Origin of the sequence: Spirabiliibacterium mucosae, assembly GCF_014884965.1 — a bacterium.
GTDB classification, from domain to species: domain Bacteria; phylum Pseudomonadota; class Gammaproteobacteria; order Enterobacterales; family Pasteurellaceae; genus Spirabiliibacterium; species Spirabiliibacterium mucosae.
In genome coordinates this window covers 112650-163320 of sequence record NZ_JABTBO010000001.1, presented here as the reverse complement: position 1 = coordinate 163320, position 50671 = coordinate 112650, and the positions used below count along the sequence as shown (strand labels likewise).

Sequence of the window (50671 nt, the reverse complement as noted above, 5' to 3'; positions counted from 1 at the left end):
CTGACCGCACTTTAGTTTTTCATCACTCCGTCATCTCATTTTTTCCTTTCCTTTTTCTCTCTCAGCACTCCGTCATGGCGCTACGGTTTCGCCGTTGGCGACCCGATTTCTTTGCTCGCCCAAAGAAATCGGGGAAAGAAAGGGCGTTGCCATTTTTAAGGAAATCTCGCTTGTTGGGAATTTCTACGTCGCATGCAATACAGGCGTTTGCATGCTTCCTTGAAATTTACCCAACCGCTCCATTTCCGCGCGAAAAATGGCGGATCGAACTCCATCAGCCTGTATTTTCAACACCAAAGTGCGGTTTCAACGTGGGTTTAAAAGTGCGCTTAAAAGCTTTTTAAAAGTGCGGTGACCGCACTTTGCCTTTTTGAAAAACGAGCCTTGAACATCCACCTCGCCCCCGGAATAAGATGCTGAGCGGGTGCCTAAAGTGCTAGGCGAGGGAGGGTTTGATCCCGAGCGAGCCTTAGCAATTTGGCGCTAAGCGAATATCTTATGGACAGGGGCCATTGCCGTTTCTTTGCTTCCTTTCTTTGGACAAGCAAAGAAAGGAAGTCGCCAACGGCGAAACCGTAGTGGCATGACGGAGTGATGAAAGAAAATAGATCACAAAAAAAAGAAATAACGGAGTTATGACCGCGCGCGCGGAGCGCCAGCTCATAATAGCGCGCAATAAAAAACCGCACGTTAAAGTGCGGTTTTGGTGTGTTACCCAGGCAAGCGTTAGTGGGTGCTTGTGCTGGTGGTTGTGCGGTTGGCGCGTTTGCGTTCGTTTTCCGTCAAGAGTTTTTTGCGGATACGGATAGATGATGGGGTGACTTCCACCAACTCATCATCATCGATAAACTCAAGCGCTTGCTCAAGGGTGTATTTTACTGGGGTGACGAGTACAACGGCGTCGTCTTTACCAGCCGCGCGCATATTGGTGAGTTTTTTACCTTGTAAGCAGTTGACGGTTAAGTCATTGCTGCGGCTGTGGATGCCGATCACTTGGCCTTCGTAGACTTCGGTGCCGTGCTCGATCATCAATTTGCCGCGGTCTTGCAGGCTGAACAAAGCGTAAGCCAGTGCTTTACCGGTGGCGTTGGAGATTAGCACACCGTTGATGCGTTGGCCGATTTCACCTGGTTTGATGTCGTCGTAGTGGCTGAAGCTGGCATACAGCAAGCCTGTGCCCGAGGTCATGGTCATAAATTCGTTACGGAAACCAATCAAGCCGCGGCTTGGGATGATGTATTCCAAACGAGTGCGGCCTTTGCCGTCGGGCGCCATGTCGCGCACTTCGCCTTTGCGGATGCCGAGCGCTTCCATCACAGCACCTTGGTGCTGTTCTTCGATGTCGATGGTCACTTGCTCATACGGCTCTTGTTTGCGGCCGTCAATTTCACGGAAGATGACTTTCGGGCGCGATACCGCCAGCTCGTAGCCTTCACGGCGCATATTTTCAATCAGTACGGACAAATGCAGCTCACCACGCCCCGACACGCGGAAGGCGTCTGGGTCTTCGGTTTCCTCCACGCGCAGAGCCACGTTGTGCACGAGCTCTTTGTTCAGGCGCTCTAAAATTTGGCGAGAGGTGACGTATTTGCCTTCGCGGCCACAAAACGGCGAGGTGTTGACACAGAAGAACATGGTTACGGTTGGCTCGTCCACGGTCAGTGCAGGCAGCGCTTCAACATTATTGACATCGCAAATGGTGTCGGAAATGTTCAGCTCGCCTAGGCCTGTGATGGCGATAATGTCGCCGGCTTGTGCGCTGTCGGCTTCATAGCGTTGTAGCCCAAGGTGGCCGAGCACTTGGCCGACTTTGCCGGTGCGTTTTTTGCCTTCACTGTCGATAATCGCCACTTGTTGATTTGGCTTGATGCTGCCGCGTTTGATGCGCCCGATGCCGATAACGCCAACGTAGTTGTTGTAGTCCAGCTGGGAGATTTGCATTTGGAAAGGTTTGTCCGCTTCCACTTTCGGTGGCTCAACAAATTTGACGATCGCTTCAAACAGCGGGGTCATGTCAGGTGCGAGGTTTTCGTGCTCTTCACCGGCCACGCCATTGAGGGCGGAGGCGTAAATAATCGGGAAGTCGAGCTGCTCGTCGGTGGCACCTAAATTTACGAAAAGATCAAACACTTGGTCAACCACCCAATCTGGGCGCGCGCCTGGGCGATCGACTTTGTTGATCACCACAATTGGTTTCAAACCGTGGGCAAAGGCTTTTTGGGTTACAAAGCGGGTTTGTGGCATTGGGCCGTCAAAGGCGTCCACCAGCAACAACACGCTGTCTACCATGGATAAAACGCGCTCAACTTCGCCACCAAAATCGGCGTGCCCTGGGGTGTCTACGATGTTGATGCGATAGCCGTTCCAGTTAATTGCGGTGTTTTTCGCCAAAATAGTGATGCCGCGCTCTTTTTCCAAATCGTTGGAGTCCATCACACGCTCGTCGCTGTCGCCACGCAGGTTGTCGAAAGTGCCTGATTGTTGCAGCAGTTTGTCCACCAAGGTGGTTTTGCCGTGGTCAACGTGCGCAATGATCGCAATGTTGCGCAGTTTATTGATATCTAATTTGTTATCCATTTGATCGTCTTCGTAAAATAATAATGTCAAAGTGCGGTTTGGGCGTTGTGTACGCCTCATCGCATATAAAGCAGACAATTATAGCCTTTTTGTCGGTGGTCGGCTATTTTTATTATGAAAACGGGCATTTTATTTTATTGGTGCTATTTTGAACAAATAATCGCGCTGCGTACGCACAAATCGGTTGATTTTTGGCACAGTAAGCGATATTTTCATAGACTTGAATTGTGCTTTTTTTCCATCTATTTTGAGGGTTATTTATGTCTGATCTATCAGCAATTGAACACGTATTTTCACTAATTGAAGAGCATGATGTGCGCTTTGTCGATTTGCATTTCACCGACTTACGCGGCAGAGAGCACCACATGACAATCCCTGTCAGTGCTGTGGATGAAGACTTTTTTGAAGATGGCAAAATGTTTGACGGCTCCTCCATTGGTGGGTGGAAAACCATTAATAAATCCGACATGGTGCTGATGCCGATTGCGCAATCGGCGTTGATTGACCCGTTTTTTGATATCCCAACCTTGTCGTTGCGTTGTGATGTGTTTGAACCCGACACCATGCAAGGCTACGACCGCGACCCACGCTCGATTGCGGTGCGTGCGGAAAATTATTTGAAATCTACCGGCCTTGCCGACACGGTGTTGCTCGGCCCTGAGCCTGAATTTTTTATGTTTGACGACGTGCGCTTTAAAGTCTCGCCTGCGCACACCACCTTTGAGATTGATGACATTGAAGCACCGTGGAACAGCAACGCCGAGTATGAAGGCGGCAACAAAGCCTATCGCCCACGTGTGAAAGGCGGCTACGTGCCCGTGCCACCGGTGGACAGTGCGCAGGATATCCGCTCTGAAATGTGCTTGTTGATGGAAGACATGGGCTTGGTGATTGAAGCGCACCACCACGAAGTGGGCAGCCCAGGGCAAAACGAAATTGCCTGCCGATTCAATACATTAACGCTGAAAGCCGACGAAACTCAAATCTATAAATACGTGGTGCACAATGTGGCACACCAAAACGGCAAAACCGCCACCTTTATGCCAAAACCGCTGTTTGGCGACAACGGCTCAGGCATGCACTGCCACATTTCATTGAGCAAAGACGGCGTGAACTTGTTCTCTGGTGATAAATACGCCAATATGTCGCAAACCGCACTTTACTTTATCGGCGGGGTGATCAAGCACGCCAAAGCGCTCAATGCCTTCACCAACCCAACCACCAACTCCTACAAACGCCTGGTGCCGGGCTACGAGGCGCCCGTGCTGTTGGCCTATTCTGCCAGCAATCGCTCAGCGTCGATTCGTATCCCAACCGTGACCAGCCCGAAAGCGCGCCGTATTGAAGTGCGCTTCCCAGACCCGTGCGCCAACCCGTATTTGGCGTTTGCTGCGTTGCTGATGGCGGGGCTTGATGGCATCAACAACCAAATTCACCCAGGCGATCCAATGGATAAAAACCTCTACGACTTGCCACCAGAAGAGCTGCAACAAGTGCCGCACGTGGCGCGCTCTCTCGAAGAAGCGCTTGACGCCCTGGGGCAAGATCGCGCGTTTTTAACCCAAGGCGGTGTGTTCAGCGATGACTTTATTGACGCCTACATCGCGCTGCTGAGCAAAGATGTTGAGCGCATCAATATGTTGCCGCACCCGGTTGAATTTGAGCTCTATTACGCCTAAACGTGGGTTTTTTCGACACGCACACTCACTTTGATGCGCTGCTTGATGAGCAGTGCATCAGCCTTGAAACCGCACTTTTCAACGCCAAGCGTGCGGGCGTGGCACGCGTGCTGATTGCCGCGGTGGAAGTCGCGCAATTTGACGCCATCCGCGCTTTGTGCGCACAAGCGCCTGACATCTTATGCTACGGCTTAGGGCTGCACCCGCTATTCATTGCCAACCATCATGAGCGCGATGTCGACACCCTTGCCGCGCACTTGCAGGCGCGACCGCACTTTTGCACCGCGGTGGCAGAAATTGGCCTGGAGCGCGCGGTATCTGAGCTCATCACGCCTGAGATGTGGGCCAAGCAGTGCCAGTTTCTGGAAGCGCAGCTCTATCTGGCCCAGCAGCACCAATTGGCGGTGAGCTTGCACTCACGGCGCAGCCACGATCAGCTGTTCACCTTTTTAAAACGCATCGAATTGCCGAAAAAAGGCGTGATTCACGGCTTTGCGGGCAGCTATGTGCAGGCCAAGCGCTTTGTTGACCTCGGTTACGCCATCGGCGTGGGCGGCACCATCACCTACCCGCGCGCGAACAAAACCCGTGAGGCGATTCGCCAACTGCCCCTTGATGCCTTGGTGTTGGAAACTGACAGCCCTGATATGCCCGTCAACGGCTACCAAGGTCAGCCCAATGAGCCCGCGCGCATCGGGCAGGTGTTTGAGGCGTTATGCCAATTGCGCCGAGAAAGCGCTGATGAGATCAAAAGTGCGGTTTGGGCGCACAGTATTGCGTTATTCTCTGCGCCTCAATAGTGTTTTGCGCCATTCAATGGTATGATTTTACTTTTATCTAGCCGAAAAGAGTATGCGAATCCCTCGAATTTTTAGCTCTGAGCCCTTGCGTGCGGGCGCTGTGTGTGCGCTCAGTGATGATGCCGCCAACCATGTTGCGCGCGTGCTGCGCATGAATGTGGGCGATGCCTTGGTGCTGTTTGACGGCACAAATCACGTGTTCCCAGCCACCATTGTGGCGATTGAGAAAAAACGCGTGCAAGTGGAATTGGGCGAAGGTGCACTAGACGATCGCGAATCGCCGCTATTTTTGCACCTCGGGCAGGTGATCTCGCGCGGGGAGCGGATGGAGTTTACCATTCAAAAATCCGTTGAGCTTGGCGTGAGTGTCATCACCCCGCTGTGGTCTGAGCGCTGCGGCGTGAAGCTCGACGAGCAGCGCATGGCGAAAAAGTTGCAGCAGTGGCAGAAAATTGCCATCGCCGCCTGCGAGCAATGCGGGCGCAACCGTGTGCCCGAGGTTCGCCCACTGATGAAGCTCGAACAGTGGTGTAGCGAGGGCAGTGGCGAGTTGAAACTCAACCTCCACCCGCGGGCAACGTGCGGTATTAGTGGGCTTGAGAATATCGGTGAAAGGGGCATCCGTTTGCTAATTGGCGCTGAAGGCGGGCTGTCGGCTCAAGAAATTGCCATGACCGAGCAACAGGGCTTTCACTCCGTGCTGCTCGGCCCGCGCGTGCTGCGCACCGAAACCGCCGCTTTGACGGCGATCACCGCACTTCAGGTTTGCTTTGGAGATCTTGGCTGATGGGGCAACTTCAACACCATTTGTTAATCGCAACCCCTGCGATGGACGACCCGTTTTTCCAGCGCAGCGTGATCTATTTGTGCGAGCACGACGATGACGGCGCCATGGGGCTGCTGCTTAACCGCATGACCGATACCAGCATCGCTGAGCTGGTGAGCAAAATGAATTTTATGATGGCCGATGACCGCCGCGTGGAGCCCAATTCGGTGGTGTTGCTCGGCGGGCCGGTGAACCTCGACAAAGGCTTTGTGCTCCATTCCAAATGCATCCCGCCGTTTGAGCGTAGCGAGGCGATAAGCCCTGATATTTGGTTGACCAGCTCCCTTGATGTGCTGGAAACCCTCGGCCGCCCCAATGCGCCAGAGCACTATTTGGTGGCAATTGGCTGTTGCAGTTGGTCGGCAGGCCAGCTAGAAGACGAGCTTCGCCACAATATGTGGCTCGTTGCCCCTTGTGATGAGCGCATTTTGTTCGACATCCCTTATGGCCAGCGCTGGCAAAGTGCGGTTGCGCTTTTGGGCATTTCGCCTGACGATCTCAGCCAAGAGGGAGGGCGCGCCTGATGGCCTATTGTGCGTTAGCATTTGATTTTGGGGAAAAAAGCATCGGCTGCGCGGTGGGGCAAAGCATCACTGGCACGGCGCAGGCGCTGAGCGCGTTTAAAGCGCAAGACGGCCAGCCCAACTGGCAGGCGGTGGAGCGCGTGCTGAAAGAGTGGCAACCCAAGGTGGTGGTGGTGGGCTTGCCGCTGAATATGGACGGCAGTGAGCAGCCACTCACCCAGCGTGCGCGCAAGTTTGCACAACGCCTGCACGGGCGCTTTGGCGTGACGGTGCAGTTGCACGACGAACGCCTAAGCACTGTTGAGGCACGCGCTGAAATCTTTGCCCGCGGCGGCTTTCGCGCGCTCGACAAAGGCAAAGTCGATTCCATCTCCGCGTGCATCATCCTTGAAAGCTGGTTTGAAAACACGCCCTTAAACGAATAACCGCACTTTAGAGTGTAAAGTGCGGTTGGCGGTTAATACCCCAGCGTTGCGCCGTCTGGGTTGCGTGGGTCAGAGGCGCCATAAAGCCCGTCTTCACGCACTTGGATAATCTGCACCCGCCCCATGGTGGATTTCAGTTTCACTTTATAACCTTGATTTTCCAGCAAATGCACGGTGTCTGGGCTGATGCCGTCTTCAATGCGGATTTCATCAGGCAGCCATTGGTGGTGTACACGCGGCACTGAAATGGCCTCCGCCGGGTTTAGCCCAAAATCAATGGTGTTTAAAATGCTTTGCAACACGGTAGTGATGATGCGCGCGCCACCAGGGCTGCCGGTGACTAGCCACGGCTTGTCGTCTTTCATCACAATCGTTGGCGTCATTGAGGATAGCGGGCGTTTGTTGGCCTCCACCGCGTTGGCATCACCGCCAATCAAGCCAAAGGCATTTGGCACGCCTGGCTTGGCAGAAAAGTCATCCATCTCGTTGTTGAGCAAAATCCCCGTGCCGTCGGCCACAATGCCGCTGCCGAAGTTGAGGTTCAAGGTGTAAGTCACCGCCACGGCGTTGCCGTCTTTGTCCACAATTGAATAATGGGTGGTTTGGTCACTTTCATACGGCTGCGGTTTGCCAGGCTTGATCTCGCTTGACGGCCGCACATTCACGCCACTGATGGTGCCGGCGAGCTCATCGGCATATTTTTTCGAGGTCAATCCTTTCACTGGCACCTGCACAAAATCAGGGTCGCCTAAATATTCTGAACGGTCGGCGTAAGCAAGCTTCATCGCCTCGGCATAGTGGTGAATGGTTTTGGCGCTGTTTAGGCCAAACTCTTTGAGCGGGTAGCGCTCTAAAATATTGAGCAATTGCACCAAATGGATGCCGCCAGAGCTCGGCGGTGGCATGGTCACGATTTTATAACCGTGATACTCTCCCTCAACCGGCTTGCGCTCCACCACTTTGTAATTTTTCATATCATCAAGGGTGATTAGCCCGCCATGCTGCGCCATTTCATCAACAATTTTTTGTGCGATTTCGCCCTCATAAAACGCTTTAGCGCCCTCTTTGGCGATCAATTTGATGGAATTAGCCAAATCTTGTTGCACTAATTTGTCGCCAGACGCCAGCGGCTTGCCGTCTTTGAAGAAGATCGCCTTGCTGGCAGGCCACTTGCCGAGAATGTCTTCTTCACTGGCGAGCGTATCCCCTAAGGTGTCGCTGACCACAAAGCCCTCTTCAGCCAGTTTGATCGCGGGGGCAACCACTTTATCCAGCGGCATTGAACCCCATTTTTCCAGCGCGTGCGCCATGCCTGCCACGGTGCCAGGCACGCCAACGGCAAAGTGCGTGAACAATGATTTGCCATCCACCACGTTGCCGCTGTCGTCTAAATACATATCACGGCTGGCTTTTGCTGGCGCGATTTCACGGAAATCAAGCGCGATGTTCTCGCCTGATTTGGCATCATGCACCACCATAAAACCACCCCCGCCGAGGTTGCCCGCATTTGGCAGCACCACCGCCAAGGCAAAACCGACGCCCACGGCGGCGTCCACTGCATTACCGCCTTGTTTTAAAATCTCCAACCCCACTTGTGTCGCCAGCGCTTGCTCGGTGGCGACCATGCCATTTTGGGCATACACGGGGTGAAAAATGTCCATATCTTGGTCATAGCGAATGGAGGCTTGTTGAGTTTGGGTTGGCGCGGTGTTGGCATAGCTGGTGCTGGTGGCCACCACGCCGGTGAGCGCCAGCGCGCTGATGAGTAGCGAACGTTTCAATAGCATAGTCACTCCTTGGCTGAGGGTTGGTTACATATTGATAACAAATTTAACACAACGCTATCATTTAACGCCCAACGAGGCAAGGCTAACTATTTAATTTTTAAGAAAATAAAACCGCACTTTGGGTTTTACAGCAAAGTGCAGTTTGGGCTGCAAAGTGCGGTAGCTTAGGCGTGGTAGTGGCCGACACCCAGCTCGTCTTCTTTGCGGGTGCGGGAGATCACCTCTTGCGGTGAGTGCTGCACGCGCAGATTCATTTCGTCCTCGGTGCGGATCACCTCGCCGCGCAGGGAGTTGGTCCACACGTCGGTGATTTCAATGTCGACAAATTTGCCGATCATCGACGGATCGCCTTTGAAATTGACGATGCGGTTGTTCTCGGTGCGGCCGGTGAGCTCCATAATGTCTTTTTTCGACGGGCCTTCCACCAGTACGCGCTGCACGGTGCCGAGCATTTTGCGGCTAAACTGCATCGCCTGCTGGGTGATGCGCTGTTGCAGCAAATAAAGTCGCTGCTTTTTCTCCTCTTCGCTGACATCATCAGGCATATCCGCCGCTGGCGTGCCTGGGCGGGCGGAGTAGATAAAGCTAAAGCTCATGTCAAAGTTGACTTGCGCGATCAAATCCATGGTTTGCTGGAAGTCTTCCGCACTTTCACCTGGGAAGCCGACGATGAAATCAGAGCTGATTTGAATATCTGGCCGCGCCTTGCGCAATTTGCGAATGATCGATTTATACTCAAGTGCGGTATGGTTGCGCTTCATCATCGTCAACACGCGATCCGAGCCACTTTGCACCGGCAAGTGCAGGAAGCTCACCAGCTCTGGCGTGTCGCGATAAACATCAATAATATCATCACTGAATTCAATCGGGTGCGAGGTGGTAAAGCGCAGGCGGTCGATGCCGTCAATTGCAGCGACCAAGCGCAACAATTCCGCAAAGGTGCAAATGCCGCCGTCAAAGGTGGCGCCGCGGTAGGCATTGACGTTTTGCCCAAGCAGGTTCACCTCACGCACGCCTTGCTCGGCCAGTTGCGCGATTTCAAACAGCACGTCATCGAGTGGGCGGCTGACCTCTTCACCGCGGGTGTAAGGCACCACGCAAAATGAGCAGTATTTATTGCAGCCTTCCATGATGGAAACAAACGCCGTTGGCCCTTCAGCGCGCGGCTCAGGCAGGCGGTCGAATTTTTCAATTTCAGGGAAGCTGACATCCACCACCGCACTTTTGCCGCCGCGGATTTGGTTGAGCATCTCCGGCAGGCGGTGGAGGGTTTGCGGGCCAAAAATAATGTCAACATAAGGCGCGCGGTCGCGAATGTGCGCCCCCTCTTGTGAGGCCACGCAGCCACCCACACCAATCACCAGGTTCGGGTTGGTTTTCTTTAAATCTTTCCAGCGCCCAAGTTGGTGGAACACCTTCTCTTGCGCTTTTTCGCGAATCGAGCAGGTGTTGAGCAGCAACACGTCCGCCTCTTCGGCGTTTTCGGTCAGCTCAAAGCCGTGGGTGCTGTTGAGCAGGTCCGCCATTTTGGATGAATCGTATTCGTTCATCTGGCAGCCCCAGGTTTTGATATGGAGTTTTTGTGTCATAATCTCATTTGCCGCGAGTGTGCGGAAGTTATAAATTTTAAGCAAATGGCTATTCTACTGATTTGCTTTTTCGCTGACTAGTTAAAAACGCAAATTTTCGCGATCTAATGGTAAAATTTATTGATCTCGGTACAATAGCCATAATAAAGTTAAGGGAAAGTGGGTGAACTATGAAACAGTGTGATGTGATTGTTGTTGGTGGTGGAATGGTCGGCGCGGCGGCGGCGTTGGGGCTGGCGCGGCAAAATTTGGCGGTGCAGCTGATTGAGCGCAGCTCGCTACCGCACTTTGAGCACAACAGCGATTATGACATTCGCATCTCGGCGATCAGCGCAGGCTCGGTGAAATTGCTCAAGCAGCTCAACGCTTGGCGCCACATTCAAGCCATGCGCACCTGCCCCTACAAGCGCCTCGCCACCTGGGAAATCGACGGCTTTGAAACCACCTTTAACGCCCAAGATTTAGGCCTGCCCGAGTTGGGTTTTATGGTGGAGAACAACGTGGTGCAGCTCGGCCTTTGGCGCGCGTTTGACGATGTTGACACGCTATCAAACAGTATCGGCGCGATTGCTGAAACACAAAAGTGCGGTCAGCACTGGCAAGTCACACTTGAAGATGGCGAGCAGTTTTCCGCCCCTTTGCTGGTGGCCGCCGATGGTGCCAACTCCCAGCTGCGCAACCTGGCTCACATTGGCCTAAGCGGTTGGCAGTATCGCCAGCGGTGTATGTTAGTGCTTGTTAACACCGAGCTTGAACAGCAAGACATCACCTGGCAGCAGTTCAACCCAAGCGGCCCGCGCGCCTTTTTGCCGCTGCTCGGCCACCAAGGCTGCTTGGTGTGGTACGACGCGCCTGAGGAAATTGCCCGCCTGCAACGCCTGCCGCTGGCACAATTGAGCGACGAGATTATGCGCGCTTTTCCGCCACGGCTAGGGCGGGTGGAGGCTACTCAAGCGGCGAGTTTCGAACTGGTGCGCCGCCACGCCCAGCGCTATTTCCACAACGGCATTGTGCTACTTGGCGATGCGGCGCACACCATCAACCCGCTCGCCGGCCAAGGGGTAAACCTCGGCTTTAAAGATGTGGCAGCGTTTTTAGACGTGATTGAAAGCGCGCAACGCGCGGGGCAGCCTATTGCCAGTGATGCGGTGCTCGCGCGCTACCAACGGCGCAGAAAGGCGGATAATCTGTTGATGCAATCAGGCATGGATCTGTTCTACAAAGGCTTTAAAGAGCCGCTGTTGCCACTGAAAATCGCCCGCAACGTGGCGCTGCTTGGGGTGGAGAAATGCGCGCCGTTGAAAAACCGCGCGCTGAAATACGCCCTTGGGCTGTAAAAAGCAAAGTGCGGTCGGCTATTGCACCACAATCATGCCCAAGCAGCCTTTGTCCGCGAGGATGAAATCGCTCGCGCCAAAGGTAAACGGAAAGTTATTCGATGAAAGGTTATCAAACTTCACCAGCACCGAAATCGGCCCGTTGAGCCACAAGGTGTCACGCCAGCTGGCTTGACTGAGATCGACATTACGCCCATTGACGCGCTCAACCAAAAACTTCGCGCCCTCAATGCGAAAGCCCGTTGGTGAGCTGCTTGAAAGATTCCAGCGCTCAAAGGTGCCGAGCTTGGCACTGACATCAATCCGCCGTGGGTCAAAGCGTTGGCGATTGAGCAGGGCGTTGGCCACGTCAAGGTGCATATCACGCTCGCGCACCACCTCAATGGTGCCAGACAGCGCCAGCGGTGCGTTGATTTGCGGTTTTTGCGCAAAGGCCGAAACCAGCCCCTGCGGGCGCAGGCGCAGCACGGTGTTGTCAACCAACTCGCTGTCATCGGCCCAAAGTGCGGTGATGTTGTGTAAAAAGCCGCGTTTGTCGCCGGTGATCAACGCCACCTCGCCGCCTTCGTTTAAATCCACTAACACTTCAGCGCGCTCGCCCGGGCTTAAAAAGAGCTGCTTGATCTCGCGCTGTTGCGGCACAAAGCCAAGATTGCCCGCCAGCAGCACCATCGACGCGCCATTATCCAGGCTGAGTTGATAACTGCGTGAAAGCGAGGCATTGAGCAGGCGCAATCGCACCCAGCCGCGCGCCACGTCAAGATAAGGCGCTTCCACGCCGTTGACCAGCAAATGGTTGCCCAAAAACGGGTAGTCGCCGGGGTTAAACAGCTGCTCGCCTTGGCCGTTGAGTGCCACATCTTGCAAAATCAGCGGGATGTCGTTCACGCCATATTGATTCGGCAACATCGCCTTGCGGCTGGCGCTGTCTTCAATTATCCACAGCCCCACTAGCCCGCGATAAACTTGATAGCCACTGTGCGCTAGGGTGTTGGCGTGATACCAACAACTCGCCGCACTTTGCGTGATGGGAATAACCGGCGACCACTCGGCATTGGGTTGGAACACCTTGCCTACGCCGCCAATCAACTCGGCGCTGGCTTGCAGGCCTTGCACCGTAAGCGAGACGGCTTGTGGCAGCTGGTTGCGGTAATTTAAGCGGACAAAATCGCCCTGCTTGCACTTAATCGTCGGGCCGAGGTAGGCACCGTTAAAGCCCCACACATCCACTTTATCACCGTCTAAAAAGCGCGTTTGCGTGCGCGTCATCGACAGCAACACGGGCTTGCCGCGGCCGACATCCAGCAGTGGCGGAATCGGCAGCGCGCGCCCTTTTTGCGCCAGCGCGATGTTTGGCAACAATGCACCTGCGCCGAGCACGGCGGTGTGCTTGAGCAGTGCCCTGCGTGAAAGAGGCAAATTAGGTGCGTTTTTCATGGGCGATTTCAGCGTCGAGTTCGGCAATTTTAGCCTCCATAATCGCGTGGCAATGGTTGGCTAGCGCACGCACGTTGTCGCGACTAAAGCCGCTGACATCAATCGGTGGCAGCATTTCACAAATTACTTTGCCGTTATCCCAGCGGTTGAGTTTGATTTTGTTATGTAAGGTTGAGCAGCACACTGGCACAATCGGCACTTGCGCGGCCAGCGCGGCATGAAACGCGCCGGTTTTAAACGGCAACAATCCGCGCCCACGGCTGCGCGTGCCTTCTGGGAACATCCAAATCGAGAGCTGGTCTTTTTGAATCCGTTTCGCCAGCTGCGACATGGTGGAGTGCGCTTTGCTCTTGTTGTCGCGGTCGAGCAAAATATTGCCGCTGGCCCAATAGAGCAAGCCAAAAAACGGAATATAAAGCAAACTGCGCTTGCCCACACTCACCGTGCGCTCGCGCACCATATAGGCCATGGTGACCATGTCATAGTTGTTTTGGTGGTTGCCGATATAAATGCACGGCCCAAAGTCTTTCACACCTGGTGGGAAGCGGTGCTCCACCTCAATGCCAAACAGCGAATGCAGCCGCCCAAACCAGCGCGCAATCACGCCGACATTGCTTGGGTTTTTAAAGCGAATGAGTGAGTAGATCGTGCCCAGTACACAAATCACAATGGCACAGATCACCACCACCAGGGTTCTGAGAATGGCTAACATGATAAATCCTTCAAAATTTTTGCAAGAAGTATAGCGAAAATATCGGAATATGTGTATCTTTGAGCATCATAATCCACATTCTAAGCGGCCATGGCACACATCACCTTTATTGCAGATCTCCACCTCAGCGACGCGCGCACGCACCTCAACACCTGCTTTGCGCGCTTTATGCGCGAGCAAGGCGCCAGCGCACAGGCGCTCTATATTCTCGGGGATTTGTTTGAATTTTGGGTGGGTGACGACGAGCAATCGGCGGTGATAAGCCTCGTGCAAACAGAAATCCGCGCATTAACTGAAAAAGGCATCCCCGTTTATTTTCAGCACGGTAATCGCGATTTTTTACTCGGTAAGCGCTTTGCACAAAAGTGCGGTTTGACCTTGCTGCCAAGCTATCACCGCATCGACTACGGCGGGCAGGCGATTTTGCTCTGCCACGGTGATACCTTGTGTGTCGACGATCAGCACTACCAACGCTTTCGCCGCATTGTGCACCAACGCTGGCTACAAAAGGCCTTTCTCGCCCTGCCATTGCGCTGGCGGCTGCGCATTGCCGAGCGGATGCGCGCGCAAAGCCAGCAGCAAAAAGGGCAAAAATCCGCTGACATAATGGACGTGACACCGCACTTTGTCGATCGCATCATGGCGCAGCACAACGTGAGCGTGCTGGTCCACGGCCACACCCACCGCCAAGCCCAGCACCGCGTGCCACACGGCCAACGCATCGTACTCGGCGACTGGCGCACCACCGCCCCCTACCTCACCCTCAGCGACAACGGCGAGTGGCACGAGGGCGAAGTGATATGCAAATAAAAAACCGCACCTAAAGTGCGGTTTGTGTTACAGCCAGCCGCGGCGTTTGAAGTAAAAATACGGGATAACGCCGACTAGGAACATTAAGCCAAGGGCGAAGGGGTAGCCGAACGCCCAGTGCAATTCTGGCATGATGTCGAAGTTCATGCCGTAGGTGGAGGAAACCAGGGTTGGTGGCAGGAAAATGACCGCCGCCACCGAGAAGATTTTCATAATGCGGTTTTGCTCGATGTTGATAAAACCCATAGCCGCTTGCATCAAAAAGTCAATTTTTTGGAATAAGGTGTCGTTGTGCGGCTGCAGGGATTCAATGTCGCGCAGCACTTCGCGCGCTTGCTCCAGCTGGCTGGCCGGCAGGCGTGTTTTGCGCACCAAAAAGCTCAACGCGCGCTGGGTATCCATCAAACACAACCGCACTTTGGAGCTGACGTCTTCTTGCTCGGTGAGGGTGGCAAGCGCATCATCAAACGCTTCGCCTTGTTTGCCTTCAAGGATAATGCGGCTTAATTTTTCCAAATCGGCGTAGATGGTTTCAATCACATCCGCGAGCTGCTCAATTTTGGTTTCAAACAGGTCAAGCAGCAGTTCGTAAGCGTTACACTCCATCAGCTTTTGGCTGCGTGAGCGCATACGATAGAGGCGAAAGGCAGGCAGTTCGCGATCGCGCAGGGTGAACAGCCGCCCGTCGCGCACGGTGAACGCAACGGTGGCGATGTCGGCGTAGTCGTCTTCGTCTTCGCAATAAAAAAACGAGTGCAAGTGCAAGCCGTCTTCATCTTCAAAAAAGCGCGCGGATGCCTCAATGTCTTCTAATTCGAGGTAAGAGGCCAGGCTTTGGCCGAGCGCATCACGCAGTGTTTCCCGCTCTTCCCGCGTTGGGTCAAGCAAGTCAATCCAGATGGCGGAGTTTAGGTTGTGTGATGTATCATCAACGCGCACCAAGCGTGCATTGTCTAAAGCAAAAGCCCTAATCATAATTCTATCCTATGGCTTGTGAACATAGATTAGACAGGAAAAATGGGAAATTGGCGGGCGAGCCGTAACTTATCAGCGATACACTCGCCGAGGTGACTCAATGGAGAGGGTATCAAAAACGAAAGTAAACCAGTTTCGACTGTGACTGTCCAAAGTATATTCCTCGAATGACTAAATTGGTGCGAATGTTACGCTTTCGCGGGTGAAAAATCAAGTCATTTGCGCCAAAGCCCTTGATCTAGGCAAAAAAAAGCCACGCAAGCGTGGCTAAGAGATATGTTGTTATTATGGACAAGGGTTATTGATTGTCCTTATCTTTATTATTGCGTTTGAGTATAGCAAATTGTTTGAAAAGGATCAAATCTAAATGCGAAATCGCTTATTTTTGGATGAAATAGCGAATTGTAACATCGCTTTGTTCTATTTTGAGCATTTTGTAACCATGATTTTCCGCATCTTTCGGGATATTGTTGATCGACTGCGCACAATCGCTGATCACCTCTAAAATCTCGCCAGGGTTTAGCTCAGCCATCGCCTCCAACGTGGCAATGGCGGGGTACGGGCACGGCTCGCCGCGCATATCTAAAGTATAAGTTGGAATAATCGTTTGCATCACGGCCTCCTAAAGTGCGGTTGAGGTTGCCTTGAGTTGCGCGCGACGGCGGCGCAACGCGTGGCGCTCCCACAGAATAACGGCGAGCAGCATCAACGCCATTAAAGCATAATTGAGCAGCAAGCCACCTTGTGTGCCGGCCCAGTCCAGCAGGTTGATTTTCGGGAAGTTAAACACTAAGTGTGGTGCAAGGTCGTCCCACACCGCGGCCAACGCGGTGGAGCCCATCACATTGCCGATGCCGACCCAAACAAAATGCACTTGGCCTTCTAGCGCGCGGTACATCCAGCCCGTTTCGCAGCCGCCGGCGAGCACAATGCCAAAGCCAAACAGCAACCCGCCAATCAGCGCACTGGGCGCCGCCCACATGATTTTCGGCGACAGGCCCAGTTGCAAATAGCTGAAAATGCCAAGGGTGCTGATTAGCATGCCGTAGATAATCGCTTTGAGCATCATCGCGCGGCCGGTGAGCCACAAATCGCGAAAGGCGGAGGTGAAGCAAATTTGCGCGCGCTCAATCAGCAAGCCAAAGCCCAAGCCCGCCAACATGGCAAAGCCGAGTTTGCTGTTGAAGCCCAGAACATAAAGTGCGGTCGCGATGAAGGCAAAAAAGAGCAGCATGCCTAAGCGAAAGCGGCGCGCTTTGCGTTTTTCGTCCACCACGGCGGGCGCTTGTTGATAGGCCTTGAGGCTGACTTTGCTTTTAAACAGCGGCAGCAGGGTGAACTTGGCGCCGAAATAAGTGCCAATCGCGGTGGTCAGTGTAAACAGCCAAGCGTGCAGGGAAAATTGCGGGATGCCCGTGAAAAACGACGCCAGGTTGCAGCCCATCGCCAGCCGTGCGCCAAAGCCGGCAATCGCGCCCCCAAGCAGCGCTTGAGCGATGCGGATGCGGTTTTTCGGCATGCGAATTTTGACATTATTTGCCCATAATGCCGCCGCCAAACAGCCGGTGAACATGCCCAAAATCATCACGCCATCCACGCGGGTGAAAATGTTGTCTTGCATGCCAATGAGCTGAAAATAGCCCCACGAGGAGATATCCACACCCAAGGCTTGCAGCAGGTGCCCGCCCCAGCGGGTGAATTCGCCCGTGACCGCCCAGTAGGTGCCTGTTAAGCCAAAATAGTAGGTTGAGAGAATGCCGGCTGCGATCACCGCCACCGTCGGGTTCCAAAAAGAAATGAGATAATGTTGTTTAAACTGTTGCCAGGTTGTCATACGTTGTCCTTCACCGAAGGCACAAGCGGATACAAAAATAAATTGACGCAAACTCACGCGTGCGGGAACTCATTTTTTATACACAAAACTTGCGCTATAAATAACGAATTAATGGAGATGCGAGTATAAAAAGCAAAAAGTGCGGTGTCTAGTGCGGTTTAAAAATTTGTGCGAACTGTGATCCAGCACACTCTCTTTTTCATTTCAACGTGTTATTATGCTCGCAACGAAGATGGATGGTTAAACCTTGTTCAAGGAGGGCGTATGTATAAACACATTCTCGTTGCAGTGGATCTTTCTGAAGACAGTGCTGTTTTGGTGAACAAAGCGGCGGATATTGCGCAGCGCCATCAAGCGAAATTGTCGCTGGTGCATGTGGATGTCAATTTTTCTGACCTTTATACGGGGTTGATTGATGTGAATATGTCGTCAATGCAAGACAGAATTTCACAAGAAACTCACGACGCGCTTAACCAATTAGCCAACTCCTCGCCGTATCCAATCACGGAAAAACTCAGCGGCACAGGGGATTTAGAGCAAGTGTTGAAAGAAGCGATTAAGCGCTATGAAGCCGATTTGTTGGTCACCGGCCACCATCAAGACTTTTGGAGCAAGTTGATTTCATCCACCCGTCAGGTGATGAATAATATCACCATTGATATGCTGGTGGTGCCGTTGAAAGACGACTAAACCGCACTTTTTATCTGACCGCACTTTGGTTTTTGATCAAAGTGCGGTTTTTATTATAAAGTGCGGTGAAAAATTCCCCCTACCGTTTTTTATGCCAAAATAGTGCGTTAAATAAAAGCAAGTTAATAGGAATCATCATGAAAACCACTGCCGACATTCGCCGAGATTTTTTGGCGTTTTTTGCCTCTCACGGGCATGAAGTGGTGCCAAGCAGTTCACTGGTGCCAGACAACGACCCGACATTGCTGTTTACCAATGCGGGCATGAACCAATTTAAAAATGTCTTTTTAGGCCAAGACAAACGCGCCTACACCCGCGCTACCACCGCCCAGCGCTGCGTGCGCGCCGGGGGCAAACACAACGACTTAGAAAATGTCGGCTACACCGCCCGTCACCACACCTTTTTTGAAATGCTGGGTAATTTCAGCTTTGGTGACTACTTCAAGCACGATGCAATCCACTTTGCTTGGGCGTTTTTGACCTCCAGCCAATGGCTTGGCTTGCCGAAAGAAAAGCTGTGGGTCACGGTGTATGAAAGTGATGATGAGGCCTACGGCATTTGGCATGATGAAATCGGCGTGCCGGCTGAACGCATTGTGCGTATTGGCGACAACAAAGGCGCGCCTTATGCCTCCGATAACTTCTGGCAAATGGGTGACACCGGCCCGTGCGGCCCGTGTACTGAGATTTTCTACGATCACGGTGATCACATCTGGGGCGGCCCGCCGGGGTCACCAGAGGAAGATGGCGACCGTTACATCGAGATTTGGAACGTGGTGTTTATGCAGTTCAATCGCCAAGCCGATGGCGAAATGCTGCCACTGCCAAAACCGTCTGTAGACACGGGCATGGGCCTTGAGCGCATCGCCGCGGTGTTGCAACACGTCAACTCCAACTACGACATTGATATTTTCAAACGCCTGGTGGCGGCCACTGCCGAGATTGTCGGCACGCAGGATGTGAAAAACAAATCCCTCAACGTGATTGCCGATCACATTCGCTCATGTGCGTATTTGATCGCCGATGGCGTGGTGCCCTCTAACGAAGGCCGCGGCTATGTGCTGCGCCGCATTATCCGCCGCGCGGTGCGCCATGGCCATTTGCTCGGCGCGAAAGAAGCGTTTTTCTACAAACTGGTGCCAACCTTAATTGACGTGATGGCGGAGGCTGGCCAAGAGCTGCAAGACAACCGTGCGCTGATTGAAAAACTACTCAAGCAAGAAGAAGAGCAATTTGCCCGCACCCTTGAGCGCGGCTTGGTGCTGCTTGATGATGCTTTGAACACGCACGTGAAAGACGGCGTGCTGGCCGGCGACGTGGTGTTTAAACTCTACGATACTTACGGCTTCCCATACGATCTAACCGCGGACATTTGCCGCGAAAAAGACATTCAAGTTGACCAAGCCGGCTTTGATGCGGCGATGGACAACCAGCGCAAGCAAGCCCAAGCAGCGAGCAACTTCTCGATGGATTACAGCAATGTGATTCGTGTTGACGGTGAAACCGAATTTAACGGCTACAGCCAAGCGCAAGGCGAGGCCGCGGTGGTGGCGCTATTCCACGACGGCAAACCAACCGAGCGCTTAAGCGCCGGCCAAGGTGGCGTGGTGGTACTTGACCGCACACCGTTTTATGGCGAATCGGGCGGGCAGATTGGTGACAGCGGCGTGCTTGAGGCAGACGGCGTGCAATTTGTGGTGAAAGACACGCAAAAATACGGCAAAGTGTTCGGCCACATCGGTGAGCTGACCCAAGGGGAAATCACCCTTGGGCAAACAGTGCGCGCCAGCGTGGACAGCGATCGCCGTGGTGCGACCGCACTTAACCACTCCGCCACCCACTTGCTGCACGCAGCATTACGCCAAGTGCTTGGAAGCCATGTCAGCCAAAAAGGCTCGCTGGTTTCTGACACTATTTTGCGCTTTGACTTCTCTCAACCAGAAGCCATCAGCAAAGCGCAATTGGTTGAGATTGAAAACTTGGTGAATGCTAAAGTGCGGTCGAATTACCCGATCGAAACCGAGATCATGGACATTGAAGCGGCCAAAGCGAAAGGCGCGATGGCGCTGTTTGGTGAAAAATATGGCGAGCGCGTGCGCGTGCTGACGATGGGCGATTTCTCCACCGAATTGTGTGGCGGCATCCACGCTCAACGCACGGGTGATATCGGCTTGTTTAAAATCATCTCTGAAGGTGCGATCGCCTCAGGCATCCGCCGCATTGAGGCGGTGACAGGGCAAAATGCAATCAATTGGCTGCATCAACAGCAGCAGATTTTGCAGCAAAGTGCGGATCTGTTAAAAACCGACGCCAACGGTGTGGCAGACAAAGTCCAGCAGCTGCTTGAGCGCAACAAACGCAATGAAAAAAGCCTGCAACAGCTGCAAGCGCAAGCCGCGCTGCAAGCGGGCAGCAATTTGGCGAAACAGTGCCAAGACATTGGCGGCGTGAAAGTGGTATTGCACAAGCTTGACGGCGTGGACGCCAAAGCCCTGCGCACCTTGGTGGATGATTTGAAAAATCAACTCGGCAGCGGCGTGGTGGCCTTTGCCAGCGTGCTTGATGGCAAAGTCAACTTGATTGCTGGTGTCACCAAAGATCTCACCGACAAACTCAAAGCCGGCGAACTGGTCAACGTGATGGCGCAAGCCGTTGGCGGCAAAGGTGGCGGACGGCCTGATTTGGCGATGGCCGGCGGCAGCCAAGTTGAGGACGTGCCGATTGCGCTGAGCTGTGCCAAAACCTGGCTTGAGAACAAATTGGGCTAAAAAGAGAATAAAAGCAGGGCAACCTGCTTTTATTTTGTGTACTACCGCACATTTTGGGCTTTTACTGATCACTTTTTTTTACTAAATAAAGTATTATCAACATAACCATTCTAAAAGAACCCAAAAGCTGGAGCGCATTATGCTGATTCTCACCAGAAAGGTTGGCGAAAATTTATTGATAGGGGAAGACATCTCAATATCCATTTTAAGTGTGCGGGGCAACCAAGTGAAAATTGGCGTGAATGCGCCAAAAGAGGTGGCCGTGCATCGCGAAGAAATCTATCTTCGGCTGAAAGACGCTGAAAAAGAACCCGAAACTGTGTAATTGAACGTATTGGAGTACAAAATGACAAAATTAACCTGTTTTAAAGCCTATGATGTTCGCGGTCGTTTAGGCGATGAGCTCAACGAAGACATTGCTTATCGCATTGGGCGCGCGTTTGGTCAGTTCTTAAAACCGAAAAATGTGGTGGTTGGCGGCGACGTGCGCTTAAGCTCCAAAGAATTAAAAAGCGCCCTGACCAACGGCTTGCTCGACGCCGGCGTTGATGTGATTGACCTCGGTCTCACCGGCACGGAAGAAATCTATTTTGCCACCTCTTTTTTAGGCACCGACGGTGGGATTGAAGTGACCGCCAGCCACAACCCGATGGATTACAACGGCTTGAAATTTGTCCGCGCCGGCTCCCGCCCAATCAGCGCCGACAGCGGCTTGGCAGACATTCAACGCCTCGCTGAAGAAAATAACTTCCCAGAGGTGGCCAAACGTGGTGAATACAAACAACACAGCGTGCTGCAAGAGTATGTTGACCACCTCCTCACTTATATTGATCTGGAAAACTTCAAGAAAAAACCGCTTAAATTGGTGGTCAACTCAGGCAATGGTGCCGCCGGCCACGTGATTGATGAATTAGAAAAACGCTTTAAAGCCAAAGAATTGCCGGTGGAGTTCATTAAAGTGTACAACGACCCAGATGGCACCTTCCCGCACGGCATTCCTAACCCATTGCTGCACGAAAATCGCCAAGACACCATTGATGCGGTGCTCTCAAACAAAGCGGATATGGGCATTGCCTTTGACGGTGACTTTGACCGCTGCTTCTTGTTTGATGAAAACGCCACCTTCATTGAAGGCTATTATGTTGTTGGATTGTTGGCACAAGCCTTCTTGCAAAAAAATAAAGGCGCGAAAATCATTTATGACCCACGTTTGATTTGGAATACTGTAGAACTGGTTGAAGAACTCGGTGGCGAGCCGGTGATGTCAAAATCTGGCCACTCCTTCATTAAAGAAAAAATGCGCGCTGTTGACGCCGTCTATGGCGGGGAGATGAGTGCGCACCACTATTTCCGTGACTTTTTCTATTGCGACAGCGGCATGATCCCATGGCTGCTGGCAGCAGAACTGCTGTGCACCACCGGCAAATCCTTAGGCCAATTGGTGGGCGATCGCTTAGAAACTTACCCATCCCCAGGCGAAATCAACAGCAAATTACAAGACGCCAAAGCCGCCATCGCCCGCGTGCGTGCGCATTTTGAAAAAGACGCCCTGCGTGTGGATGAAATCGACGGCATCAGCATTGAGTACCCAGATTGGCGCTTCAACCTGCGCAGCTCCAACACTGAGCCGGTGGTGCGTCTCAACCTTGAAACACGCGGCGACAAAGCTTTGATGGAGCAAAAAACTAAAGAAGTGCTCGATCTCTTGCGTCAATAACCGCACTTTAGATCAATACGCCACGTTGTGTGGCGTATTTTTTATTGAGCGTGGCTAAAAACTTGCTAGAATGTCAACGTGATTTATTCAAAAGGATTGAAAATGAAAGCGATTATTCCTGTAGCCGGCCTGGGCACGCGTATGTTGCCAGCCACCAAGGCCATCCCAAAAGAAATGCTCACCATTGTCGACAAGCCGCTGATTCAATATGTGGTGACCGAATGCGTGAGGGCAGGAATTAAAGAGATTATTCTCGTCACCCACTCTTCGAAAAACTCGATTGAAAACCACTTTGACACCTCCTACGAGCTGGAATCCATGCTCGAAAAGCGCGTCAAACGCCAGTTGCTTGATGAAGTGCGGTCAATTATCCCGCACGATGTCACCATCATGCATGTGCGCCAAGGTTACGCCAAAGGGCTAGGCCACGCCGTGCTGTGCGCCAAGCCACTGGTGGGCGATGAGCCTTTTGCGGTGGTGCTGCCTGATGTGATTTTGGCCGATTTCACCGCCGATCAAGCCACCGAAAACTTAGCGGCGATGATCAAACGCTTTGAGCAAACCCACGCCAGCCAAATTATGGTCGCCCCCGTGGCCGATGATGAGGTGAGCAACTACGGCATTGTTGACTGCGCGGGCGAAACCTTAAACGAGCAGCAACAAAGTGCGGTTATCCGCAACATTGTGGAAAAACCCGCCCCTGAAAAAGCGCCGTCCAACCTCTCGGTGGTGGGGCGCTATGTTTTTTCAGAAAGTATCTGGGCACTGCTGGCCAAAACGCCGGTTGGCGTAGGTGATGAAATCCAACTCACCGACGCGGTGGATATGCTGATTGAAAAAGAGCCTGTCGAGGCCTTTTACATGACCGGCCGCACGTTTGACTGCGGCGACAAACTCGGCTACCTCCAAGCTATCCTTGAATACGGCATCCACCACCCAAAACTGGGCGACGACTTCAAAGCCCTCGTCAAACGCTTTGCGAAAACGTTGTAAGCACAAAAAAGCCTAGCGAAATGCTAGGCTTTTTTATCACTGCGGCTAACCGCACTTTGCTTTTAGCCTTTGTGCTTCATCGCTGGGAATAAAATCACATCGCGAATCGATGGCGCGTTGGCAAACAGCATGGCCAAGCGGTCGATGCCAAGGCCTTCGCCGGCGGTAGGAGGCAGGCCGTGTTCAAGGGCGACCACGAAGTCTTCATCTTTAAACATCGCTTCATCATCGCCGGCCTCTTTGGCAGCCACTTGCGCGTCAAAGCGGGCGTTTTGGTCTTCCGCGTCATTGAGCTCAGAAAAGCCGTTGCCGATTTCACGCCCGCCGATAAAGAGCTCAAAGCGATCAGTCACCTCTGGGTTGTCGTCATTACGGCGAGCCAGCGGTGAAATCTCCGCTGGGTGCGCCATCAAGAACGTTGGCTGAATCAAGTGATGTTCCGCCACCTCTTCAAAAATGGCATTGACTAAAGAACCCAAGCCCCAGGATTTTTGCACCTCAATGCCCAGTTTTTCCGCCACTGCACGCGCACGCTCGAGGTCATAGAGATCGTCTTTGACAATGCCTTTCTCTGCGCCGTATTTCAGCACCGCATCATGCATAGTGATGCGCTCAAACGGTTTGCCGAAATCGAATTCATATTCGCCGTAAGGCACAATGGTGGTGCCGAGGATGTCCAGTGCTAATTGGCGCAGCAGCTCTTCGGTGTTGTCCATTAAATCGTGGTAATCGGCGTAAGCTTGGTAGTATTCCAGCATCGTAAATTCAGGGTTGTGGCGCACCGAAACACCCTCGTTACGGAAGTTGCGGTTGAGTTCAAACACGCGCTCAAAGCCGCCGACCACAAGGCGTTTTAAGAACAATTCTGGCGCAATGCGCAGGTACATATCAATGTCGAGCGCATTATGGTGCGTGATGAACGGCCGCGCCGACGCACCGCCTGGGATCACTTGCAGCATCGGTGTTTCCACTTCCATGAAGCCTTTGTTGGTGAAGTAATTGCGAATGCCCGCAATCACTTTCGAGCGGATCATAAACGTGCGGCGAGATTGCTCGTTGCTGATAAGGTCAAGATAACGCTGGCGATAGCGCATTTCTTGGTCCGCCAAGCCGTGGAATTTGTCCGGCAGTGGGCGCAGCGCTTTGGTAAGCAGCTCAACGGCCGAGCAGCGCACGGTCAGCTCGCCGGTTTTGGTTTTAAAGAGCGTGCCTTTCGCGCCCATGATATCGCCCAAATCGAGCATCGCCATAAAATCGGCGTATTGCCCTTCAGGCAAGGTGTCGCGCGCGATATAAAGCTGGATTTTGCCACTCATATCCGAGAGCGTGACAAAGCTGGCTTTGCCCATTTTGCGCCGCGTCATCACGCGCCCCGCAACGGCCACTTCAACCGCACTTTCCTTTAATTTTTCACCGTCTTCTTGCTCGTATTGCGCGTGCAAATCACCCGCTAAGCTGTCGCGACGGAAGGTATTCGGGAATGCGTTGCCGAGGCTGCGCAATTGGTTTAATTTTTCACGGCGAGCAAGCATCTCACCGTTGAGGTCTAATTCTGAGTGTTGGTCTGTCATTTATATAATCCTATGTTATTCACACCAAAGAGAGCATCTTTCTTTGGTATCTAAATTTAAAATTTCAGCACTAGTACATAATTCATAAGGGCTACCTTCGATGAAAATAACACGATCTCCCTCGTTCATATTAAAACAATAGGTTTGTGCAGTGAACACTTCATCATTGATAACAAAATACTCATCATCATGAGAAACTTCTATTTCATACTCATCATGATAAGCATGAGAGAAATTACTTAGGGTAAAGCAAATGATGAATAATGTAATATTTCGTAGCATTACGTATCCCTTAACTAAATATCATCTTACAACCCCGCCTTTAAGCTGGCTTCGATAAATTTGTCTAAATCGCCATCGAGCACGGCTTGGGTGTTGCGGTTTTCAACGCCCGTGCGCAGGTCTTTAATGCGTGCGTCATCGAGCACATAAGAGCGGATTTGGCTGCCCCAGCCGATGTCGGATTTGCTGTCTTCGAGCGCTTGTTTTTCAGCGTTTTGTTTTTGCAGCTCCATTTCATAGAGTTTGGCTTTGAGCTGCTTCATACATTGATCTTTATTTTTATGCTGCGAGCGGTCGTTTTGACACTGCACCACAATGCCGCTTGGTATGTGGGTGATGCGCACCGCACTTTCGGTTCGGTTAACGTGCTGGCCACCCGCCCCCGAGGCGCGATACACATCAATGCGCAAATCGGCTGGGTTAATCTCAATGTCGATGTTGTCGTCCACTTCAGGGTAGACAAACACCGCGCTAAACGAGGTATGGCGGCGGTTGTTGGAGTCAAACGGGCTTTTGCGCACCAGGCGATGAATGCCCGTTTCTGTACGTAACCAGCCAAAGGCGTATTCGCCGCTCACTTTAATCGTCGCTGATTTAATCCCAGCCACATCACCGTCGGAGGCTTCCATCAGCTCGGTTTTGAAACCCTTGCTCTCCGCCCAACGCAGATACATCCGCAGCAGCATTTCTGTCCAGTCTTGCGCTTCGGTGCCGCCAGAGCCCGCTTGCAAGTCCACGTAGCAATCGCTGGCGTCTTGCTCACCGCTAAACATACGGCGGAATTCGAGCTGGGCGATTTGATTTTCCAGCTGGGCAAGTTCGGCCACTGCCTCATTGAAGGTGTCTTCATCGTCGGCTTCAATCGCCAATTCCAGTAGCCCGTCAACATCGTCCACACCTTGTTCAAGCTGCTTAATGGTGTTGACCACCGCCTCAAGGCTGGCGCGCTCTTTGCCGAGTGCTTGGGCTTTCTCAGGCGTGTTCCACACATCGGGCTGCTCAAGCTCGGCGTTTACTTCTTCTAAGCGTTCAACTTTGGTATCAAAGTCAAAGATACCCCCGAAGCACCGCGGTGCGTTCGCTGATGTCTTTTAATTGGTTTTTAATTGGGTTGATTTCAAACATACCTAACCGCTCACATTATCTTGTCAAAAGCGCAATTATAAGCCAAATTCATCTTTTTTGATAGATGAAATTTAACTGAGTAAAACACTAAACTTTTCAATTTTCAGCGAAGTTGTGCTATAGTTTGCGCACTTTTTTGAAATTGAATGACAACCCTGATAATAGGAGCAATATGAAATCAGAGTTAAATAACAGCAAATTGTCCTACCGCGACCGCATGGCGGTGGAAGAGCATGAGCGTTTGAGCCCACGTTTGTTGTATGAAATCATTCGTCAAGATGGGATTGAAGAGCTCTCACGGCCAACCAAAGCGCTGGTGTTTTCAGGCATCACCGCCGGGCTTGTGATCACCTTTTCCTTTATTTTTAAAGCGGTGTTCACCGCCTACACACCTGATGAAGCCTGGGCGCCGCTGATTAGCAACATGGGCTACACCGTGGGCTTTTTGCTGGTGATCCTCGGGCGCATGCAGTTGTTTACTGAAAACACCATCACCACCGTGGTGCCGCTGTTTAACCCATTGAGTTTTAAAAAATTAATGGCGGTGTCAAAATTGTGGGTGACAGTGTTTGGCGCCAACTTGATCGGCACCGCAATTGCGGCGTTTTTCTTGCAAAATCACCATGTGTTTAACCCCGAATTTGTGCAAGCGATGAATGAAATTGCCCAGCACGTGGCGCATATGTCGGCCAGCGACAACATCTTCCGCGGCATTCCGGCGGGGATTTTGATCGCCTCGATTGTGTGGATGATGCCAACGGTGGGCAACGGCAAATTTGCCATGATCTTTTTCTTTATCTATTTGATTGCACTGGGCGATTTCACCCACGTGGTGGTGGGCTCCGCCGAGATGGCCTATTTAGTGATGCAAGGGCAGGCGAATTTGTATGACTACTTTGTCACCTTCCTCGGCCCGACCGCACTTGGCAATATTTTAGGGGGCACAGTGGTGTTCACCTTGATGATTTATGGTCAGGTGACTGACGAAATTGGACGTAAATAAGGATATGACATGAAAAAATTAGCACTCGCACTGGCCCTAAGCGTGGCCGCCACGTCGGCGTTAGCGGGCGAACTGGAAAACAAATTGACCAATTTGGGCATGACCAACATCGACGTTCAAGCCACACCACTGCCTGGCATTAAAGCCGCGATCACCGATCAAGGCGTGTTTTATGTCAGCGACAACGGTGATTATGTGCTGCAAGGGGATTTGATCAAAATTAAGCCCAATGGCGATTTTGAAAACCTCAAAGAAAAGCTGCTGCTCGGCAAGCTCAACGCGATGGAAAAGGAGATGATTATCTATCCAGCCAAGCAGCAAAAATACGTGGTGACTGTGTTTATGGACATCACCTGCCACTATTGCCACTTGTTGTTTGAGCAAATTAAAGACTACAACGACCTTGGCATCACGGTGCGCTTTTTGGCCTTCCCGCGTGGGGGCTTGAGCGCGAAATCAGCGCAACAAATGGAAGCGATTTGGACGGCAAAAGATCGCACAGAGGCGTTGAACAAAGCTGAAAACGGCGAGCTGCCGAAAAATTTGGTGAAAGCCAACGTGGTGGCCAAGCAATACGCGCTTGGGCTGCAATATGGCGTTCAAGGCACGCCAACCATTGTGACCGACACTGGCACCGTGCTCGGCGGCTACTTGAAGCCAAAAGAGCTACTCAAAGCATTAGAAAGCGAGCATTAATAGCCTAAACCCTGCATCGCAGGGTTTATTTTTGAGGTGATTGTGAATAAACAAATCCAACAGCGCAGCGTGCCTGACGTGACGGTGTGTGACGACCCTTTGCTCAATCGTATTTACGCCAGCCGTGGCGTGCGCACAGCCGCACAGCTTGACCGCACTTTGGCCTCGCTGCTGCCGCCGCATACCCTCACGGGGATTGAAAGTGCGGTTGCCTTGTTGATGAACGCACTGGACAATCAAGCGCGCATTGTGATTGTGGGGGATTTTGACGCCGATGGTGCCACCTCCACCGCCTTGGCGGTGCGCGCGCTGCGCATGCTGGGGTTTGCCCATGTTGATTATTTAGTGCCAAACCGTTTTGAGCAAGGCTATGGCCTGAGTGTTGCGGTGGCGGAAATGGCGCAAGCCAAAGGCGTGGATTTGCTCATCACGGTGGATAACGGCGTGTCGTCAATTGATGGCGTGGCGTGGTGCAAGGCGCACGGCATTGACGTGCTAGTGACAGACCACCACTTGCCGCCTGAGACCTTGCCGGCCGCCGATGCGATTGTGAACCCCAATTTGCACGGTTGCGATTTTGCCTCCAAATCACTCGCGGGTGTCGGCGTGACCTTTTATGTGATGCTCGCGCTGCGCAGTGCCTTGCGCGCAAAAGGCACATTTGCAAACCAAAGCGTGCCCAATTTTGCCGATTTGCTGGATTTGGTTGCCTTGGGCACCATTGCCGATGTGGTGGCGCTTGATCAAAACAACCGCACTTTGGCTTTTCAAGGGCTGCAGCGTATTCAAGCTGGCCACTGCTGCGTTGGCATTAAAGCGCTGGTGGAGGTGGCCAAACGCAACTTGGCGAGCTTGACGGCCAGCGATCTCGGCTTTGCCATCGCCCCGCGCCTCAATGCCGCCGGCCGGCTGGATAACATGAGCATTGGCGTTGAATTGCTGCTCAGCGACAACATCGAACACGCTCGCAGCTTGGCGCAAGATCTCGATGACCTCAACCAAACGCGCAAAAGCATCGAACAAGGCATGAAGCAAGAGGCGATGGTGGTGTGCGAGCGCCTCAGCGCGCTGGATAACCTACCAATGGCGCTGGCGCTCTATCAAGAAGACTGGCACCAAGGCGTGCTGGGGATTTTGGCCTCACGCATTAAAGACCACTTCCACCGCCCCGTGGTGGCCTTCACCCAAGAGCAGGCGGGCGTGTTAAAAGGCTCGGCGCGTTCGATTGAGGGCATTCACATGCGCGATGTGCTCGAGCGGATTGACCAAACTGAGCCAGGCATCATTTTGCAATTTGGCGGGCACGCGATGGCCGCGGGCTTGAGCATTCGTCAAGCGCGGCTTAACGACTTTCAAGCGGCATTCAACCGCACCGTGACCGCACTTTTAACGCCAGAGAGTTTGACCTCGGTGGTGTGGAGCGACGGCGAGCTGAGTGCGGCGGATTTTTGCCTTGAAACGGCTGAAAAGTTGCAAGCGGCAGGCCCATGGGGGCAGGCCTTCCCTGAGCCGTTGTTTGATGGCGAGTTTGACATTTTGCAACAGCGGCTGCTGGCTGGCCGACATTTGAAAATGCTCGTGCAGCCCACCGGCGGTGGCCAACTGCTCGATGCCATTGCTTTTAATGTTGACCCGCAGCTTTACCCGGATTTTTCCATCAAGCGCATGCGCATGGTGTATCGGCTCGATATTAACGAATATCAAGGCCGGCGCAATGTGCAATTAATTGTCGATACTCTACAACCGCAGTAAAATGCGCTAGAATAAGCCCAATGACAACACAGGACAGCCCGATGCGAATTTTCCGCCACGTTATTTTTTCCTTTTTTGTTCTCAGCGCATGCGCGGTGAGCGCGTTGGCGTGGGCGGCGGAAAAGTTTGATGCGGGCAAAAATCAAAGTGCGGTCGCGGTGAGCAAAACTCAAAATGTGAGCGCATCGAAAGGGGTTGTGTTTGAAGACGGCAAAGACTTTTTCTCCTACAAAGAGCCGCTTACCCTCACGCCCAAAGCGGGTGACGACCGCATTGAAATCAGCTTGTTTTTCGCCTACGAATGCCCTTATTGCTCGACAGCTTATGACAATTTGATTTTGTATCAACGCTTGCACGACGAGCAAGTGGTGCTCAATGTTTACCCCGTGGCCATCAGCACCGCTCTGTTTACTGCCAACGTGTTCAACGGCTTGGTGGCAATGGGCAAGCGGGATTTGGCGGAATTGCTGATTTTTGACAGCGCCGTCAACCAAGGCAAAACCTCGCTGGTGGACGCCAAAAATCTCTATTATTGGCTGGTGGAGCACGACATTTCGCCTGACGCTTTTTTGACCCTGCTGCGCTCCGATCAGATCGCCGAGCAAGCTAAAGAGTCGGTGTTGCGCTCCGAGCGCTACGGCGTGTTCACCGTGCCGTTTGTGGTGATCAACGGGCAATATGTGCTGACCCGCAGCACGCTGTATAACGACGACTACACCTTCGCGGTGCTCGATTTTCTGATTTCCACCATTTTGAACCACACCTCACAACAAGGGCCACAATGAGCATTGCAATTATCGGCGCGATGGCGCAAGAAGTTGACATTTTATTAAACGCCATGGACAACGTGCAAGCAACACGCCTTGGCGCAAGCACACTTTATCAAGGCAGCCTGTCAGGCAAGCCAGTTTCGCTGGTGCAATCGGGGATTGGCAAAGTGGCCGCCGCGATGGCCACAACCGCACTTTTACTTAAGGCGCAGCCGCGAGTTGTGATCAACACCGGCTCCGCGGGCGGGATTGCCCCTCAGCTAAATGTCGGCGATGTGGTGATTTCAACCCAAACCGCGCACCACGATGTGGACGTGACCGCGTTTGGCTATGCCAAAGGGCAGCTGCCAGCTAACCCAGCGCGCTTTGACAGCGACGAAACGCTGTTGGCACACACCGAGCGCGTGTTGCGTGAGCAAGGCCAACGTGCGGTGCGCGGGCTGATTTGCAGCGGCGATATGTTCTGCAACGGCGAGGCGCAAATTGCGCGCATCAAGGCCGACTTCCCCGATGCGGTGGCGGTCGAGATGGAAGCGGCGGCAATTGCGCAAGTGTGTCATGCCTTTCACACGCCGTTTATCGTCATCCGCGCCATTTCGGATGTGGCCGACAAACAATCCCACCTCTCATTTGAAGAATTTTTACCGCTCGCCGCCAAGCAGTCCTCCGCCATGGTGCAAGCGCTGATTCACGCGTTATAAAAAAAAAAGTGCGGTCAACTCAGACCGCACTTTGCTCTTTTGGCTTAAGCATTTAATACTTGTTTGATTTCCGCCAAGCTTAGGTGGAATTTGCGTGGGCATTGGTTCCAAATGTCGAGCATTTTGACGTATTTATCCCACATTGGGGTTTGGGCGTCGCAGCCGTTCGGGCATTGCACTAGCTCGCGGTAGTTTTTGTCAGTTTGTGCCACAAAGCCGAGGTAGTTGAGGTATTTTTTCTCACGAATGCCGCAGTAGCCGAGGAATTTCAAGCGGTGCGCGGTCAAATCGCCTTTGTCGGCCAAGTTGTTGTAAGAGACTTGCAAGGCTTGATACATCTCCAACGTGTCGCGCACGGTGTTGCATTCTTCTTCGCTCAGCTCGCTAAAGTCTTTGTATAACTCTTTCATTTCCAGCTTGTAGCCGCCTTGGATAATGCGTTGCATGCGTTTGTATTTGGCCGCATTCGGCTCGTCTAACAGCGCCATCAATTCGTATTGATTGACTAAAATCAGGCGTTGGGTCAAGGTGATTTCCATGTATTAATCCTTATTAATCTACGTCGTTTAAGATATCTTGTGAAAGTTGTTCTTGCGCGGGCGCCGCCCCTTTGCCGTCGCGAATTTTAAATTCCAAGTTTTGGAAATAGGCCTCACGCACGGTTAAATATGGGTCTTGCGAGCGCTCGAGCACGGCGTCTTGGCTGAGCAATTTGGCGCGCGCGTCCACCGCTTGAATACCGGTTTTCAGCCACGACCACGGGCCGAGCATCGACAAGGTTGGGTAGGTGTAATCCACCAAGCGGCCGAGATCTTGCCGCGGTGTGGCTGGCCCATAAAGCGGCAGCATCACGTAAGGGCCACTGCCCACGCCCCAGGTGCCAAGCGTGTCACCAAAAGTGCGGTTGCCCGTGATTTGCAGCGGCTCGCTTGCGCTGGCGATGTCCATAAAGCCGAACAGGCCGAAAATCGAGTTGATCCAAAAACGGTTGAAATGCACCATCGCTTTTTGGAACTCGCCTTCAAGCAGGCGGTTGACAAAGCTGGCGGGCTCGTCAAGGTTGTTCGCCGCGTTGGTCAGCGCGGTGGTCAGCGGTTTTGGTACATGATTTTTCCAGCCTTGTGCGACGGGCTTGAGCAAATATGGGTCTGCGACTTTGTAGTTGAAATCCCACATTGTGCGGTTGAAGCTCTCCAGCGGGTCTGGGCGCTCGCCGGTGACGGGGTCAATTTGCGACGAGCAACCACTGAGCACCACGGCCAGCAGCACGCTGGCGCCAAGGCATTTGAATTTCGACAAAAACATCTCTCACCTCTTTTGATTAGTTTGGCTATTTTAGCAAGTTTGGGCGCAAAGCACAGCAGAAAATTTCGCCGCGATTTGTGCTTGCATGTTACGCAAATATTAAGCATAATAATTCAATATTTTGAATAAAAATCTATTTCGTTGCAAAGCTTGAATTCTGTCATGTTGTCTATTACAATGATTTGCTCAATTTTGCTACAGTTGTAGCCGTTTCGACCTGAACTCGATGCGTTGGGCCTAGGGCTTTGCTCTTGACATACAACCACAACACCATTCAGGGAGAGCGTTATGTCTAAACCTGCTATTTTAGTGCTGGCTGATGGAACGGTGTTCCACGGCACGGCCATTGGTCATCTTGGCGTGAGCGTGGGCGAGGTGGTGTTCAACACCGCCATGACGGGCTATCAAGAAATTCTCACCGATCCTTCCTACACCAAGCAACTTGTCACCTTAACCTATCCGCACATTGGCAACACTGGCACCAACGACGAAGACACCGAATCCAACCAGGTGTACGCCAGTGGCTTGATCATCCGCGATTTGCCGTTGACGCACAGCAACTTCCGCGCAACACAAAGCTTAAGCGAGTATTTGCAAGCCAACAACGTGGTGGCGATTGCCGATATTGACACCCGCGCGCTCACCCGCAAACTGCGTGATGAAGGCGCTCAAGCTGGCTGCATTATGGCCGGTGAGGTTGACGAGGCCAAGGCGCTAGAATTAGCAAAAGCCTTCGGCTCAATGGCGGGCAAAGATTTGGCGAAAGAGGTCAGCTGCGCTAAAGCCTATGAATGGACACAAGGCCAATGGGCGCTAGGGCAGGGCTTCAACCAGCCACTGGGCGCGCGCTTTCATGTAGTGGCCTATGATTTTGGCGTGAAGCACAACATTTTGCGCATGCTGGCCGAACGGGGCTGCCGCATCACTGTGGTGCCGGCGCAAACACCGGCGCAAACCGTGCTGGCCTACAACCCTGACGGCATTTTTCTCTCCAATGGCCCAGGCGACCCTGAGCCGTGTGATTATGCCATTGAGAATATCAAAACCTTATTACACAGCAAAAAACCGCTCTTTGGTATCTGCCTTGGCCACCAATTGCTGGCACTGGCCGTGGGCGGCAAAACGCGCAAAATGGCCTTTGGCCACCACGGTGCCAATCACCCCGTGCAAGATCTCGACAGCCAGCAGGTGTTTATCTCCAGCCAAAATCACGGCTTTGAGGTGGACGAAACCAGCCTGCCGGATGAGGTGCGCATCACCCACCGTTCGCTGTTCGACAACTCGGTGCAAGGGCTGGAGCTGACCACCCAATCGGCGTTTTCGTTCCAAGGCCACCCCGAGGCGAGCCCCGGCCCGCACGATTTGGGCGGCTTGTTTGACAAATTTATCCACGAAATGGATCGGCTGCGCCACACCCACACCGCGGCGAGCTATGTGGTGCGGTATTAAAGGTAAAGTGCGGTTGGCCGTGCAATAGAGGGAGCCTATGCAGAGTTACGCTTATGTTATCGTCAACGTATTTGCCCAAAGCCATTTTGGTGGCAACCCGCTGGCGGTGTTCCCTGAAGCGGATGGGCTTTCACAAGAGGCGATGCAGCTGATCGCACGGCAATTTAATTTATCGGAAACGGTGTTTGTTAAGCCAGCCACAGAGCAAAGTGCGGTCAAAAAGCTGCGCATTTTCACGCCTGAGTACGAATTGCCCTTTGCCGGCCACCCAACACTGGGTGCGGCCGCGGTGCTGCGCCGTGCGCTCGATTTGCCAGCACGCTACCCGTTGCAAACACAAGCCGGGCGGGTGGAGATGGTTCATCAAAACGATCAGGTTCGGTTTGGCCTGCGCAACCTCGTTGAGATCACGCCAAGCGCGCTGAGCGTGGTGCAAATGGCGGCAATACTGGGGCTGGAGAGTGAAAATATTATCGGCGAGGTGGTCAACGTCAACACGGGCAGCGCGCAAACCTTGGTGCAGCTCGCCAGCGCGCAGGCGGTGACATCCTGCCAGATTGCAAGCGCACTGTTCTTACCGCACTTTGCTCGCCAAAGCCTTTATGTTTGGCATGAAAGCCAAGGGCAAGTCACCGCGCGGCTCTTTTTCGGCCAACAAGGCGCGGTATTGGAAGACCCAGGCACAGGCTCAGCGGCGGCCAATCTCGGCGGCTGGGCAATCCACCACCAGCGTGCGCCACTGGCGTGGCAAATCGCCCAAGGTGATGTGATCCATCGACCGAACAGGCTCGCTTTAACGGTGGATAATGACAATACCATTTGGGTTGGCGGCAATGTGATTGAGGTGGGACGGGGTGAGTTCTATCTCCCCAGCTCAGCACTGGACTAACACAACGACAGAACATTGACAAAATAGAGAAAGCAAAATGCCAAAACGTACAGACATAAACAGTATTTTAATTATCGGGGCAGGGCCGATTGTGATTGGGCAAGCGTGCGAGTTTGACTACTCTGGCGCGCAGGCGTGCAAAGCGCTGCGTGAAGAGGGTTACCGCGTGATTTTGGTCAACTCCAACCCTGCGACCATTATGACTGACCCGAATATGGCCGATGCCACTTATATTGAGCCGATCCGCTGGGAAACGGTGGAAAAAATCATCGAACGTGAACGACCTGATGCGATCTTGCCGACTATGGGCGGGCAAACCGCACTTAACTGCGCGCTCGATCTCGCTAAACACGGCGTGCTGAAAAAATACGATGTGGAGCTGATTGGCGCAACTGAAGATGCCATCGACAAAGCCGAAGATCGTGGGCGGTTTAAAGAGGCGATGGCCAAAATTGGCTTGAATACGCCAAAATCCTTTGTGGCGCACACCTTTGAAGAGGCGTGGCAAGCGCAAAGTGCGGTCGGCTTTCCAACGCTGATTCGCCCGTCGTTCACCATGGGCGGCAGCGGCGGCGGGATTGCCTACAACCGCGATGAATTTCAAGCCATTTGCGAGCGTGGCTTTGATGCCTCGCCCACCCATGAATTGCTGATTGAGCAATCGGTGCTGGGCTGGAAAGAGTACGAAATGGAAGTGGTGCGCGACAAGGCGGACAACTGTATTATTATTTGTTCGATTGAAAACCTCGACGCCATGGGCGTACACACAGGGGATTCCATCACCGTGGCGCCAGCGCAAACCCTGACCGATAAAGAATACCAAATTATGCGCAACGCCTCGCTTGCCGTGCTGCGGGAGATTGGCGTTGACACTGGCGGATCGAATGTGCAATTTGCCGTCAACCCTGAAAACGGCGAGATGATCGTGATTGAAATGAACCCGCGCGTGAGCCGCTCTTCCGCGCTGGCCTCGAAAGCCACGGGCTTTCCGATCGCGAAAGTGGCGGCGAAGTTGGCGGTGGGGTATACCTTAAACGAGCTACGCAACGACATCACAGGTGGCTTGATCCCGTCTTCATTTGAGCCGTCGATTGACTATGTGGTGACCAAAGTGCCGCGCTTTGCCTTTGAAAAATTCCCGCAAGCCGACGACCGCCTCACCACCCAAATGAAATCCGTCGGTGAAGTGATGGCGATGGGGCGCACCTTCCAAGAATCGCTCCAAAAAGCGCTGCGTGGGCTGGAAACAGGCATTTGCGGCTTCAACCTCAAAACAGAAGACACCGAAAAACTGCGCACCGAGCTTTCCAACCCAGGCCCTGAGCGCATTTTGTATGTGGCGGACGCGCTGGCCAGCGGCTGGCCGATTGATGAGGTCTATCATTACAGCAAAATTGACCCGTGGTTTTTAGTGCAAATTCGCGATTTGGTGCAAGACGAGCTGGCACTGGAGCAAAAAACGCTTGACGATCTCGACTACCACGAGCTGCGCCGGCTCAAACGCAAAGGCTTTGCCGACAAGCGCATTGCGCAATTGGTGAAATGTGATGAAAGTGCGGTGCGCGCCAAACGCGGCGAGCTGGGGCTGCACCCAGTGTACAAACGGGTGGACACCTGCGCGGCGGAATTCACATCTGACACGGCGTATCTCTATTCCACCTACGAGCAAGAGTGCGAAGCGCGCCCAACCGATCGCAAAAAAGTGATGATTTTAGGTGGCGGCCCGAACCGCATAGGCCAGGGGATCGAGTTTGATTATTGCTGCGTGCACGCCGCGCTGGCGCTTAAAGAGGCGGGTTTTGAAACCATTATGGTTAACTGCAACCCTGAAACCGTCTCGACCGATTTCGACACCGCCGACAGGCTCTATTTTGAACCGTTGACGCTTGAAGAAGTGCTAGAAATCGTACGTATTGAAAATCCGTTCGGCGTGATTGTGCATTACGGCGGGCAAACGCCGCTCAAACTGGCTAACGCGCTGCACGACAATGGCGTGCGCATTATCGGCACCTCGGCGGACAGCATTGACGCCGCCGAAGACCGCGAGCGCTTTCAACACATTTTGCAGCAGCTCAACCTCAAGCAGCCTGAAAACCGCATTGCGCACAGCAGCGAGCAAGCCTTGGCGCTGGCGCAAGAGGTGGGCTACCCGCTGGTGGTGCGCCCGTCTTATGTGCTTGGTGGGCGCGCGATGCAAATTGTCTATAACGACGACGAATTAACGCGCTATATGCGTGAGGCGGTGAAAGTCTCCGACGACAGCCCGATTTTGCTTGACCACTTCCTCAACGACGCCATCGAAGTGGACGTGGATTGCATTAGCGACGGCCAAACTGTGGTGATCGGCGGGATTATGCAACACATCGAGCAAGCGGGCATTCACAGCGGTGACTCCGCCTGCTCGCTGCCGCCATATTCACTAAGTGATGACATTCAAGATGAAATCCGCCGCCAAACCGTGGCGATGGCCAAAGCGCTCAACGTGGTAGGCTTGATGAATGTGCAATTTGCCGTGAAAGAAGGTGATGTTTATGTGCTCGAGGTCAACCCACGCGCCTCACGCACCGTGCCGTTTGTCTCCAAAGCCACCGGCGTGCCGCTGGCGAAAATCGCCGCCAAAGTGATGGCGGGTATTTCGCTGGCCGAGCAAGACGTGGTGAAAGAAACCCTACCGCACTTATACAGCGTGAAGGAGGCGGTGTTCCCGTTCATCAAATTCCCAGGTGTGGACACCATTTTGGGGCCAGAGATGCGCTCCACCGGTGAGGTGATGAGCGTGGGCGAAAGCTTTGCCGAAGCCTTTGTGAAAGCACAACTTGGTGCTGGCGAGCGGCTGCCGGCCTCAGGCAAAATCTTCCTCTCGGTGGTCGACAGCGACAAAACCAAGCTCGTTGGCCTGGCCAAAGCGCTGCAACAACTCGGCTACGGCTTGTGCTCAACTCGCGGCACTGCGCAATTCCTGCGTGAGCACGGCTTAGGTGTGCAAATTGTCAACAAAGTGCGCGAAGGTCGCCCGCATATCGTTGATGCCATCAAAAACGGCGAAATCGCCATGATCATCAACACCGCAGGCGCGCAGCCTGAATCGGTCGCTGACAGCCACTCCATTCGCACCAGCGCATTGCAAATGCGCATCCCGCTTTACACCACCATCGCCGGCGGCGAGGCCCTCAGCCAAGGCCTCGAAAGCCTGCGCCAAACGCAAGTTTATCGCCTGCAGGATATGCACTAAGTGAAAGTGCGGTCAGTTATACCCTGACCGCACTTTACTTTTTAATCCAATAACCTTTCATTTTGTTATTTGTGCTAGTCAATTTTCGCTGGTTGCGGAAATAATGACGGAGCGTTTTTGCCAAATGTTGCTCACATGCGCCCCAGACGGTGTCGATGGTGTCAATCTGTTCAAGGCAAGCCATGATGTTTTCTTCGCCATGTTCATAATTGAGCGTAAAAACCTGACTATTGGCTGGCAGCGTGATGTCCTTGAGGTAGGTTTGATCAGCACTGTCGTGGGTGATTATGATAACGATAGGGCTAATAGGGTTTTGCCAGCCTTCGAGAATATGTGCGACAGTCGGCAGTGCGGTTTCATCGGCGAGCAAAAGCGCCTGCCCCGCTTGAAGATGCTCGGTATGCTCATAAAATTCGCCATCAGCAAACACTTCATCACCCACTGTCAGTCCTCTTGCCCAGGTGGTGCCTGGCGTGTAGCCATGGCAATACACATCAACATAAGCGAGAAAATGCCGCGTGTGTGGCGGTTGAATGGCTTTGCGTAGCGTGTAGTAACGGCGGAGAACCTCGGGCTGCGTGTTGATGATAAATGCCTACGCATAACCTGGTGAATTTTGAGGAATAGCGTGGTCTGTTTGTAGCACAAGGCGACGCATATTCGGTGTGAGCTGAGTGGCGTCAATTAAGCAAAAGCGCCATTGTGTGGGCGTTGTGGCTTGTTGGCGCTGTTGTGCTTGCATGGCAAGATGACGTACATTTGCATGCAAATCACCTTGCGATTCAAAAGCCACAAACTGAGTGTGTTGGCCTTTTGGACTTTCGGTGAGCAGCAGCATGCCTTCGTGGTATAAATCGCACAATGTGGCTTGTGTGATTTGCTTTGAGAGATAGACTTGGGCAATGGCGAGCAACTCTTTTCGGTGATCATCATTCACATGCTCAATAATATCAAGTTTGAGATCACGATCCGCGATGGGCGTTTTTGTCATAAAAAAGTCCTTGGATAACATAAGGAATGCAGATAAACACGAGCAAGGCGCAACTAATGGAGAGATAAACAACCCATTGATAGCCCATGTGTTCGGCAAGATGTAAACATAGTGCCGATGAGCAGATGGAAAATAACATCATTACGGCGATTTGCACGGTGTAGGAGGTGCTTGGCAAGTCGGTTTTGGCAGCTAAGTCCATCATTAATGCACTGTTTAAGGTAAAAATCGGTGCAAAGCACAAATAACTGGCAGTTACGGCAAGGTAAGCCCAGAAAACGGTATGTTGCCCTTGTAGCAGCGGAATAAAACAGCCCAAGCAGACCAGTTGAAGTGCGGTTAATAAGCGCAGGCTTTTTTCTCTCGGGTATTTTTTGCTCAGTGGCACAATCAGCACGACACTGATAAGCCCGACAATAACACCATAGTTTTTCATTGTGCCGATTTGAGCAAACGACCAGCCTGCATCCACGAGCACAGGTGAAAGAATAGCAAAGCAGCCTGAGATAATCACAGAGTAGAGAAAAAGCAGGCCTAACCAGTGAAGTTTTCCGCGCCAAAAGGACACGAGTTGCATCCAGCCTATGCGCAATGAAAGTGCGGTTTGGGAGGTAGTGCGATGCTCTTTGAACAAGATGATAAAAACAATGGGAACGGCCGAGAGGCTGGCAAGAATCCATAATGCACCATGCCAATGAATGTGTGGATAAATGATCACCAGCGCACCACCAATAAGATTGCCAATCAGCCCACAGGCCACTTGAATACTGTTGATGACGTGACGTTCGTTTTTATCAAATCCTGAGCACGCCAATCCGTCAAGGGCAAGGTCTTGCGTGCCTGTCATGATCATAAACAGAAATAAAATGACAAATAATGTGTGGATATCGGCCAATGGGTCAAATGTGGATGCGCTTAATAAAAACAATACCATGGCACACTGTGTTGGCAGCAGCCAGCTGCGAAAATGCCCCCAGCGCGGTGAGCCAAAGCGGTCAACTAACGGTGCCCATAAAAAACGTAACGAATAGGGCAAAATGATAAATTGCAGCAGGCTCAGTTGGCTGAGGGTCGCGCCATGTTGGCGCAAAATCACAACCAGTGTCATGTTAATAAAAGCAGACCCAATATGCTGGCTGATATAGGTGCTCGAGAAGAGAAATGTGATCAGAGATTGCTGTTTCATACCGCACTTTATGTTTTAAATTGGCTAGGGTATTGGCCAAAGGTTTTGTAAAATTGCGCACTAAAACACTCTGTTTTGCGATAGCCAACCAGCATCGCGGCCTCATTCACACTCAACCCACTCATTAGGGCTTGTTTGGCACGTTGCATTTTTAATTGCTGTAAATAGTGCATAATGGTGGTGTTATAGCGCGCTTTAAATGCCGCCTGTAATGTCGTTGGATTGCTACAGCAATGATGCGCAATTTGCGCTAATGTCCAATTGTCAGCTTTGCTGCTATGGAGCAGTTCAAACAACGTGTCTAGGCGTTTATCATGCTGGCACGGTACATCACTGTGTGACGGATACGGGAAGAGTTGCTGCAAAATCTCAAGCAGTAACGACATACAGAGATTTTGTTGCACCGCACTTTGCCAATGTGATGGGCTGTTTTCACTGTGTAAAAGCTGCATAAGATAAATCCGCATACTGGTTGTGATGGTAAACTGCTTTTGCCACAATCTGTGCTGCAGTTGATCTAAAATATCGCCATGAATGCCGTGCTTGTGCAGCCAAGGCAACGTAAAAAAGAGCACAATTTCATGTTGCATGGCGCCGGCATAAAAATGTTTATGCCCATCAAGCGTATCATCAAAATTTGACACCATTGCGCCCTCATTAGCATACAGTTGCATGCTATGGCCACCGTAATGCAAATGCGTTTTGCCACTTAAGGTAAACACCAATCGCAAACTCGAATGAAACGTGATATCTGCTGTTAATTTTTCACGCTGGCAATAGAGTTTTGCTGACTTCCACGACAAGCCGTTACCAAAATCATGATAGTGTTGCACGCCTAATAATTCAGGGAATGGATCGATTTGTCTATACAGTTTGGTGTCCATAAGTGTTTTATTTCCTCTCGCGGGGGATAAAATTGTCTGCTAGGTGTGATGGGATATCTGCACTTCGCCTACAATAGCCATGTTATGCGAATAATTATCGTTTGTAAAATCACGTTTTTAACAAGGACAGCCTATGCAACCGTTCACACCCCGACCGCACTTTCCCTTTTCTCGGCTCTTTCTCGCGTTATTACCTTTAGCTTATCCAGCACTCGCCGACGCAGTTGAGTTGGATACCGTCCATGTGCAAGGCAAAGCCACCAAGGTGAAAGCCACAGAGAGTTATACCCAAGGTTATGGTGCCTATGGCACAAGCACAGCAACGGGTATGCCGATGACATTGCGACAAACTCCACAAAACATCAGTATTGTGTCGGCACAACAAATTGATGATCAAAACCTCACCACGCTGGGCAAGGTGGTGGAGCAAGCCGTTGGGCTTTATACCGATACCAAAGGGTCAAAAATTTCAGGCTACACGGTGCTTTATGCTCGCGGTAACAAAGTGGAAAATTTTCAGCTGGATGGCATGCCAATCAATATCGTTGGCTTAGGTGGCAAAGGGCCTGGGGCGGAGCCGAATGCGTGGAGCATGATCAATACCGCACAATATGATCGCATTGAAGTATTGCGAGGTGCCACCGCACTGATGGACGGTTCAGGGCAACCGAGTGCTACGATTAGCTTGCATCGCAAGCGCCCAACAGCGGATTTTCAAGGCAATGTGGCCTTGAAAGCGGGCAGCGATAATTTATACGGCGTGCAAAGCGACCTCTCAGGGAGTTTAAATCAGGATAAAACGCTGCGTGGTCGTTTGGTCGGCGCGTTTACCCAAGCGGATAGCTTTCAAGATCGCAGTGATAACCGCAATGGCATGCTCTATGGTATCACTGAGTGGGATATTTCAGATGACACCACCTTCACATTAGGCGGCACATATCAATACATGCGCGATCGTAATTCATCCATGTTTGGCTTGGTGTTATATGACACTAACGGTGATCCAATTTCAGTGAAAAAAGGCTATAACGCCACGATTAATGGCTCTTATGTCAATTATCACAATATCAATGTGTTTACTGAGTTGACGCATCGATTAAATGAAAACTGGACGCTCAAAGCAGAATATGGCTATATCAAAGGCCATCGTGACCAAGTTGCGGGCGTTGTAGGTTCTTTATTTGTCAATCGTGCGGCTCAAATGGGGGCAGGCGTGATTGTCCGCAGTGACGAGCAGCCAGTGCAGCACAATTTCACGTTAGCACTTAATGGGCATTACGATCTGTGGGGGCGGCAACATGATGCGATGTTTGGTTTAAGTGGCTATGATTTAAAAAGCGATCAACCACGTTATCAACGCCAAATTAATCGTATGCGCGGGCTGGATAACATCGTGAATTTCAACGGCGATTATACTATCGCGCCGTGGGTGTCGAATGCTATGGATTATAACCGTATTCGCCAACTCGGTGGCTATGGGGCAACACGGCTTTATTTGACGGATAAGCTTGCCTTTATTGCTGGAGGCCGATATACCGCTTTTAAAGTCAAAGAAGAAACACAATATATCAATGGGAATAACGCGCTGAGCAGTTTTACACCTTATGTTGGCGTTGTTTATGATTTGACTAACAATATATCGCTCTATAGTAGTTATGCGCAGATTTTTAAACCTCAAACCAAGGTGAATGTTCACGGCGAATACCTCAACCCCGAAAAAGGCAGCAACACAGAAGTGGGATTAAAAGGAGAGTTTTTTGATCAACGTTTAAATGGATCATTATCCTTGTTTGAAACGCGCAAAAGTAATGTAGGCTATTGCGCGCATTATTCGCAAAATAATGCCCTGTGTGATTATTACGATGTTGATGCTAAAGTTAAAGCGCGCGGTTTTGAATTGGAGATCAATGGCGCAATCACCGATAACTGGGCGATCATGGCAGGGCTTAGCTACGCTAAAGCCAAAACGTCAGACGGCATGGTTAAAAATCCGGAGGTGCCAAGAAAGCAAGCGAAATTGTTCACCAGCTATCAATGGCAAAAACTGATGGCAGGCGTTGGCCTGCGCTGGCAAAGTGAGATTAATGAACGTACGCCATGGGGCTTGCCAAAAAATGCGAGTGGCGATCAAATTGCACGCTCTAAATCAGTGTCGCGTCAAAAAGCCTACGCCGTCGTTGATGCCATGGTGCGCTATCGCTTTAATCAACATGCTGATTTTACACTCAACGTCGAAAACCTGCTGAATAAACGCTATCGCACAAGCCCAAATTCGCACTCTTATGGCTTGCCGAGAACCGTTGTGGGCACACTGAGTGTGAAGTTTTAATCTGATTAAGGTGTTGGGTTATCGTGCCTAACACCTTGATGAACGAGCCTGATGCTTGGGGGTGTTAAAATGTGCCCCATTGTTTTATGATATCCCAAAACAACCAACAAGCGAGGTGAGTATGAAATTGTATGTCTATGAGCATTGCCCGTATTGTGTTAAGGCGATGATGATTTTTGGGCTGAAGAAGGTGCCGTTTGAAAAAGTTATTTTGATGGAAGACGATGTCGACACGCCAACCAAAATGGTCGGCAGCAAGGTGGTGCCGATTTTAGAGAAAGATGACGGCACGTTTATGCCAGAAAGCATGGATATCGTGCATTTTATCGACAATCTTGATGGCAAGCCGTTGGTGACAGGCGAGAGTGTGCCGGCGATTGCGCAGTGGCAAGCCGAGCACCGTGAAACGGTCAACAGCCTGCTTTATCCGCGCTTTGCCAATGCGCCATTCCCTGAGCTGAAAACCGATGCGGCTTATGATCGCTATGTGCAGCGCATGACCGGCAAACTTGGCGATTTGGACAAATTGCTTGACCTCACACCGCACTTTATCAACCAGCTGGACAAGGCGCTGACCTTTTTAGACAGCTTGATTGTCTCCCCTGAGGCGGTCAACGGTGAGCTTTCGGAAGATGACTTCCACCTCTTTGCCAGCTTGCGTTCGCTCACGTTGGTTAAAGGCCTTCAGTTCCCTGAAAAAGTGGCTGCCTATGTGCGCACCATGGCGAAAAAATCGGGCGTGGCGCTGCTTGATGACATGGCGCTTTAGGGGGAGGCAGCATGGCAGCAACACCGCAAAACGTGTTGGATAACCCCAACAATAATACCGTGTTTATGGTGTGGAATTTCCACGCCAGTGCCGACGTGCAACCGCACTTTCAACGCCTGTGCAGCTTGGTGCTCAACCTCAACCACAGCTTAGACACCCGCTTCCCGCATACGCAAGCAAGCGTGGTGCTCGGCATCGGGTTTGAGGCGTGGGCGCTGCTGGATTTGCCTCAGCCGTTGCCAAAGCAGTTTGAAAAATTTGTGGAAATCAAAGGGCAAAAGCACACGGCGGTGTCGACCCGTGGCGATTTGCATTTGCACATTCGCACCCAAGAGCCAAGCCTAAGCATTGATTTGGCCACACAAATCAGCGATGTGCTCAACCCGGTGGCCGAGTGCGTGGAAGAGGTGCATGGCTTTCGTTATTGGGACGGGCGCAGCATTCTCGGCTTTGTCGACGGCACGGAAAACCCACAAGGCGAAGCACGTGCGTTTTTTGGCTTGATCGGGGAGGAAGACCCAGCTTATCAAGGCGGCAGTTATCTATTCGTGCAAAAATACCTGCATGATATGCGCGCGTGGCGTGCGTTGAGCGTGAGCGAGCAAGAGTGTGTGATTGGCCGCTCGAAAGCCGACGACATCGAGATGAGCGACGAGGAAAAACCGAGCAACGCGCACTCCGCGCTGGCGAATGTGGGCGATGACTTGAAAGTGGTGCGCGATAATATGCCGTTTGGCAATACCGCCAACAACGAAATGGGCACTTATTTTATCTGTTATGCCAGCTCGTTTGACACGGTGAAAAAAATGCTGACCAATATGTTCATCGGCGATCCGGTGGGCAATGCCGACCGCATTTTGGATTTCAGTACCGCGCAAACAGGCACGCTCTTTTTTGTGCCGACACAAGAGATGCTCGGCGATTTTGCCGGCTAAGCTAAAGTGCGGTTGCCATGAACGATAAAATGCTGCTTGAGCTTTTTTTAAACGAGTTGTGGCTTGGGCAGGGGCTGTCGCAAAACACGGTGGCCTCCTATCGTTTGGATTTGACCGCACTTTTCAACTGGTGCAAAGCAAACAATCTCACGGTACTCACCCTTGATCGCCACGATTTGCAAACCTTTCTCGGCGAGCGGTTAGACCAAGGCTTCAAAGCCACCAGCTCTGCACGCATGCTCAGCAGCGTGCGTAAATTTTTCCGCTACCTTGAGCGCGAAAAGCACCGCGCGGACAACCCCAGCGCGCTGTTGCAATCCCCCAAATTGCCCTCACGGCTGCCCAAAACGCTCAGCGAAAGCGAAGTGGGCGATTTGCTCAACGCACCGGCCACCGACGAGCCGTTGGAGCTGCGCGACAAAGCCATGCTTGAGCTCCTTTATGCCACTGGCTTGCGGGTGAGTGAATTGGTGTCGTTGACGCTGGACAGCATCAGCCTTAATCAAGGCGTGGTGCGGGTTATCGGCAAAGGTAACAAAGAGCGGCTGGTGCCGATGGGGGATGAGGCCAATTATTGGATTCGGGAGTTTGTCATCTACGGGCGGGATTTGCTGCTCAACGGCACCAGTTCCGATGTGCTTTTTCCTAGCCGCCGCGGCCAGCAGATGACGCGCCAAACTTTTTGGCATCGCATCAAGCACTACGCGCTGCGCGCAGAGATCGACCAAAACAGCCTGTCACCGCACGTGCTGCGCCATGCCTTTGCGACGCATTTGGTCAATCATGGCGCGGATTTGCGGGTGGTGCAAATGCTGCTCGGCCACAGCGATCTCTCCACCACCCAAATTTACACCCATGTTGCCAACGAACGGTTGAAAAACCTCCACGCCAAATTTCACCCGCGCGGCTAACAGGCAAAGTGCGGTTGCCGCACTTTGATTATTCCACCGTCACAGATTCAATGACGACCTCTTCTTTTGGCACGTCTTGATAATAGCCGTAGTTGCCGGTTTTTACTTGGCGGATTTTGTCTACCACGTCCATGCCGTCAACCACTTTGCCGAACACCGCGTAGCCCCAGCCTTGCATATTTTCAGCTTTGAAGTCCAAAAAGTCGTTGTCGCTCACGTTAATGAAAAACTGCGCAGTGGCGGAGTGCGGGTCGCTGGTGCGCGCCATTGCAATGGTGCCGCGTTTGTTGCTTAGGCCGTTATTGGCTTCGTTTTTGATCGGCGCGTTGGTGGCTTTTTCTTTCATGCCGCTTTCCAACCCGCCGCCTTGAATCATAAAGCCGTCAATCACGCGGTGGAAGATGGTGTTGTTATAAAAGCCGCTGTTACAGTAGTTGAGGAAGTTTTCGCAGGTTTGTGGGGCTTTGGTGCTGTCGAGTTCGAGTTTAATGTCGCCGAAATTTGTGTGCAGAATTACCATATTAAGGATCCTTTTTTGTCGATAAAACGTTATAATGTGCGGTTATTATTCCATAAAAAACGCGCTGTCGCCACCGACAGCACACGCACAAAGGGACGCTATGTTAAAAATCTACAACACTTACGAACGCAATAAAGAAGAATTTAAACCCATCCGGCCAGGCAAAGTGGGGATGTATGTGTGTGGCGTGACGGTTTATGATCTCTGCCACATCGGCCATGGGCGGACGTTTGTGTGTTTTGACGTGATTGCGCGCTTTTTGCGCTATTTGGGCTACGATCTCACCTATGTGCGCAACATCACCGACGTGGACGACAAAATCATCAAACGCGCCTTGGCCAATCACGAAACCTGTGACCAGCTGGTGGACCGCATGGTGGCGGAGATGTATCAAGATTTTGATGCGCTCAATATTCAGCGCCCCGACATCGAGCCCCGCGCCACGCACCACATTGCGGATATCATCGCCATTGTGCAAACCTTGATCGACAAAAAGCACGCCTACGTGGCCGACAACGGCGATGTGATGTTCTCGGTGGCCAGTTTTGACCATTACGGCAAGCTCTCCCGCCAAGACCTTGAGCAACTGCAAGCCGGCGCGCGGGTGGAGATTTCCGCCATCAAACAAAACCCGATGGACTTTGTGCTGTGGAAAATGTCGAAAGAAAACGAACCCAGCTGGGATTCCCCGTGGGGCAAAGGCCGCCCGGGGTGGCACATTGAGTGCTCAGCGATGAATTTCAAAGAGCTGGGCGCGCACTTTGATATTCACGGCGGCGGCTCAGATTTAATGTTCCCGCACCACGAAAACGAAATCGCGCAATCGTGCTGTGCCCACGGCGGCAGTTATGTGAATTATTGGATTCACTCCGGCATGATCATGGTCGACAAAGAAAAATGTCGAAGTCGCTGAATAACTTTTTCACCATTCGCGACGTGCTCAAACACTACAACGGCGAAAGCGTGCGTTACTTCCTGCTCACCGCCCATTATCGCAGCCAGCTCAATTACAGCGATGAAAATCTCAATCTCGCCCACAGCGCCCTTGAGCGGCTTTACACCGCCCTGCGTGGCACGGATAAAAGTGCGGTCGCCGCGGGTGGCGAGGCCTTTGTGCAGGCGTTTAATGAGGCCATGAACGATGATTTCAACACCCCAGGTGCGCTGGCCGTGTTGTTTGACATGGCGCGTGAGGTCAACAAACTCAAGCAAGAAAACGCGCTGGATGCCGCCAACAGCCTCGCGGCGCAAATGCGCCAACTTGGTGATGTGCTCGGGATTTTATACCAAGACCCAGAGGCGTTTTTACAAGCGGGCAGCGATGACGATGTTGCTGAAATTGAAGCCTTAATTGCCGAACGAAATCAGGCGCGTGCCGAAAAAAACTGGGCACAAGCCGACGCTGCGCGCGACAAACTCACCGCCATGGGCATCGTGCTTGAAGACGGCCCGCAAGGCACCACCTGGCGGCGCGGTTAATGGGCAAAGTGCGGTCGCGTTGCGATCGCGCTTATCTCGCCACCTGCCAACCTTTGTTGGTCAGCTCCACGCGCTTAGTCACCTCGCTTTGCTGCTTGGCTTTTTCAAGTTCAGGGAATGCTTTTGCCAAATTGGCATCGTCTAACCAACTTTGGCCATCGGCAAGCTTGCGTTTGAACGTCACCCGCGATCTCACCACCTCGCTGCCAGCCGGCTCGGTGAAATTCACAATCTCAGCGACTTGCCAGTGGCCAGAACAAAACTGCTTATCCTCACCCAAGCCACCTTTGGTGGTCACCAACGCGGCTTTGCCTTTATCCGTTAGGGAATAAATTGCCACCGGCATCGGCTCGCGCGAATTGCCCGTTGGCAATTTCACATTGATCTTCGCCTCGCCCTTGGCTGAGAGCAAATTCGCCGCCACCAAAGCCTCAAGTTTTGGTGTTGCGTTGTCCTTACTGATGGCGGTATAAACTTTGTTCAGCGTGAGATAATAGAGCGTATCGTCGTTGCTGTGTTGCGGATCAATTGACGGATACCAACCATAAGGCAGGTTGATGCATACCCCAGGCGCGTTGGCGTAATGGTCATTGAGCGCCTTCGTGAAGTTGGCCTCATTCGCCGTTTTTTCATTGTCACACGCACTGATCAACAGTGCGCCAAGTGCTAAGCAAAGTGCGGTTTTATAATGCATCCTTCTCTCCTCCCTGGCAATGATTCCCTTTATCATTCAAAAAAATACCCCAAAAAGTCAAGTAAAAATTAAGCATTTAGCCCAATACGTCGTGATTCGACGACGTGGTGTCAACGCACAAAAATAACAAATCCGCCTTTTCGGCGGATTAGGATCTAAACCCCATACTGCTCGCGGTAGGCTTGCATTTTCGGGAGGTGTTGGGTGTAGCGTGGGTCGTGGGTGATGAATTCCATCAGGTCGTCGAGGGTGATGATGGAATACACGCGGCAGTGGTAGTCTTGCTCGACTTCTTGAATGGATGAAAGTGCGCCGCGGCCGCGTTCTTGGCGGTTGAGGGCGATGATAACAGCACTGAGCTTGGCGTGATTAGCATCAATGATCGCCATGGATTCGCGAATCGCGGTGCCGGCGGTGATGACATCGTCCACCAGCAGCACGTTGCCGGCCAGTGGTGCGCCGATTAAATTGCCCCCTTGCCATGATCTTTGGCCTCTTTGCGGTTGAAGCAAACTGGGATCTCGCGTTCAACTTGTCTCGCCAGGGCGATGGCGACGGTGGTTGCGATCGGGATGCCTTTATAGGCCGGGCCGAAGAGCACGTCAAATTCAATCCCTTGTGCTTGGATGGCGGCAGCATAGCACTCGCCTAATTTGGCCAAGCTTTGCCCTGTGTTGAACAACCCTGCGTTGAAAAAATAGGGGCTAATGCGGCCGGATTTTAGCGTAAATTCGCCAAATTTCAACACATTGCAGCTCAGGGCAAATTCAATGAAGTCGCATTTATACTGTTCCATTATTCCCCCCCCAAGTGCTGCTCTTTGTTCGTTCAAAATGTGCGCGATGCCGCCTTTAGCCAGTGTTAACAGCTGCTCAAGTTCGTCAAAGCTAAACGGCTCGCCCTCGGCGGTGCCTTGAATTTCGATGATGCGCCCGTCCTCGCTCATCACCACGTTCATGTCGGTTTCAGCGTTCGAGTCTTCGACATATTCCAAATCGCAAAGTGCGGTTTGCTCCACAATGCCGACCGAAATCGCGGCAATCAAGCCTTTAATCGGGCTGCAGGCCAGCTCGTTGTTGTCGATTAAGCCTTGAATAGCATCATGCACAGCAATGCAGGCGCCGCTGATGGCCGCGGTGCGCGTGCCGCCGTCGGCTTGAATCACGTCGCAATCAACCGTAATGGTGCGCTCCCCGAGGGCGTTGAGATCGACCATTGCGCGCAGTGCCCGGCCAATCAAACGCTGAATTTCCAGTGTGCGCCCGCCTTGCTTGCCTTTGGCGGCCTCACGCGGCATGCGGACATTGGTTGAGCGCGGCAACATGCCGTATTCCGCCGTGATCCACCCCTTGCCTTGGCCTTTTAAAAAGCGCGGCACGCTGTTTTCAATGCTGGCGTTGCACAACACTTTGGTATCTCCAAAGGCGACCAGCACCGAGCCTTCGGCGTGTTTGGTGTAATGGCGGGTGATTTGAATGGGGCGGGTGGCGTGATTTTCTCGATTATTTGGGCGCATGGCACTCTCCTGAAACAAAATTTGCTCTATTCTACCACGTCAAACCACATTCGCCACTGACAGCGTGCGAAATTATCAGTACAATGAACAAAACCGCCACCGTAAAGGAGTGACCATGATTTATAGTATGACGGGCTTTTCACGCATTGAGCTGCAACATAACTGGGGCAGCGCCGTGTGGGAGATTCGCTCCGTAAACCAA

General features: G+C 52.3%; 45 protein-coding genes and 3 pseudogenes (1 of these 48 running past the window's edge). 27 read left to right on the top strand and 21 right to left on the bottom strand.

Annotated elements, in window-relative coordinates:
• Positions 1–344: hypothetical protein (locus HPC37_RS00830; protein ID WP_208121355.1), on the top strand; the 344-nt coding region annotated here is incomplete at its 5' end.
• Positions 345–726: 382 nt separating this feature from the next.
• Here HPC37_RS00830 and typA read toward each other — a convergent pair.
• Positions 727–2577: a translational GTPase TypA gene (gene typA, locus HPC37_RS00825; protein ID WP_208121354.1), complete on the bottom strand. Its 1851-nt coding sequence runs from the start codon at positions 2575–2577 to the stop codon at positions 727–729.
• A gap of 260 nt (positions 2578–2837) precedes the next feature.
• Here typA and glnA point away from each other — a divergent pair, with 260 nt between their 5' ends.
• The 5 genes from glnA to ruvX are packed head-to-tail and all read left to right on the top strand — an operon-like array spanning position 2838 to position 6831.
• Complete coding sequence (gene glnA / locus HPC37_RS00820) at positions 2838–4256, top strand: glutamate--ammonia ligase (protein WP_208121353.1); 1419 nt, start codon at positions 2838–2840, stop codon at positions 4254–4256.
• 2 nt (positions 4257–4258) lie between these two features.
• Complete coding sequence (locus HPC37_RS00815; protein ID WP_208121352.1) at positions 4259–5056, top strand: TatD family hydrolase; 798 nt, start codon at positions 4259–4261, stop codon at positions 5054–5056.
• A 52-nt stretch (positions 5057–5108) separates the two neighbouring features.
• On the top strand, positions 5109–5843 hold the full coding sequence (gene rsmE / locus HPC37_RS00810) for a 16S rRNA (uracil(1498)-N(3))-methyltransferase (RefSeq protein WP_208121351.1): 735 nt from the start codon (positions 5109–5111) through the stop codon (positions 5841–5843).
• Positions 5843–6406: a YqgE/AlgH family protein gene (locus HPC37_RS00805; protein WP_208121350.1), complete on the top strand. Its 564-nt coding sequence runs from the start codon at positions 5843–5845 to the stop codon at positions 6404–6406. Before rsmE ends, HPC37_RS00805 begins: the two co-directional genes overlap by 1 nt.
• Complete coding sequence (ruvX, locus tag HPC37_RS00800) at positions 6406–6831, top strand: Holliday junction resolvase RuvX (RefSeq protein ID WP_208121349.1); 426 nt, start codon at positions 6406–6408, stop codon at positions 6829–6831. The genes HPC37_RS00805 and ruvX overlap by 1 nt, the downstream gene beginning before the upstream one ends.
• A gap of 32 nt (positions 6832–6863) precedes the next feature.
• Here the strand turns inward: ruvX and ggt are convergent, their stop codons facing one another.
• Positions 6864–8618 carry a gamma-glutamyltransferase gene (gene ggt / locus HPC37_RS00795; RefSeq protein WP_208121348.1) on the bottom strand — a complete coding sequence of 585 codons (1755 nt, stop codon included), beginning with the start codon at positions 8616–8618 and terminating at the stop codon, positions 6864–6866.
• Positions 8619–8782: 164 nt separating this feature from the next.
• Positions 8783–10207 carry a tRNA (N6-isopentenyl adenosine(37)-C2)-methylthiotransferase MiaB gene (miaB, locus tag HPC37_RS00790; RefSeq protein ID WP_208121347.1) on the bottom strand — a complete coding sequence of 475 codons (1425 nt, stop codon included), beginning with the start codon at positions 10205–10207 and terminating at the stop codon, positions 8783–8785.
• 170 nt (positions 10208–10377) lie between these two features.
• Between miaB and HPC37_RS00785 the strand changes: the two genes are divergently transcribed.
• A complete protein-coding gene (locus HPC37_RS00785) occupies positions 10378–11544 on the top strand; it encodes an FAD-dependent oxidoreductase (protein ID WP_208121346.1) in 1167 nt (388 codons plus the stop codon).
• Positions 11545–11562: 18 nt separating this feature from the next.
• Here the strand turns inward: HPC37_RS00785 and HPC37_RS00780 are convergent, their stop codons facing one another.
• On the bottom strand, positions 11563–12981 hold the full coding sequence (locus HPC37_RS00780; RefSeq protein WP_208121345.1) for a multicopper oxidase domain-containing protein: 1419 nt from the start codon (positions 12979–12981) through the stop codon (positions 11563–11565).
• A complete protein-coding gene (locus HPC37_RS00775) occupies positions 12965–13693 on the bottom strand; it encodes a 1-acylglycerol-3-phosphate O-acyltransferase (protein ID WP_208121344.1) in 729 nt (242 codons plus the stop codon). The genes HPC37_RS00780 and HPC37_RS00775 overlap by 17 nt, the downstream gene beginning before the upstream one ends.
• 90 nt (positions 13694–13783) lie before the next feature.
• Between HPC37_RS00775 and HPC37_RS00770 the strand changes: the two genes are divergently transcribed.
• Complete coding sequence (locus tag HPC37_RS00770) at positions 13784–14503, top strand: UDP-2,3-diacylglucosamine diphosphatase (protein WP_208121343.1); 720 nt, start codon at positions 13784–13786, stop codon at positions 14501–14503.
• A gap of 27 nt (positions 14504–14530) precedes the next feature.
• Here the strand turns inward: HPC37_RS00770 and corA are convergent, their stop codons facing one another.
• The 3 genes from corA to yedE all read right to left on the bottom strand — a co-directional run bounded on the left by corA (position 14531) and on the right by yedE (position 17312).
• The gene (gene corA / locus HPC37_RS00765) at positions 14531–15478 is read right to left on the bottom strand and encodes a magnesium/cobalt transporter CorA (RefSeq protein WP_208121342.1); all 948 of its coding nucleotides are present in this window, start codon (positions 15476–15478) and stop codon (positions 14531–14533) included.
• Positions 15479–15857: 379 nt separating this feature from the next.
• Positions 15858–16091: a sulfurtransferase-like selenium metabolism protein YedF gene (gene yedF / locus HPC37_RS00760; protein WP_208121341.1), complete on the bottom strand. Its 234-nt coding sequence runs from the start codon at positions 16089–16091 to the stop codon at positions 15858–15860.
• Positions 16092–16100: 9 nt separating this feature from the next.
• Complete coding sequence (gene yedE / locus HPC37_RS00755; protein ID WP_208121340.1) at positions 16101–17312, bottom strand: selenium metabolism membrane protein YedE/FdhT; 1212 nt, start codon at positions 17310–17312, stop codon at positions 16101–16103.
• Positions 17313–17576: 264 nt separating this feature from the next.
• Between yedE and uspA the strand changes: the two genes are divergently transcribed.
• The 5 genes from uspA to galU all read left to right on the top strand — a co-directional run bounded on the left by uspA (position 17577) and on the right by galU (position 23480).
• The gene (gene uspA / locus HPC37_RS00750; protein ID WP_208121339.1) at positions 17577–18002 is read left to right on the top strand and encodes a universal stress protein UspA; all 426 of its coding nucleotides are present in this window, start codon (positions 17577–17579) and stop codon (positions 18000–18002) included.
• 137 nt (positions 18003–18139) lie between these two features.
• Positions 18140–20770, top strand: a complete 2631-nt coding sequence (gene alaS / locus HPC37_RS00745; RefSeq protein WP_208121338.1) for an alanine--tRNA ligase — start codon at positions 18140–18142, stop codon at positions 20768–20770.
• A gap of 139 nt (positions 20771–20909) precedes the next feature.
• A complete protein-coding gene (gene csrA / locus HPC37_RS00740; RefSeq protein WP_208121337.1) occupies positions 20910–21095 on the top strand; it encodes a carbon storage regulator CsrA in 186 nt (61 codons plus the stop codon).
• Positions 21096–21116: 21 nt separating this feature from the next.
• Positions 21117–22487, top strand: coding sequence for a phosphohexomutase domain-containing protein (locus tag HPC37_RS00735; RefSeq protein WP_208121336.1), 1371 nt, complete (start codon positions 21117–21119; stop codon positions 22485–22487).
• A 102-nt stretch (positions 22488–22589) separates the two neighbouring features.
• Positions 22590–23480: a UTP--glucose-1-phosphate uridylyltransferase GalU gene (gene galU / locus HPC37_RS00730; protein ID WP_208121335.1), complete on the top strand. Its 891-nt coding sequence runs from the start codon at positions 22590–22592 to the stop codon at positions 23478–23480.
• A 62-nt stretch (positions 23481–23542) separates the two neighbouring features.
• Here galU and lysS read toward each other — a convergent pair whose 3' ends face one another.
• From lysS to prfB, 3 genes are all read right to left on the bottom strand, one after another.
• Complete coding sequence (gene lysS, locus HPC37_RS00725; protein WP_208121334.1) at positions 23543–25051, bottom strand: lysine--tRNA ligase; 1509 nt, start codon at positions 25049–25051, stop codon at positions 23543–23545.
• 15 nt (positions 25052–25066) lie between these two features.
• Positions 25067–25333: a hypothetical protein gene (locus HPC37_RS00720; protein ID WP_208121333.1), complete on the bottom strand. Its 267-nt coding sequence runs from the start codon at positions 25331–25333 to the stop codon at positions 25067–25069.
• Between the two features lie 26 nt (positions 25334–25359).
• Positions 25360–26458, bottom strand: a protein-coding gene (gene prfB, locus HPC37_RS00715) for a peptide chain release factor 2 (protein ID WP_208121332.1) whose coding sequence is annotated in 2 segments (ribosomal slippage) — positions 25360–26382 and positions 26384–26458 — 1098 coding nt in all. Because the reading frame shifts where the segments join, the coding sequence is not laid out codon by codon here.
• Between the two features lie 172 nt (positions 26459–26630).
• Between prfB and HPC37_RS00710 the strand changes: the two genes are divergently transcribed.
• The 5 genes from HPC37_RS00710 to mtnN are packed head-to-tail and all read left to right on the top strand — an operon-like array spanning position 26631 to position 31380.
• The gene (locus tag HPC37_RS00710) at positions 26631–27461 is read left to right on the top strand and encodes a formate/nitrite transporter family protein (protein ID WP_208121331.1); all 831 of its coding nucleotides are present in this window, start codon (positions 26631–26633) and stop codon (positions 27459–27461) included.
• Positions 27462–27470: 9 nt separating this feature from the next.
• Entirely contained in the window at positions 27471–28157 is a 687-nt protein-coding gene (gene dsbC, locus HPC37_RS00705; protein ID WP_208121330.1) for a bifunctional protein-disulfide isomerase/oxidoreductase DsbC, read from the top strand.
• 42 nt (positions 28158–28199) lie between these two features.
• Positions 28200–29909, top strand: a complete 1710-nt coding sequence (gene recJ, locus HPC37_RS00700; protein ID WP_208121329.1) for a single-stranded-DNA-specific exonuclease RecJ — start codon at positions 28200–28202, stop codon at positions 29907–29909.
• Positions 29910–29929: 20 nt separating this feature from the next.
• Positions 29930–30694: a thioredoxin domain-containing protein gene (locus tag HPC37_RS00695; protein WP_208121328.1), complete on the top strand. Its 765-nt coding sequence runs from the start codon at positions 29930–29932 to the stop codon at positions 30692–30694.
• Positions 30691–31380: a 5'-methylthioadenosine/S-adenosylhomocysteine nucleosidase gene (gene mtnN, locus HPC37_RS00690; RefSeq protein ID WP_208121327.1), complete on the top strand. Its 690-nt coding sequence runs from the start codon at positions 30691–30693 to the stop codon at positions 31378–31380. Before HPC37_RS00695 ends, mtnN begins: the two co-directional genes overlap by 4 nt.
• A 44-nt stretch (positions 31381–31424) precedes the next feature.
• Here the strand turns inward: mtnN and HPC37_RS00685 are convergent, their stop codons facing one another.
• Both HPC37_RS00685 and HPC37_RS00680 read right to left on the bottom strand, forming a co-directional pair.
• Positions 31425–31919, bottom strand: a complete 495-nt coding sequence (locus HPC37_RS00685; RefSeq protein ID WP_208121326.1) for a YfbU family protein — start codon at positions 31917–31919, stop codon at positions 31425–31427.
• Positions 31920–31932: 13 nt separating this feature from the next.
• Positions 31933–32685: an MlaA family lipoprotein gene (locus tag HPC37_RS00680; protein ID WP_208121325.1), complete on the bottom strand. Its 753-nt coding sequence runs from the start codon at positions 32683–32685 to the stop codon at positions 31933–31935.
• A 288-nt stretch (positions 32686–32973) separates the two neighbouring features.
• Between HPC37_RS00680 and carA the strand changes: the two genes are divergently transcribed.
• From carA to carB, 3 genes are read left to right on the top strand one after another with little or no spacing between them, the layout of a single operon-like run.
• Positions 32974–34134 (top strand): glutamine-hydrolyzing carbamoyl-phosphate synthase small subunit, encoded by a 1161-nt coding sequence (carA, locus tag HPC37_RS00675; RefSeq protein ID WP_208121324.1) that lies wholly within the window; start codon positions 32974–32976, stop codon positions 34132–34134.
• 37 nt (positions 34135–34171) lie between these two features.
• A complete protein-coding gene (locus tag HPC37_RS00670) occupies positions 34172–35023 on the top strand; it encodes a PhzF family phenazine biosynthesis protein (protein WP_208121323.1) in 852 nt (283 codons plus the stop codon).
• 37 nt (positions 35024–35060) lie between these two features.
• Positions 35061–38255 (top strand): carbamoyl-phosphate synthase large subunit, encoded by a 3195-nt coding sequence (gene carB, locus HPC37_RS00665; RefSeq protein WP_208121322.1) that lies wholly within the window; start codon positions 35061–35063, stop codon positions 38253–38255.
• 34 nt (positions 38256–38289) lie between these two features.
• On the opposite strand, the gene HPC37_RS00660 is transcribed toward carB, so the two are convergent.
• The 4 genes from HPC37_RS00660 to HPC37_RS00645 form a co-directional block, all read right to left on the bottom strand.
• Complete coding sequence (locus HPC37_RS00660; protein ID WP_208121321.1) at positions 38290–38697, bottom strand: SIP domain-containing protein; 408 nt, start codon at positions 38695–38697, stop codon at positions 38290–38292.
• A 153-nt stretch (positions 38698–38850) separates the two neighbouring features.
• A complete protein-coding gene (locus HPC37_RS00655) occupies positions 38851–39246 on the bottom strand; it encodes a DUF2470 domain-containing protein (RefSeq protein WP_208121320.1) in 396 nt (131 codons plus the stop codon).
• On the bottom strand, positions 39218–40432 hold the full coding sequence (locus HPC37_RS00650) for an MFS transporter (RefSeq protein ID WP_208121319.1): 1215 nt from the start codon (positions 40430–40432) through the stop codon (positions 39218–39220). The genes HPC37_RS00655 and HPC37_RS00650 overlap by 29 nt, the downstream gene beginning before the upstream one ends.
• 8 nt (positions 40433–40440) lie before the next feature.
• On the bottom strand, positions 40441–41316 hold the full coding sequence (locus HPC37_RS00645; RefSeq protein WP_208121318.1) for a helix-turn-helix transcriptional regulator: 876 nt from the start codon (positions 41314–41316) through the stop codon (positions 40441–40443).
• A 133-nt stretch (positions 41317–41449) separates the two neighbouring features.
• Between HPC37_RS00645 and HPC37_RS00640 the strand changes: the two genes are divergently transcribed.
• The 4 genes from HPC37_RS00640 (at position 41450) to xerD (ending at position 46260) form a co-directional block, all read left to right on the top strand.
• Complete coding sequence (locus HPC37_RS00640) at positions 41450–43645, top strand: TonB-dependent siderophore receptor (protein ID WP_208121317.1); 2196 nt, start codon at positions 41450–41452, stop codon at positions 43643–43645.
• Between the two features lie 121 nt (positions 43646–43766).
• A complete protein-coding gene (gene grxB, locus HPC37_RS00635; protein ID WP_208121316.1) occupies positions 43767–44414 on the top strand; it encodes a glutaredoxin 2 in 648 nt (215 codons plus the stop codon).
• A gap of 11 nt (positions 44415–44425) precedes the next feature.
• Complete coding sequence (locus tag HPC37_RS00630) at positions 44426–45349, top strand: Dyp-type peroxidase (protein ID WP_208121315.1); 924 nt, start codon at positions 44426–44428, stop codon at positions 45347–45349.
• 17 nt (positions 45350–45366) lie between these two features.
• Positions 45367–46260: a site-specific tyrosine recombinase XerD gene (xerD, locus tag HPC37_RS00625; protein WP_208121314.1), complete on the top strand. Its 894-nt coding sequence runs from the start codon at positions 45367–45369 to the stop codon at positions 46258–46260.
• Positions 46261–46288: 28 nt separating this feature from the next.
• Here the strand turns inward: xerD and HPC37_RS00620 are convergent, their stop codons facing one another.
• Complete coding sequence (locus tag HPC37_RS00620) at positions 46289–46780, bottom strand: peptidylprolyl isomerase (RefSeq protein WP_208121313.1); 492 nt, start codon at positions 46778–46780, stop codon at positions 46289–46291.
• A 100-nt stretch (positions 46781–46880) separates the two neighbouring features.
• On the opposite strand from HPC37_RS00620, the pseudogene cysS reads away from it, so the two are divergent.
• Positions 46881–48259 (top strand): annotated as a pseudogene (gene cysS, locus HPC37_RS00615) (cysteine--tRNA ligase).
• A gap of 31 nt (positions 48260–48290) precedes the next feature.
• On the opposite strand, the gene HPC37_RS00610 reads toward cysS, so the two are convergent.
• The 3 genes and pseudogenes from HPC37_RS00610 to rph form a co-directional block, all read right to left on the bottom strand.
• A complete protein-coding gene (locus HPC37_RS00610) occupies positions 48291–48953 on the bottom strand; it encodes a hypothetical protein (protein WP_208121312.1) in 663 nt (220 codons plus the stop codon).
• Between the two features lie 155 nt (positions 48954–49108).
• A pseudogene (pyrE, locus tag HPC37_RS00605) lies at positions 49109–49749 on the bottom strand (orotate phosphoribosyltransferase).
• 12 nt (positions 49750–49761) lie between these two features.
• Positions 49762–50469, bottom strand: a pseudogene (gene rph / locus HPC37_RS00600) (ribonuclease PH); the annotation flags it as partial.
• Between the two features lie 115 nt (positions 50470–50584).
• Between rph and HPC37_RS00595 the strand changes: the two are divergent.
• A protein-coding gene (locus HPC37_RS00595; RefSeq protein WP_208121311.1) for a YicC/YloC family endoribonuclease crosses the window boundary here: on the top strand, positions 50585–50671 show its start. Its footprint extends 777 nt past the window's final position; only the first 87 of its 864 coding nucleotides appear in the window; the start codon lies at positions 50585–50587; its stop codon lies off the right edge, out of view.

Bases quoted from the DNA above. Each gene is read 5' to 3' on its own strand.
- typA (WP_208121354.1), bottom strand. From the start codon at position 2,577: ATGGATAACAAATTAGATATCAATAAACTGCGCAACATTGCGATCATT.
- glnA (WP_208121353.1), top strand. From the start codon at position 2,838: ATGTCTGATCTATCAGCAATTGAACACGTATTTTCACTAATTGAAGAG.
- rsmE (WP_208121351.1), top strand. From the start codon at position 5,109: ATGCGAATCCCTCGAATTTTTAGCTCTGAGCCCTTGCGTGCGGGCGCT.
- HPC37_RS00805 (WP_208121350.1), top strand. From the start codon at position 5,843: ATGGGGCAACTTCAACACCATTTGTTAATCGCAACCCCTGCGATGGAC.
- ruvX (WP_208121349.1), top strand. From the start codon at position 6,406: ATGGCCTATTGTGCGTTAGCATTTGATTTTGGGGAAAAAAGCATCGGC.
- ggt (WP_208121348.1), bottom strand. From the start codon at position 8,618: ATGCTATTGAAACGTTCGCTACTCATCAGCGCGCTGGCGCTCACCGGC.
- miaB (WP_208121347.1), bottom strand. From the start codon at position 10,207: ATGACACAAAAACTCCATATCAAAACCTGGGGCTGCCAGATGAACGAA.
- HPC37_RS00785 (WP_208121346.1), top strand. From the start codon at position 10,378: ATGAAACAGTGTGATGTGATTGTTGTTGGTGGTGGAATGGTCGGCGCG.
- HPC37_RS00780 (WP_208121345.1), bottom strand. From the start codon at position 12,981: ATGAAAAACGCACCTAATTTGCCTCTTTCACGCAGGGCACTGCTCAAG.
- HPC37_RS00775 (WP_208121344.1), bottom strand. From the start codon at position 13,693: ATGTTAGCCATTCTCAGAACCCTGGTGGTGGTGATCTGTGCCATTGTG.
- HPC37_RS00770 (WP_208121343.1), top strand. From the start codon at position 13,784: ATGGCACACATCACCTTTATTGCAGATCTCCACCTCAGCGACGCGCGC.
- corA (WP_208121342.1), bottom strand. From the start codon at position 15,478: ATGATTAGGGCTTTTGCTTTAGACAATGCACGCTTGGTGCGCGTTGAT.
- yedF (WP_208121341.1), bottom strand. From the start codon at position 16,091: ATGCAAACGATTATTCCAACTTATACTTTAGATATGCGCGGCGAGCCG.
- yedE (WP_208121340.1), bottom strand. From the start codon at position 17,312: ATGACAACCTGGCAACAGTTTAAACAACATTATCTCATTTCTTTTTGG.
- uspA (WP_208121339.1), top strand. From the start codon at position 17,577: ATGTATAAACACATTCTCGTTGCAGTGGATCTTTCTGAAGACAGTGCT.
- alaS (WP_208121338.1), top strand. From the start codon at position 18,140: ATGAAAACCACTGCCGACATTCGCCGAGATTTTTTGGCGTTTTTTGCC.
- csrA (WP_208121337.1), top strand. From the start codon at position 20,910: ATGCTGATTCTCACCAGAAAGGTTGGCGAAAATTTATTGATAGGGGAA.
- HPC37_RS00735 (WP_208121336.1), top strand. From the start codon at position 21,117: ATGACAAAATTAACCTGTTTTAAAGCCTATGATGTTCGCGGTCGTTTA.
- galU (WP_208121335.1), top strand. From the start codon at position 22,590: ATGAAAGCGATTATTCCTGTAGCCGGCCTGGGCACGCGTATGTTGCCA.
- lysS (WP_208121334.1), bottom strand. From the start codon at position 25,051: ATGACAGACCAACACTCAGAATTAGACCTCAACGGTGAGATGCTTGCT.
- HPC37_RS00720 (WP_208121333.1), bottom strand. From the start codon at position 25,333: ATGCTACGAAATATTACATTATTCATCATTTGCTTTACCCTAAGTAAT.
- HPC37_RS00710 (WP_208121331.1), top strand. From the start codon at position 26,631: ATGAAATCAGAGTTAAATAACAGCAAATTGTCCTACCGCGACCGCATG.
- dsbC (WP_208121330.1), top strand. From the start codon at position 27,471: ATGAAAAAATTAGCACTCGCACTGGCCCTAAGCGTGGCCGCCACGTCG.
- HPC37_RS00695 (WP_208121328.1), top strand. From the start codon at position 29,930: ATGACAACACAGGACAGCCCGATGCGAATTTTCCGCCACGTTATTTTT.
- mtnN (WP_208121327.1), top strand. From the start codon at position 30,691: ATGAGCATTGCAATTATCGGCGCGATGGCGCAAGAAGTTGACATTTTA.
- HPC37_RS00685 (WP_208121326.1), bottom strand. From the start codon at position 31,919: ATGGAAATCACCTTGACCCAACGCCTGATTTTAGTCAATCAATACGAA.
- HPC37_RS00680 (WP_208121325.1), bottom strand. From the start codon at position 32,685: ATGTTTTTGTCGAAATTCAAATGCCTTGGCGCCAGCGTGCTGCTGGCC.
- carA (WP_208121324.1), top strand. From the start codon at position 32,974: ATGTCTAAACCTGCTATTTTAGTGCTGGCTGATGGAACGGTGTTCCAC.
- HPC37_RS00670 (WP_208121323.1), top strand. From the start codon at position 34,172: ATGCAGAGTTACGCTTATGTTATCGTCAACGTATTTGCCCAAAGCCAT.
- carB (WP_208121322.1), top strand. From the start codon at position 35,061: ATGCCAAAACGTACAGACATAAACAGTATTTTAATTATCGGGGCAGGG.
- HPC37_RS00655 (WP_208121320.1), bottom strand. From the start codon at position 39,246: ATGACAAAAACGCCCATCGCGGATCGTGATCTCAAACTTGATATTATT.
- HPC37_RS00650 (WP_208121319.1), bottom strand. From the start codon at position 40,432: ATGAAACAGCAATCTCTGATCACATTTCTCTTCTCGAGCACCTATATC.
- HPC37_RS00645 (WP_208121318.1), bottom strand. From the start codon at position 41,316: ATGGACACCAAACTGTATAGACAAATCGATCCATTCCCTGAATTATTA.
- HPC37_RS00640 (WP_208121317.1), top strand. From the start codon at position 41,450: ATGCAACCGTTCACACCCCGACCGCACTTTCCCTTTTCTCGGCTCTTT.
- grxB (WP_208121316.1), top strand. From the start codon at position 43,767: ATGAAATTGTATGTCTATGAGCATTGCCCGTATTGTGTTAAGGCGATG.
- HPC37_RS00630 (WP_208121315.1), top strand. From the start codon at position 44,426: ATGGCAGCAACACCGCAAAACGTGTTGGATAACCCCAACAATAATACC.
- xerD (WP_208121314.1), top strand. From the start codon at position 45,367: ATGAACGATAAAATGCTGCTTGAGCTTTTTTTAAACGAGTTGTGGCTT.
- HPC37_RS00620 (WP_208121313.1), bottom strand. From the start codon at position 46,780: ATGGTAATTCTGCACACAAATTTCGGCGACATTAAACTCGAACTCGAC.
- HPC37_RS00610 (WP_208121312.1), bottom strand. From the start codon at position 48,953: ATGCATTATAAAACCGCACTTTGCTTAGCACTTGGCGCACTGTTGATC.